This is a genomic window from Tsukamurella sp. DT100 (assembly GCF_049844855.1).
GTDB lineage: Bacteria > Actinomycetota > Actinomycetes > Mycobacteriales > Mycobacteriaceae > Tsukamurella.
Map to the genome: position 1 here is coordinate 489394 of NZ_JBNCLV010000004.1, position 53085 is coordinate 542478.

A 53085-nucleotide genomic window follows, 5' to 3' on the forward strand; every position below is an offset into this window, starting at 1 on the left:
GCCCTGGATGGATCCACCGATGCGGACCGAACACGAGGCGGTCGCGTGCCACACGCCGGGAGCGAAGATGCCCGCCGACGTGAGACTCCAGGACTGCGCGTAGAAACTCCCGTCGGAGTACGGCTTCCCCAGGCAGTACCGCGCGCCGCCGTACCCGGGAGCCTGTCCACCCTGGCACCAGTTCACCGCGCCGTTCGGGAAGTACGGATTCCGCGCCGCGTTGGCGAGCTGCGCCGCACCGGCGAGGACCGCGGCCGCGAGCAGAGCCACCGCAGTACCGCGAGATACGAGACGTTGCATGTCTTCTCTCCCATCCGATCAAGTCGAATCCCATGATCGCGACCGGGCGACGACCCGACAACGCCCACGGGTGAGATTCCCCTGATCAGACGACACGAGGAGTACCTCCACCCGTTCGTGACGCGGAGCACGGAATCACCGCGGGCCGCCGACGGTTGAACCTTTCATGCGCGTGGACGTCTGGACCGATATCAACTGCCCCTTCTGCTACATCGGGAAGGCGCGTTTCGAAGAAGCGCTCGCGGATTTCCCGCAGCGCGACCAGGTCGAGGTGATCCACCGCTCCTACGAGCTGGACCCGACCGCCGGCGATTCCGAGCCCGTCATCCCGCGGATCGCCGCCAAGTACGGCATCAGCGAGGCGCAGGCCGCCGCGAACGAGCGCGGCCTCGGCGCGCAGGCGCAGCAGCTCGGCCTGCCCTACCAGGTCGACGGCCGCGACAGCGGCAACAGCTTCGACATGCACCGCCTGCTCCATTGGGCCCTCGAGCTCGGCCGGCAGGAGGCGCTGCTCGACGCGCTCTACGCCGCGAACTTCGCCGAGCCGACGCCCGCCTTCGGCAGCCGCGACCGCCTCGTCGCCATCGCCGAGTCCGCCGGGTTCGACGGTGCCGCCGCCCGCGCGGTGCTCGACGATCCGTCCGCCTACGCGGACGCGGTCCGCGCCGACGAGGAGACCGCCAAGCGGATCGGCATCGGCGGCGTCCCGTTCTTCGTCTTCGACGGCAAGTACGCCGTCTCCGGCGCCCAGCCGCCCGAGGTCTTCACCGAGGCGCTGACGAAGGCCCGCGGTGAGGAGCCGCTCACCGTCATCGGCGGCGACGACGCCGAGGCGTGCGGTCCCGACGGCTGCGAGCTGCCGCCGCGCGACTGAGTCCCGGGCCCGCGACCGGGCCTACGGCGCGGTGAGCCGCCGCACGGCTGCCGCGAGCGCATCGTCGTCGAGCATGACCTCCACGGCCTCGCTGCCCCCGGTGAGGATGTCGCCGTGCACGAGAGCGAGCACCTCGAGGAGCAGCGTCGGCGCGGGCGTCGCCGCGGTGACCGCGCCCGCATCCTGTGCGGCCTGGAGGGCGGCGATCTTCTTCGCGTTCGAGTCCGACGTGAACTCCAGCTCCAGCAACTCCCCCGGGCACTCGAGCGTGTGCCAGAGCACGAGCCGCATCAGCTCGGGGTGCGCACGGTTGAAGCCGCGCAACCGCACGGCGTAGCCGGGCAGGTCCTCGGCGGTGAAGGGCACCGTCTCCAGCAGCTCCGCGACGCGGCCCTCGATGACGGCGTCGAAGAGCTGCCGTTTGTTGCCGAAGTAGGCGTAGATCAGCTGCTTGTTGGCCTCGGCCGCGGCGGCGATCCGGTCGACGCGCGCGCCCGCGAGCCCGTGCTCGGCGAACTCGACGATCGCGGCGTCGAGCAGCCGGGCGCGGGTCGCAGCGGCGTCGCGCTGTTGCTTAGGCGCGGGCGGCATCGCGCGGCAGGTCGGTTCCGGTCACCTCGGCAGCGTACTTCCACAGCTTCGCGGCGACGTCGGCGTCCCGCATCCGTGCGTTCTTCTTGGTCACGCCCGGCGCGCCGACGAGGCCGAATCGCCCCTGCGGGCCGTAGTACTCGCCGTTCCGGGCCTGCGGATCGCTCGCGGCGAGCAGCAACGGCTCGGCGCCCTGCTCGGGCTGTTGCGAGGGCAGGAAGCGGCCGGCGAAGCGGGTGACCACGGACTCGCGCTCACTGCCCGCGCCGAGGCTCGCGCCCGCGGTCTGCAGGTTGGTCTGGGTATAGCCGGGGTGCGCGGCGGCGCTGAGCAGGCCCCAGCCGCGGCGCTCGCTCTCCGCGGCGAGGTGGTTCGCCATGAGCAGGTCGGCGAGCTTCGACTGGCCGTAGGCGCGGGTCGGGGAGTACTTCCGCAGCGACTGCGGATCGTCGAAGTCGATGCGGCCGAAGTTGGCGACGCCGGAGCTCATCGTCGTGACGCTCGGCGCCGCGGACTGGAGCAGCACGGGCAGCAGGAGGTTGGTGAGCGCGAACGGGCCGAGGAAGTTCGAGCCGAACTGCAGCTCGAAGCCGTCGGCGGTCTCGAAACGCTCGGGCGGGGTCATGACGCCCGCGTTGTTGACGAGGACGTCGACCGCGACACCGTCGGCGACGATGCCGTCGGCGAAGGCCCGCACGGACGCCAGGTCCGCGAGGTCGAGGCGCCGGACCGCGAGGTCGGCACCGGGCACCTGCGCGAGGATCTCCTGCCGCGCGGCCTCCCCCTTCTCCGGCGTGCGGACCGCCATGATCACCGTCGCGCCCGCCGCGGCGAACCGCTTGGCCGCCTCCTTGCCGGTTCCGCTGTTCGACCCGGTGACCACGAAGGTCCTGCCCGACTGATCGCTGACCTGGTACATCTCGTTCTCCTTCGATTCAACTAACTGGTTAGTTGAAACATTAGAGCCAATCTCGGAAACTGTCAACCAACTAGTTAGTTAGAGCTTTCGGGTTGGCAGCGCGGGCACCACCAGATCGCCCGCTCCGCCTCGCCCGGACCGCCGAGGGAGCCCGCGACGATCGCCGTCCCGCAGCGCAGGCAGGGGCGCCGCGCGCGGTCGTAGACGAAGGCGCGCATGCCGTTCCGGTCGACGCCCGTCGTCACCCGACGCGTGCGCCCGAGGTTGGCCCGCAGCAGCCGCGCGGCACCGTCGGCCCAGGCGAGCGGGTCGCCGCACTCCCCGACCGGCGTCGCCGGATGCGCGCCGCGCAGGAAGCAGAGCTCGTTGCGGTAGACGTTGCCCACCCCGGCGAGCACGGTCTGGTCCAGCAGCGCGAGCCCGACGGGGCGCTCCGGCTCGGCCGCGAGGTTCGCCGCGGCGCGGTCGGCGTCCCAGTCGGGGCCGAGCGGGTCGGGCCCGAGCCGGGCGAGGGCACCGTCGGCCTCGCCCGGCGTGAGGATCTCGAGCGTTCCGAGGGAGAACCCGACCACCTGCGCCCCGTCGACGGCGAGCACCGCGCGGGCGGTGTGCGCGGGGCGGCGCCAGCGCTCGCCGGGGCGGTACACGTGCCACTCGCCCTCCATCTTCAGGTGGCTGTGGATAACGGCGTTCCCGGCGACGATCAGCAGGTGCTTGCCGCGCGCGGTGACGGCGCTCACCTCGCGCCCGGTCAGGTCGACTGTGGCGTACCGCGGCACCCGAATGTCGCAGGCGGTGAGCACCTTCCCCTCCAACACCGGCCGCAGCCGCGCGGCCAGGTTGTGGACGGTGTCGCCCTCGGGCACCGGTCAGTCCAGCCCGGAGAGGAACGCCTCGACGGCGCCGCGGTACACGCCGGGCGCGTCGTCGTGGACGAGGTGGCCGGCACCGTCGACCTTGAGGTAGCGCAGGTCGGGGCCGGTGTAGGAGCGGACCATGCGCTCGCCCACCCCGGGCGGCACGACGGTGAACTCGGCCTCGACGAGCAGGGTGGGCGCCTGCACGGCCCGCCACTGCGGCCAGTGGTCGCGCGGACCCCAGTGGTCGGCGATGGCGCGGAAGACGTCGAGTTCGCCGTGCAGGGCACCGTCGTCGAAGGCCTCGTAGAAGTAGCGCCCGGCGACCGGCCCGAACAGCGCCTCACACTCGGCTTGCGAGGCGAAGCGGTCGGGCCAGCTGGCGAACCAGGGCGCCCAGGTGTCGGTGGACTGGCCGGCGAACTCGGGCGACATGTCCTCGACGACGAGCGCGCGCACGAGCTCGGGGTACTCGGCGGCGGTGCACCAGGCGTGGAGGCCGCCCATGGAGTGCCCGATCAGCGTCGCCGGGCCCTGGTCCAGGCAGGTGAGGATCTCGGCGACGTCGGCGACGAAGCGCTCGGTGCTGATGTCGTCCGGTGGTACGGGAAAGCCGGGGCCGCGGTGGAATTCGGCGTCGAAGGTGAAGACGCGGCCGTAGCGGCGCAGCCACGGGATCTGCCGGCGCCAGGTGCGGCCGCGGCCCATGAGGCCGTGCAGCAGCACGATCGGTCCGGCTCCTTCGCGGCCACCCCAATCTCTCAGGCCCACACACTCATCCACGCGGCCCAACCTACCGGGTCGGGCGACGGTATCGTCGGGTCATGTCGGTAGTGAAGATCAACGCCATCCACATCCCCGAGGGCGCGGGCCCCGAGCTCGAGAAGCGGTTCGCCCAGCGCGCGCACGCGGTCGAGAACTCGCCCGGCTTCCTGGGCTTCCAGCTGCTGCGCCCGGTGAAGGGCGACGACCGCTACTTCGTGGTCACGCAGTGGGAGTCCGAGGAGGCCTTCGCCGCCTGGCGCGACGGCCCGGCCCGCGAGGCCCACGCCGGCGAGCGCAACCCCGGCGGCGGCGAGGGCCGCAAGCCCGTCGCCTCGGGCGCCGACCTGCTCGAGTTCGAGGTCGTCCTCGACGTGCAGGGCAAGGCCGGGCAGTAGCCACACGGGATTCGCACGAGATCGCGTCCCGGCGCCGGAACCTTCCGGCGCCGCCGCGGTTCGTGTGCGAGGACCTGGCCGCGCCGGTTCCGCGCACCGTCCGGCACTGGCTGCGCCTGACGGACGACGAGGTAGCCCCGGCGGTGCTGTCCACCGACGGCGAGACGCGGGTCGAGTGGTCCTCGCTGTGGCCCGACCGCCCGGACCTGCGCGTGGTCTTCACCGTCGAGCCCGGCGGCGGCGGCTCCGACGTGCAGTGGGTCCTGTACGCCGAGGAACCTCTCCCGGGGCCGGAGTACGTCCGCCACGTCGCCCGACGGATCAGCACCCTCGTCTTCGCCGACCTCCGGTACGCCTACGGCCAGTAGGGGTGGTCGTAAGTCGCTCCGCGGAGCCATGCGCGCGACGCATCGCCTCTCACGGCAACACGCGCCCCCACACCGGCAGCCGGCGCCCGAGCGTCAGAGCCAGGCGCCGGAGTCCCAGGTGAGGAACGACTCCAGGCTGGCCGCGGGGTGCTGCTGCGGGTGGTTCGTGGAGAGGTACGCGCCGCGGTAGAACAGGAGCGGCTTCGCGTCGTCGACATCGCCGAGGTGGTGCACCCGGCCGATCGCGATGTGGTGGTCTCCCCCGTCGAGCACGTTCTCGAGCGTGCAGTCCATCCACGTCAGCGAGCCGTCGATCGTCGGGTTGCCGAGCGGCGAGGGCGTCCACCGCAGGCCCTCGAACTTGTCGTCCACCGACCGGCCGAACGCGGCGCTCACGGACTCCTGCTCCTGCCCAAGCACGGAGACCGCGAACTTCCCCGACGCCTCGATGTGCTTCCACGTCCGCGACGTCTTCATCGGGCAGAACAGCACCAGCGGCGGGTCCAGCGACAACGCGGCGAACGACTGGCACGCGAAGCCGACCGGGTTCTCCTCGGCGTTGGACGTCGCGATGATCGTGACGCCGGTGCAGAACTGCCCCATCACATGTCGGAACGTGCGCTGATCGAATCCGGCCTCGGTCATGCTGCCAACCTACTCCCGCCGTTTCCGACGGTGCGCGCCACACCACCGCCCGGCACGCCCCGCGGCCGGGTCCACCGAGCCTGCGCACGGCGGACGCCGAGCGCCACCGATCCACTCGGCGTGATCCTTACCCGCGGCGGCCCAGGACGATCGCCCGCGCGACCGGGGTGAGTTCCTCTTCGGGCCGGTCCAGGTCGGCGGGCGCTCCGAGCAGTGCGGGCTGCGCGAGGAACCGTGGCCCCTCCCCGGCCGGAGCTCGCGCCCTACAGCGCCTCCGACTCCTCCGCCACGGGGCGGACCTCGCACAGGACGACCCCGACGAGCGCCGCCACCATCGCGACGGCCGCCGCCCGGTCGTGGATCACCGGGACGGGGACCGCGCTCGCGGCGATCCCCGCGATCAGCGGGATGGCCGCCCTGCGCAGCGCGCGGCCGGGCGGGTCCGTGCCGAGACACCAGATCAGGGTCGCGAGGGCCATGAGGCACGACATCCCGATCCCCACGGCGGCATCGCGCCACCCCCAGTGCCCGCCCGCACCTGCGTGGTGCGGGCCGATCGTCACCGCCAGCAGGATCACGAACAGGATCAGGGCGAGGCCCGCCGCGTAGCAGATCGCCAGCGCGGACAGCCGCGACGGTCGCCGGCAGTGCAGGACAGTGGCGGCGACGAACAGGACCACGCCCACGAGGAACAGGGACCCGCCGAGATCGTCCTCGTCGACGACGATCCCCATGGTGGCGAGCGCGGTCAACGATGCGAGGGCCAGCAGCACCCTGGACGCCCACCGCCGCACGACCCAGCGCATCGCCCACCCCCACCCTGAACTCTAGATACCGATGCGATGCTATTGCATACTGCACGGATCGCAACGCGCGCGGTTCCCCAGCGGAGACGGCCCTGCTCGGAGTACCTTTCGCCGGTGACCCGCAGGCAACTCTGGGAGCGCCGGACGAATCCCGTGATGATCGCCCTGGCGCTGGCCTTCCTCGCCGTCTACGCGGTGCAGGTGCTCGACGTTGCGCCGAGCCCGCTGATGCGCCACCTCGTGGACTGGACCGACATCGCCATCTGGGCGGCCTTCGTCGCCGACTACGCGATCCGGGTGCGGCTGTCGACGGACCGCTGGCGGTTCGTGCGGACGCACCCGATCGACCTCCTCGCGATCGCGCTGCCGCCGTTCCGCCCGCTCCGGGCACTCCGTGCCGCACCGCTCCTCCTCGGCGGCCTGCACCGATCGCGGCTCACCCGTGCACGCCTCGCGGTCTTCGTCGGCACCACGTCCGTCCTGGTCGTCTTCCTCTGCAGCCTGGCCTTCCTCGACGCCGAGCGCGGCGCCCCGGACACCAAGGTGACCGGCTACGGCGACGCGCTGTGGTGGGCGGCCGTCACCGTCACCACCGTCGGCTACGGCGACGTCTACCCCGTGACCACGGAAGGCCGGTTCGTCGCCCTCCTGCTCATGGTCGTCGGCATCGGCCTCATCAGCTTCGTGATCGGCACCGCGACCAGCTGGGTCGTCGACCAGCTCAAGGCCGTCGACGCGAGCGCCCGCCGCACCGACCGGGAGGTCGACGAACTCACCGCCGAGGTCCGCGCCCTGCGCGAGGAGATCGGCCGGCTCAGGGACGGCACCGTCGAGAACGCGAAGAGCCGCCACCCCGAAGGGTGACGGCTCCTCGATGGAACTCTGTCGGTTGCGCTGGCGCGCTACGCGGTCTCGCCGGGCGTCGTCGCGGACGAGGCGTCGGCCACCAGGGCGGGCACGCCGTCGTCGGACTTCTCCAGGTCGATCGCGGGCTTGGGCTTGCCGGCGAAGGTGAACTTCGCGTCCTCGCCCTTGCCCTCGCCGTCCCAGCCCTCGACGTCGACCTCGACGATCTGGCCGGCGCCGATCTCACCGAACAGGATCTTCTCGGACAGCGCGTCCTCGATCTCCCGCTGAATGGTGCGGCGCAGCGGCCGGGCACCGAGGACCGGGTCGAAGCCGCGCTTGGCGAGCAGGGACTTGGCCTGGTCGCTGACCTCGAGCCCCATGTCCTTGTTCTTCAGCGCGGTGCCCACCCGGTTCAGCATCAGGTCGACCATCTCGATGATCTGATCCCGCGTGAGCTGGTGGAAGACGACGATGTCGTCGATGCGGTTGAGGAACTCGGGCCGGAAGTGCTTCTTGAGCTCGTCGTTGACCTTCTGCTTCATCCGGTCGTAGTTGCCGCCGTCCGAATCGCCCTGGGTGAAGCCGAGGCCCACCGCCTTGGAGATGTCGGACGTGCCCAGGTTCGACGTGAAGATCAGCACGGTGTTCTTGAAGTCGACCGTGCGACCCTGACCGTCGGTCAGGCGGCCGTCCTCGAGCACCTGCAGCAGCGTGTTGTAGATCTCGCTGTGCGCCTTCTCGATCTCGTCGAAGAGCACCACGGAGAAGGGCTTGCGGCGCACCTTCTCGGTGAGCTGGCCGCCCTCCTCGTAGCCCACGTACCCGGGAGGGGCACCGAACAGGCGCGAGGCGGTGAAGCGGTCGTGGAACTCGCCCATGTCGATCTGGATGAGCGCGTCGTCCTCGCCGAACAGGAAGTTCGCGAGCGCCTTCGAGAGCTCAGTCTTACCCACGCCGGACGGGCCGGCGAAGATGAACGAGCCCGACGGGCGCTTCGGATCCTTCAGGCCCGCGCGGGTACGACGGATCGCCTTCGAGACGGCCTTGACGGCGTCCTCCTGGCCGATGATCCGCTTGTGCAGCTCGTCCTCCATGCGGAGCAGACGGGTGGTCTCCTCCTCGGTGAGCTTGAACACGGGGATGCCGGTCCAGTTGCCCAGGACCTCGGCGATCTGCTCCTCGTCGACCTCGGCGACCACGTCGAGATCACCAGCGCGCCACTGCTTCTCGCGCTCGGCGCGCTCGCCGATGAGCTGCTTCTCCTTGTCGCGCAGCGACGCGGCCTTCTCGAAGTCCTGCTCGTCGATGGCCGATTCCTTCTCGCGACGCGCATCGGCGATCTTGTCGTCGAAGGCGCGCAGGTCCGGCGGCGCGGTCATCCGGCGGATGCGCATGCGCGCGCCCGCCTCGTCGATGAGGTCGATCGCCTTGTCCGGCAGGAAGCGGTCGTTGATGTACCGGTCCGCCAGGGTGGCGGCGGCGACCAGCGCGCTGTCCGTGATGGAGATGCGGTGGTGCGCCTCGTACCGGTCGCGCAGGCCCTTGAGGATCTCGATGGCGTGCTCGACGCTCGGCTCGCCCACCTGGACGGGCTGGAAGCGGCGCTCCAGGGCGGCGTCCTTCTCGATGTACTTGCGGTACTCGTCGAGCGTGGTGGCGCCGATGGTCTGCAGCTCGCCGCGGGCCAGCTTCGGCTTGAGGATCGATGCGGCGTCGATCGCGCCCTCGGCGGCACCCGCGCCGACGAGCGTGTGCAGCTCGTCGATGAACAGGATGATGTCGCCGCGGGTGTCGATCTCCTTGAGGACCTTCCGGAGGCGCTCCTCGAAGTCACCGCGGTAGCGCGAGCCGGCCACCAGGGACCCGAGGTCCAGGGTGTAGAGCTGCTTGTCCTTGAGCGTCTCGGGCACGTTGCCGTTGACGATCGCCTGCGCCAGGCCCTCGACGACGGCCGTCTTGCCGACGCCGGGCTCGCCGATCAGCACCGGGTTGTTCTTGGTGCGCCGCGAGAGCACCTGCATGATGCGCTCGATCTCCTTGGACCGGCCGATGACCGGGTCCAGCTTGCCCTGGGCCGCCGCGGCGGTCAGGTTCCTGCCGAACTGGTCCAGCACGAGGGAGGTCGACGGGGTGCCCGCCTCACCACCCGAGGTCCGGGCGCCGGCGCCGGCGGGCTCGCCGCCACCGCCCTCCTTGCCCTGGTAGCCCGACAGCAGCTGGATGACCTGCTGGCGGACCCGATTGAGATCGGCGCCCAGCTTCACCAGGACCTGGGCGGCGACGCCCTCGCCCTCGCGGATCAGGCCGAGCAGGATGTGCTCGGTGCCGATGTAGTTGTGGCCGAGCTGCAGCGCCTCGCGCAGCGACAGCTCGAGCACCTTCTTGGCACGCGGCGTGAAGGGGATGTGACCCGACGGGGCCTGCTGGCCCTGCCCGATGATCTCCTCGACCTGGCTGCGCACACCCTCGAGGGAGATGCCCAGCGATTCGAGGGCCTTGGCCGCCACACCCTCACCCTCATGGATCAGACCCAGGAGGATGTGCTCGGTGCCGATGTAGTTGTGATTGAGCATCCTGGCTTCTTCTTGCGCCAGGACGACGACGCGGCGAGCGCGGTCGGTGAACCTCTCGAACATGGCCATTTTCCTCACATCCCGGTTACTTCGGGGAACGGCCGAGGCCGAACCCGCAGATAGCCGTCTGCATCAACGTCTTCTCACTGTAGTTCGGACCGGTCAGCGGTGGTGTCGGCAGTGCCCCGCAGCCGGGGCCCGCAGGCCCCGTCGCCCACTGGTCGGATCCTGATACACCAGGTCAAACGCGCCCCCGGCGGGTTTTGATCCCCGTTCCGCCGTGAGCGAAACGGCCCCGGATACGACTCACCCCGGCGCACCGGGCGCCGGGGTGGGGTCGAACGGGCGTCAGTTCGCCGCGTTGTAGGCGTCGATCACGTCCTGGCTGATGCGGCCGCGGTCGTTGACCTTCAAACCGGACTTGCGGGCCCAATCGCGGATCGCGGCGCTCTGCGAGCGGTCGATCGGCGTACGGCCGCGCGGGGCGGCCAGGGCACGCGTACCGCGCTTGCGGCCGCCGGCCCGGCGGGCGTTCTCGACCCATTCCTCCAGGGATCCGCGCAGCTTCGCGGCGTTCTTGGACGACAGGTCGATCTCGTACGTGACGCCGTCCAGGCCGAATTCCACGGTCTCGTCAGCGGTCTGCGTATCGTCCACGTCGTCGACCAGCGTAACGGTGACCTTGCGCGCCATAGTTTTGGCCCCTTCTCGAAGTAATGGTTCCATTGCGTCGTTCAAATCGAGTGTATACACACTATTGACATTGTTTCGATTCGAGGCGTCGGAAAATTTGTCGCGATACTGTAACGATCGCGACCGAGAAGGTGCCGCATTCCGGTTGAATCGCGCCGGACGGCGCGCAATTCACCGATTCGGTACTACTGGAACGACACCAGCGCGCGCACCCGTTCCACACCGATCGCGAGCAGCAGCGTGGGCAGCCGCGGACCGGTATCGCTACTCACCAGCAGGCGGTAGAGCAGGACGAAGAATGCGCGCTGCGCTGCGGCGAGTTCCTTATCGCCCTTGACGATCTGATCCGCGCCCAGGCCGCGCTGCACCTTCGCGACGCCGTACACCTGGTGCGTGATTCCGGCGAGCGTCCAGTCGTCCTCGAGTCGGCCGAGCCCGGCAGGGGCGGGGGTGCCGGAGCCCTCCAGCAGCAGCCGCAGGCCCTCCCGCTGCTCGTCCGTGAGGGACGCCAGGAGCTCCGCGTCCGGTTCGCTCCGGACGACGGTGCGCTCCTCCGCCGGCATCTGCTCGGCCACCCAGGCGGTGGCGCGGTCCAGCCGCGGACGCAGCGGCGCCAGCTCGTCCAGCGGCTGGTCGGGCTCGAGCGCGGCCAGGATGCGCAGGGTCTGCTCGTCGTCGCCGGTGGTGATGTCGACGACGGAGGCCAGCGTCTTGTACGGCACGGGGCGGGGCGTCAGCGGCAGCTCTCGCAGCTGCTGCGACCTCGTGTCCTGCACGGACACCGCCCGGGCGTGCGCCGCGATGTCGCCGGGCTGCGCCTTCTCCCCGGCCGTCTTGCGGACCAGCGCGTCCCACTCGTCGTAGGTGCGGGGCAGGTCGCCGTCCAGCGCCACGTCGAAGGACTGATTCGGCTTCTTGCGCCCGTACAGCCAGCGCAGCAGCGGCGGCTCGAGGTAGCGCAGCGCGACCGCGGCGGTCGGCACCCCGCCCTTCGAGGACGACATCTTGGCCATGCCGCGGATGCCGACGAAGGCGTACATCGGGCCGAGCGGCCGCTTCCAGCCGAAGATCGGCGCCACGTCCTTGCCCACGGCGAACGACGACCCCGGCGATTGATGATCGACACCGGAGGGCTCGAAAGTGATCTTCTCGAAGGCCCAGCGCATGGGCCAATCGACCTTCCACACCAGTTTCCCGTCGGTGTGATCGCGAAGAATCACCGTTTCCGTGTGTCCGCACCGGCAAACGTAGGTGAGCTCGGTCGAATCGTCGTCGTACGCCGTTACCGTGGTGAAATCGGTCCCGCACACCGAGCAGTAGGGCTTGTACGGGTAGTAACCGGAATCACCCGATCCGTCCGCTTCCTCCGCCGCTCCCGACGCCGCATCGGCGTCCGATTCCGCGTCCGTTTCCGATGCATTCCCGTCCGCCGCTGGTGTTTCTCCGCGGTCGAGCGTCCGATAGCGCTCGAGGATGGAATCAATGCGCCCGCGTTGCGCCATCGCGTGCAGCACCTGATCGACATATGCACCAGAGGTGTACATCTGCGTCTGGCTGATTCCCCGGTACTCGACGCCCAGATCCTCCAGCGCGCCCTGCAATTCGCGCCGGAAATGCTCGGCCCAGTTCTCCGCATCGGAGCCGTGCGGCGCCGGAACGCGTGTCAGTGGTTTACCGATGTGCTGCTCCCAGGAGGAATCGACGCCGGGGACGTTCGGAACCTTGCGGAAGCGGTCGAAGTCGTCCCAGGAGATGATGTGCTCGACCTGCAGGCCGCGGCGACGCAGCTCGTCGGCCACCAGGTGCGGCACCATCACCTCGCGGAGGTTCCCCAGGTGGATCGGCCCCGACGGGGAGATCCCCGAGGCCACCTTCACGGGTTTCCCGTTCCGCTCGGCGAAGGCCACGGCCTCATCCGCGAGGCGGGAGACCCAGTCGTCCAGGGGTGCAGTCACGGGCGCAGCATTCACGGGTGGTGATCCTACCGCTCGGCCCCGGTCACTCCGGATTCGTGATCCGCGCCAGGACCACACCGCCCAGGATCATCGACAGCGCGAGCATCCGGCCCGCCGTCACGGGGTCCCGGTGCACGACGATGCCCAGGGTGATCGCGCCCAGCGCGCCGATGCCCGTGAAGACGGCGTAGGCGGTGCCCACCGGCAGGGTCCGCATCGCGCGGGCCAGCAAGTACACGGCGAGCACCCCGAGCACGATGCACAGCACCGTCGGCCACAACCGGGTGAAGTTCGCGGTGGGCTTGATCGTCTGCGACCACGCGATCTCCACGAGGCCCGCGAGCCCCAGGATCAGCCAGCTCATCGGACGACCTCGCCGGCCCCGGCCCGGCCGCGCTCGGCCGCGAGCCGGCGCAGGTCCGCGACGGCGGCGGCGTGCGAGGCGTCGTGCGCGTCACGCAGGTGCGCGAGCGCGGGGTCGATGCGGGAGTTGGCGAGCTCGCTCGCGACGAAGACCGCATCGGTCACACCGAAGTGGCCGGCGAAGAAGTCGCGCAGGTACCGCTCCTCGTGGTCGAAGGGCTCGCGCGGCGCACCGGGCGAGTACGCCCCGCCGCGGGCGGAGGCGACGACGAACGTCCGGGGCGCCAGCGACATCCGCGGGAAGGTGATCTGGTCGAGCCAGGCCTTGAGCGACGCCGGCACGGAGAAGTTGTACATGGGCGTGCCGATGAGGATCACATCGGCGGCGAGCACCTCGGTCAGCAGCGGTTCCACGACACCCCAGGCCCGCCGTTGTTCGGGCGTCCGGGCCAGCGCGGACAGCCGCGCCGGGTCGGTCTCGCCCGCAGCGAGGGCCGCGTCGCAGAGTTCGGTCCACGCCTCGTCGATGAGGGGAACGGGGTCGGCCGCGAGGTCGCGGTAGGTGTAGGCGCCGCCGGGGTGGGCGGCGCGCCAGGCCGCGGCGTAGTCGGCGCTGAGCTCGCGGCTGACCGACGCGCGCCGGGCACTCGCGTCCAGGTGCAGGAGGTGGGTCATGGCATCGCCTTCCGTTAACCGGACACATTGTCCGCTTGTTTGGATCGAACGGTAGCGCACAAGTGGACAGCTTGTCCATATCAAGATTCGTGGCTAGATTCGATGCCATGCGGATCGGACCGGACCTCCTGGCGGACACCCCTGACGACGGGGCCGCGCCGCCCGTCGAGCGGGCCGATGCCGCCCGCAACCGGCAGAAGGTGCTCGACGCGGCCGCCGAGCTGTTCGCGACGCGGGATCCGCGCAGCGTGACGATGGACGACATCGCGAAGGCCGCCGGCGTGGGCCGCGGCACCCTGTACCGGCGTTACCCCGACCGCGGGGCGATCGCGGCCGCCCTGCTCGACGACCACGAGCGCTCACTGCAGGAGGCGATCCTGCGCGGCGACCCGCCGCTCGGTCCGGGCGTGCCGCCCGGGGACCGCCTGGCCGCCTTCTACGCGGCGATGGTCCGGCTGCTCGGAACGCATTCACACCTGGTGCTCGGCGCCGAGACGGGGGGCGCGCGGTTCGCGACGGGGGCCTACGGGTTCTGGTTCGCGCACGTCCGCGCCCTGCTGACGGAGGCGGGGATCGACGATCCGGAGGCGATGGTGGACGCGGTCCTCGCGCCCGTCGCGGCGGAGGTCTACCTGCAGCAGCGCGAGCGCGGGCTGTCGCCGGAGCGGATCAGCGCCGCGCTCGACGCTCAGGCGCACCGGCTGCTCGGCTGAGCGCCGGAGACGGCGCCGCGCCGACTGCCCGGCGGCGGAGGAGCCTCAGGCCTCGTGGGCGGCGAACTGGGCGAGCGCCCGCTCGTAGGCCTCGGACGCGCGACCGCGGCCGGCGCCGGGCGTGATGCCCAGGGTCAGGGCCCGGAAGCCACCGTCGACCGAGGACGCCTGCACGCCCCGGTCCCGGAGGCGGGTGGCGATCGCGGCGGCGGTGGCGCCATTGCCGCTGACCAGCAGCCACTGGGCGTCGGGACCGGCGGCGGCGAGGCTTGTGGGGAGGCCGGGGACGAGCCGGGCGGCGACGGCGGCCGCGTCGAGGGCGACGGCACCGGGGAGGATTCCGTCGCGGTTGCGCTCGGACTGGTCGCGGACGTCGACGACGATCTGGCCGGTGGCGGGGGTGAAGTGCACGGGGTGCATCGGAGTCTCCAGGAGGGAGGCGGAGCGCGGAGGGCGTGTCCGGGCAGCGAAAGGGGGTCGGGTTCCTAGCGGACCCGACAACACTCCATGCAGCTGCGCACCTGGCTCATGACAGCGAAGCTAGCACCCCGCCGCAACCGGCGGCAAGGGTTCGAATCACGAGTGACGCGAATCCCGCGCGCGCCTGTCCCGCTGCGCCCGGTTGGCTCGCTCCCGCAGGTACACGGCCCGCAGGCCCTGCAGCGTGAGGTCGGCGCGATGGTCGGTCACGGTCGCGCACTCGGAGGCGATGCCCTCGTCGAAGCCGCCCGTCGCGACCACCCGGGCCCCGGGGGCCACCTCGAGCGCGCGGCCGACGAGCGCGTCGACCATGCCCGCGAAGCCGTAGATGATGCCCGACTGCAGCGCCTCGACGGTGTTCTTCCCGACCACCGACCGCGGCGCGACGAGCTCCACCCGGCGCAGCGCGACGGTCCGCTCGGCGAGCGCGTCCAGCGCGCTCCCCACGCCCGCGGCGATCGCGCCGCCGAGGAACTCGCCCTTGGCGCTGACCACGTCCACCCGCGTGGATGTGCCGAAATCCACGACGATGCACGGGGTCCCGGCCGCTCGGCCGACCAGCTCGAAGGCGCCGGCGGCGTTGGCGACGCGGTCGGTGCCGACCTCGCGCGGGTTGTCGACGAGCAGCGGCACGCCGGTCTTCACGCCGGGCTCGAGGATCACGGGCTCGGCCGCCGGGTAGTAGCGGGGCATCACGGCGCGCAGCGAGCGCAGCAGCTCGGGCACCGTCGACAGCACGGACACGCCCGTGACCGCGGCGGGTTCGACGCCCGCGCCCGTGAGGAAGCCGCGCAGGATGAGCGCCAGCTCATCCGAAGTCATCCGCGGGTCGCTGCGCAGCCGCCAGGTGCCGAGCAGCTCCTCGCCCTCGGTGGATGCGAACAGCCCGACGGTGACCGAGGTGTTGCCGGCGTCGATCGCCAGCAGCATCAGATCCTGCCCGTGACCAGGCCGAAGCCGTCGGGCACGTGCGCCGCGTCGGCGGTGAGCTCGACGGGCCTGTTGTCGGAGTCCACGAAGACGACGCTGGGCGCGTAGGTCTTCAGCTCCTCCTCGTTCAGCTGGCCGTAGGCGATGAGGATGACGATGTCGCCCGGGTTCACGAGATGCGCGGCGGCGCCGTTGATGCCGATGACGCCGCTCCCCCGCTCGCCGGCGATCGTGTAGGTCTCCAGCCGGGCGCCGTTCGTCACGTCGACGATGGCGACCTGCTCGCCCTCCAGGAGGTTCGCGGCGTCCAGCAGATCGGCGTCGACGGTGACCGAGCCCACGTAGTGCAGGTTCGCCTCGGTCACGGTGGCGCGGTGGATCTTGCTGGTCATCATGGTGCGCAGCATTATTCGGCCTCCTCCAGGAACCCGGTACCGATGGCGATGCCCACGTTGTCGAGCAGGCGGGTGTTGCCGAGCTTCGCGGCCACCAGCAGGCGGCCGTCGCCCTTCTCCGGCGCGACGCCCAGGTCGGGGGCGCGCAGCTCCAGGTACTGGACCTCGATGCCGGGGCGCGAAGCGAGCACCGCGTTCGCGGCGGCCAGGATGGCGGGCTCGCCGCCCTGCGCGGCGTAGGCGCCGGCGAGCAGCGCCGCGGAGAGGGCGGTCGCGGCCTCCCGCTCGTCCTCCGAGAGGTAGACGTTGCGCGAGCTCATCGCCAGGCCGTCGGCCTCGCGGACCGTCGGGACGCCGACGATCTTCACGTCCATGTTGAGGTCGGTGACCATCTGCCGCACGAGAACCAGCTGCTGGTAGTCCTTCTCGCCGAAGTAGGCGGTGTGCGGGCGCACGATGTTGAGCAGCTTGTTGACCACGGTCAGCATGCCCGCGAAATGCGTCGGCCGGCTGTCGGCCTCGAGGCCCACCCCGGCGGGTCCGGGCTGGATCGTGGTGCGCGGGCCGTTCGGGTACATGTCGGCGGCCGACGGTGCGAAGACCAGCTCGACGCCGGCGGCGCGCAGCTTCTCGACGTCCGCGTCCAGGGTGCGCGGGTAGGCGTCGAGGTCCTCGTTCGCGCCGAACTGCAGCGGGTTCACGAAGATCGAGACCACGACGACGGCGCCGTTGAGCTTGGCGGCGTGCACCAGCTCCAAGTGGCCGGCGTGCAGCGCGCCCATGGTGGGCACGAAGGCGATCTGCCGGCCGGTGGACTTCAGCGCGCTGGTGACCTTGGTCAGCTGCGCCGGGTCGTGGTGCACCGTCAGCTGGCCGGGGGTGTACGGACGGGTGGGTGCGCTCATCGGTTGTCCTTCTCGAGGGCGGGATCGATCATGGCTGAGGTTCCGGATTGGGCTGCCGCGCGCCGGGATTGGGCGCGGTAGGCGTCGGTGATGGCGGGGTCGACGGTGTCGATCGCGGCCAGGTGGCGGGTCACGGCCGCGGCGTCGCCGCGGGCGGCGGGCCCGGTGAGGGCGGCCGCGCCGCTGCGCAGCGCGTTGTCCAGGGCGGCGCGGGCCAAGGGGGCGAGCATCCGCTCGGCGAGGTCGCCGGGCGGTCCGCCGACCGTGTCCAGGCCCACCCCGCCGGCGAGCGCGGCGCGCAGCGCGACCACGGCATCGTCGATAAGCGCGACCAGGTGGTTCGCGCCGTGCGCGAGCGCCGCGTGGTACAGCGGCCGGGCCGATTCCGGCACCCGGACGGGCTCGGCGCCGATCTCCAGCGCGATGGCCTGGCCCACGGCGTGCCCGATCTCGTCGGCGGCGGTGATCCCGATGCAGCAGGTGGCCAGCCGGGCGGTGTCGTCGGGATCGTCGACGAAGGTCATGGCGGGGTGGAAGGCGATGGTGGTGCAGTCGAGCCGGGCGAGCGGCGAGAGCACGCCGACGCCGAGCGCGCCGGAGGTGTGCAGCACGATCGCCGACGGATTGATCCGCGCCGCGAGATCCTCCACCAGCGCGGGGAGCTCGGTGTCCGGCACGGCCAGGATGAGCAGCTCGGCCTTCTCGGCGATGACCGCGGGGGCGTCGACGCGGGCCTCGGGCAGGCGGTGCGCGGCGCGGGTCCGGGAGCGCTCCGACGGGGCGGACGCGGCGGTGACGATGTGGCCGGCGCGTTCGAGGGCGGCGCCCAGGGCGGTGCCGACGCGGCCGGCGGAGATCACGCCCACGGACAGTCGCGCGGGGGTGGGGGGATTGGGGATGCCGGACAACTGATCCACGGCATCGGGCGAGTCCGAGAACTCGGGCATGGGCGTACGCCTCCAAGGGTTCGTTCCAGTCCCGCTCCGCGGGTACCAGACGTTCAGGAGAAGGCTATGCCCGCGCGGTCCCGCGGGCAACGGCGTGTGAGCTAGATCATCACTCCGGCTTGCGCCGGCGGCCGCCGCTCGAGCGCTCGGTGTCGGCGTTCATCCGGGCGATCAGATCCGCGACGGTGCTGCCCGACGAGTGCTGCCCGGCGTGGCCCGTCTCGACCTGCTGCTCCTGCCGGTCCTCGGGCGCCTGCTGCGGCGGCGTGCGCTGCTGGTCCTGCGCCCACGGCCGCCCCTGCGCCTGACCCGGCTGCTGCGGGCCCTGGAACTGCGGGGCCTGCGGCGGCGCGGACTGGAACGGGGAGTACGGCGCCGCCGGGGACACGGTCGGCGGGGTGGCCGGGGCGTCCGGCGTGTACGGGCGCGGCGGCAGCGGCGAGCGGTAGCCGGACTGCGGCGCGAGCGGCACGAAGGGCTCGTCGTCGCCGGTCACGTGGTCGACGTGCTCGACGTCGACGGGCGGCTGTGCATCCGGGGTCGCCGCGGCGGCGGGCGCGGCGGGGGCCGCGGGCGGCTCGTCGGTGACGACGTGGAAGACGGTGGTCGGCGACTCCTCCTGCGGCCGGTCCGCGGCGGGATTGCTCACCGGGCCGGAGGGCACCGTCGGCCCCGAGGGCCCGGGCGGGACGGGGGCGGCGGGCACGTCGGTCACGTTCGCCTCGTCGATCGGCTCGCCCGCGACGGACGCCGCGCCGTAGTAGTCGTCGACGGCCGCGGCGGCGGGCTCGGGCACGCCGGCGAAGTCCTGCTGCGCGCGGAAGCGGTCGTCGTCCTCGAAGACGGACTTGGCCCGCTGGGCGTCCAGGGCACGCTGCTCCGCCGCGGCGTACAGCTCGGTGTACGAGGGACCCAGGTCGCGCCCGAGCAGCTCCTCGAGGTTGGCGCGCAGCGCCAGGACCTCGGCCTTGAGGGCGGTCAGCTCCTCGTTGGACTCACCCTTGAGCTCGGCGCGGATGTCGTGCTCGACCTGCAGCTCGTACTCGCGGCGCGCGCTGATCTCCCGCTCGAGCTGCAGCCCGTAGACGGTCTTGAGGCCACTCTCCTTCGACTCGGCGGCGCGCAGGTCGCGCGAGTACCGCGCGATGAGGAAGGCGGCGATGACGAGGCCCCACACCAGCAGGATCAGCGAGACCAGGCCCCAGCGGCGGTCCTCCGAGAACACCCACATGCCGGTCCCGACGACCGCCAGCAGGATCACCGCACCGAGCATCCACTGCCCCGCACCCGAGGACCGTCGCGGGGCGCGCTTTCGTGAACTCGGGATCGGCGGTTGCGTCATATCCGCGACCTTACCTTTTACCTGAGGTCGGATTCCTCAGGCTGGCGATGTGTCGGCGGGCTGGTCGTCGGGATCGTCGGGTGTGCGACAGCAACGCTCGAGCCACAGCGCGGCGGCCAGGAGCAGCATCGCCCCGGCGGCGCCGATCCAGGCGCCCGGCCGGTCCGCGTGGGTGGCGGTCAGGCTCGCGCCCTCGGTGAGGAGGAAGACGAGCATGCCGCCGAAGAAGCCCAGGGCAACGGCCCCGAGGTACGCGGAGGCTTTCGCCAGCGCCACGGCGCGGGCCACGGCGATCGGGTGGATCCGCCCCGGCCCCCAGCCGACCTCGCCGCGGCTCAGCCGCGAGCGCACGAGCTGCGCGATGTACAGGTCCGCCGCGGCCACGCCGTACAGCAGCGCGCCCGCCCACACGGGGACGACCGGCACCACGTTGCGCACCAGCAGGTACGAGCCCAGGCCCACGCCCAGCACGATCACCACCAGCTCGACCCAGCCGGTCGCGCGCACCGTCGGGCCGCCCGGCTCCTCGGGCTCCCGGTCCACGCCCTTCGACGGTCCGCTCACAGGCGCGTCACCTCCGCGGTCTCGTCGGCGGGCAGGGCCCGCAGCAGGTCGTCGACGGTGCCGTGCCCGGGCAGCTGCGCGTCCGGATCGGCGTCCCGCCAGGGGATGAGGACGAAGGCGCGCTCGTGCGCGCGGGGGTGCGGCAGGGTCAGCTCGGGGTCGTCGGAGAGCACGGGCTCGTCGCCCTCCCAGACCGCGATCACGTCGACGTCCAGGGTGCGCGGGCCCCACCGGACGTCGCGGACGCGCTGCGCGGCGGCCTCCCGTTCGCGGGCGAAGGCCAGCCAGCCGGCGGCGTCGCGCGCGGGATCGTCGACGAGGACGGTCGCGTTGACGAAGTCGTCCTGCTCGACGCCGCCCCACGGCGGGGTGCGGTACAGCGCCGAGGCGCGGACCAGGGCCGGGCCGAGGGCGGCGATCGCGGCGCGGACGGCCACGTCGGCGGCGCCGAGGTTGGCGCCCAGCGAGAGGACGGCGCGGCTCACTGCACGCTCCGCGCGCCGGAGCGCGAGCGACGGGCGACGACGGCAACGTCGGCGAAAGACAACGGGATCGGGGCGGAGGGCTTGTGCACCGTCACCTCGACCGCGTAGACCTTCTCGTCGGCCGCGATGTCGTCGGCGATCTCCGCGGCGACGGTCTCGATGAGGTTGCGCGGCTCCCCCGCGACGATGTCGTGGGCGCGCTGCGCGAGCGCCCCGTAGTCGACGGTGTCGTTCAGGTCGTCGGAGGCCGCCGCGGGCCGCGAGTCGACCCACAGCACGAGGTCGATGACGAACTCCTGGCCGTCGCGCCGCTCGTGCTCGAAGACGCCGTGGTTGCCCCGCACCCGCAGGCCGGTGAGCTCGATCCGGTCCGCCATGTCAGGCACCGCCTTTCGTCCAGGCCTCGGTCACGGCGATGGCGTCCGCCGTCGACCGCACGTCGTGCACGCGCACGCCCCACACCCCGGCCTGCGCGGCGAGGGCGGAGACCGCGGCGGTGGCGACCTCGCGGCCCGCGGGCTCGCGGCCGCCGAGCAGCTCGCCGAGGAAGCGCTTGCGGGAGGCGCCGACGAGGACTCGGAATCCGGTGTCCTGCAAGGTCGGCAGGCCGCGCAGCAGCTCCCAGTTGTGGGCCGCGTTCTTGGCGAAGCCGAGGCCGGGGTCCAGCACGATCCGCTCGGGGGCGATACCCGCGGCGATCGCGGCGTCGGCCTGGTGCAGGAGCTCGTCGCGCACCTCGGCGACGACGTCGTCGTACTCGGTGATCTCGTGGTGGATGCCGGCCCACACCGGTCCCGGCGCGCCGGGCGAGGGCCGCCAGTGCATGAGGATCCAAGGCGCGTCCGAGTCGGCGACGACGCGCGTCATGTCGGGGTCGGCCCGGCCGCCGGAGACGTCGTTGACGATCGCGGCGCCCGCGTCGAGCGCGGCGGCGGCCACGGAGGCGCGCATGGTGTCGACCGAGACGGCGATGCCCTCCGCGGCGAGCGCCGAGATCACGGGCACCACGCGGTCGCGTTCCAGCTCGGCGGGCACGCGGTGCGCGCCGGGCCGGGTCGACTCCCCGCCCACGTCGACGATGGCGGCACCGTCGGCCACGAGCTCCCGCGCCCGCGCGACGGCGGCGCCGGGGGCGAGGTAGCGGCCACCGTCGGAGAAGGAGTCGGCGGTGACGTTGACGACGCCCATGATGAGCGTGCGGCCGGGCTGCTCCGTCACCGGCGCAGGATCAGTTCGAGCGCCTCGGCGCGCGAGGTCGCACTGTCCTTGAACGCGCCGCGCACCGCCGAGGTGGTGGTGCTCGCGCCGGGCTTGCGGATGCCGCGCATCGCCATGCAGAGGTGCTCGGCCTCGATCACGACGATCACGCCGCGCGGGTCGAGCTTGCGGACCAGCGCGTCGGCGATCTGCGCCGTGAGCCGCTCCTGCACCTGCGGCCGCTTGGCGTACAGGTCCACGAGGCGGGCCAGCTTGCTCAGGCCCGTGACCCGGCCGCTGGTGCCGGGCAGGTAGCCCACGTGCGCGACGCCGTGGAAGGAGACCAGGTGGTGCTCGCAGGTCGAGTACATCGGGATGTCCTTGACCAGCACCAGCTCGTCGTGGTCCTCGCCGAAGGTGGTGTTGAGCACCTCGTCGGGGTCGGTGTGCAGCCCGCCGAAGACTTCCTTGAAAGCCTTCGCGACCCGCTCCGGGGTCTTCTGCAGGCCCTCGCGGTCCGGGTCCTCGCCGACGGCGATCAGCAGCTCGCGGACCGCGGCGACGGCGCGCTCGTGGTCGAACGGGGCCACGGCGGCCCCGCTGTCCTTGCCCATCAGCTCTCGCTCGATCGGTCCGGGCCGGACTGCTCCCCGCCCTGCTGCTCCGGCCCCTGCGGACCCGCGCCCTGGGAGCCCGCGCCCTGCGGCGGCTGGCCCTGCGGGGGCCACCCTGGCGCCGACCAGCCCGCAGGGGCGCCGTAGTCGGGGCGGCTGCCCTGCTGCGGCGGCTGCTGGCCGTACTGCCCGCCCTGCGGCTGCCCGTAGCCGGGCGCCGGGTACTGCGGGCCGGGGTAGGCCTGCTGGCCGCCCCACTGGTAGCCGGGCTGGCCGTAGGCCGGCTGGGGCTGGCCCTGCTGGCCGTAGCCCGACGGTGCGCCGGGCGTGGGCCAGGGCTGACCGGCCGGCGCGGGCGCGCCCCACTGCCCGTTCTGCCCGGCGTGGCCGTTCGGCGCGGGCTGTGCGGCGGCGAGGGCCGCGGCCTTCTCCTGCTCGGCCTTGTGGCGCTCGGCCTCCTCGTCGACGGGCGGCCAGGGCTCGCCCTTCTCGATCGCGATCTCCTTGGGAGTCTTGATCGGGGGCTTGGTCGACGGGACGCGACCACCGAAGTCGTCGAACTGCGTGATCACGGGCCGCTTCTCGACGGACGCGAAGATCCGCTCGAGATCCTTGCGGACCAGCGTCTCCTTCTCCAGCAGCTCGCCGGCGAGCACGTCGAGGACGTCGCGGTACTCGGTGAGGATCGCCCAGGCCTCGGTGTGCGCGGCCTCGATGAGCGAACGCACCTCCTCGTCGATCTGCGCGGCGACGGCGTCGGAGTACTGCGCGCCGCTGCCGAAGCCGCGGCCCATGAACGGATCGCCCTCGTCCTGCCCGTACTTCACGGCGCCCAGGCGGGCACTCATGCCGTACTCGGTGACCATCGCGCGGGCGATCTTCGTGGCCTGGTCGATGTCGCTCGACGCGCCGGTGGTCGGCTCGGCGAAGACCAGTTCCTCCGCCGCGCGGCCGCCCATGGCGAAGATCAGCCGGCCGATCATCTCGTTGCGGGTGTACATGCCCTTGTCGTTCTCGGGCACGGCCAGCGCGTGGCCGCCGGTGCGGCCGCGAGCCAGGATGTTGACCTTGTACACCGGGTCCAGGCTCTTCGTCGCCCACGCGGCCAGGGTGTGGCCGCCCTCGTGGTACGCGGTGACCTTCTTCTCGTGCTCGCTGATGATGCGGTTCTTGCGGCGCGGACCGCCCACCACCCGGTCGACGGCCTCCTCGAGCGTCGGCGCCGTGATGACGGAGCCGTTCTCGCGGGCCGTGAGCAGCGCCGCCTCGTTGACCACGTTGGCCAGGTCGGCGCCGGACATGCCGGGGGTGCGCTTGGCCAGGCCGTCGAGATCGGCGTCGGGGGCCAACGGCTTGCCCTGGGCGTGCACCCGGAGGATCGCCTTGCGGCCCGCGATGTCCGGGTTGGTCACGGGGATCTGCCGGTCGAAGCGGCCGGGGCGCAGCAGCGCCGGGTCCAGGATGTCGGGCCGGTTGGTGGCCGCGATGAGGATGATGCCCTGGCGGTCGCCGAAGCCGTCCATCTCGACGAGCAGCTGGTTGAGGGTCTGCTCGCGCTCGTCGTGGCCGCCGCCCATGCCGGCGCCGCGCTGGCGGCCGACGGCGTCGATCTCGTCGACGAAGATGATGCAGGGGCTGTTCTCCTTGGCCTGCTCGAACAGGTCGCGCACGCGGGAGGCGCCGACGCCGACGAACATCTCGACGAAGTCGGAACCGGAGATCGTGAAGAAGGGCACGCCGGCCTCGCCCGCGACGGCGCGCGCGAGCAGCGTCTTACCGGTGCCGGGCGGGCCGTAGAGCAGCACGCCCTTCGGGATCTTCGCGCCCAGCGCCTGGTAGCGGGCCGGGTTCTGCAGGAAGTCCTTGATCTCGTAGAGCTCCTCGACCGCCTCGTCCGCGCCGGCGACGTCGGCGAAGGTGGTCTTGGGCATGTCCTTCGTGAGCTGCTTGGCCTTGCTCTTGCCGAAGCCCATGACGCCGCCGCGGCCGCCGCCCTGCATGCGGTTCATGAGGAAGAAGAACAGGCCGACCAGCAGCAGGATCGGGAGCAGCGTGAACAGCAGCATCGAGATCCACGGCGATTCCTGCGTCACGTTCGTGGTGTACGTGACGGGCTTGCCGTCGGGGTTCTGCGCGTCCTGCACGAGGCCGAGGATGTCGCGGGAGGTGCCCGCGGGGTACTTCGCGAAGACCTTCGTCGAGCCGTCGGTGCCGTTCTCGCCGTCGACGGCCTTCGCGAGCGTCACGCGCAGCGTCTGCTCGCGGTCGTCGATCTGGACGTCGGTGACGTTCTTCGCCTCGAGCTGCTGCACGACCAGCGAGGTGGACGCGGGCTTGTAGTCGCGGTTGCTGCCGCCGACCATGGTGAACGCCCAGACCAGCAGGACGAATCCGGCGATGATCGCCAGCGTGCGGATGAGTGATTTCCGTTTCATATGGCTTCGCCTCGCGGCTCGTCAGTCCTTCTTCTTCCGGCGCGCGGCGGGCCGCGCTGGGTCGACTTCCCAGGCTACCGTGCAGCGTCGCGACCGGGCCGGTCGCGTGGGTGCGCCCTGAGCGAACAACGTCCGTTTCGCGAAGTTTAAGCTGCTGCGGTGACCGACAACAGCACCCCGCCCCCGTACCCGTACCCCCAGCAGCCGGCCTCGGTCGACGTGCCGGAGCGCTGGCGCAGCCGGTTCGACTTCTTCGCCCGCTACGGCCAGCCCGCGTCGTCGCCGGAGGCCACCGCCGCCTTCAAGCAGCTGTCGTTCGGGCAGCGCTTCCGCCTGGGCTTCAACGGACCGGCGTTCTTCTTCGGCCCGATCTACTACGCGATCAAGGGCCCGTGGCGGAAGGGCCTGAGCCTGTTCGGCATCGCGGTGGGCATAGTCGTGCTCATCGGCCTGGTCGAGACCGCGCTGAACTTCACGTTCCCCGCCGTCTCCTACGGCATCGCGACCGGCCTGCTCTACCAGAGCGTCGCGAACTGGGCCTACTTCCTCCACGTCACCCGCGGCAGCACCAGCTGGAACCCCTTCGAGGGGACACCCATGTTCCGCAAGCGCACCTGACCAGCCCTCGGGTGGTGGGCGCCTGACCGCCGGGCGGTCGACAGCGCGCGACGCCGCAAGCCCCTCAGGACTGCGACGCCGGCTCGAACGTGCCGTCGGCGCCGTAGCCCGATACCGCTCACTCCTGTCCATACAGAAAATGAATATCCGCAGGTCCGGACAGCCACCACGGCTCCCACCAGCGACTATTCATTTTCTGTATGGACACCGCGCAGAAACACCCACGTCTTCCGCGTCACTCGTCCGTCGACCGCCCCTGCCGTTCCGCGCCGCAGCACCCCCTTGCAACCGCAGCGATTCGACCGCGCAGGTCAGGCTGCCCGACATAGAGTCGCGCGCATGTCTGAGATCGACCGGTTCCGGCTGGTTCTCGCCGTCGCGCGCAGCGGAAGTATCAGCGAGGTCGCGCAGCTGACGGGGCTGTCGCAGCCCACCGTCACCCGGGCCGTGAGGGCGACGGAACGGCTCGTCGGATTCCCCTTGTTCCACCGCACGCCGGACGGGACCCTCCGCACCGGCGACGCCGCCAAGGCGTTCCGGCGGATCGAAAGCATCCTCGAGAACTACGACGCCCTCGCCGCCCTCGACGACTCCCCTGTCACCGTCCTGCGGTTCGCGTACCGCGAGGGCGAGCTCCCCACGATCCTCGACAGCGCGATGGCGCACTGGAACCGCGAGAAGATGCTGCCCGCGAAGCTGATCGAATGCGCGGACCCTGTTGCAGAGCTGCGGGCCGGCGGCGCCGAGTTCGCTGTCGCGCCCTACTCGGGAACGCCGTTCCCCGACGGGCTCGACCACCGGCCGCTGCGGATCATCCGCACCGCGCGACTCGACCTGGTCTACGCCGCTGCGCCGACCGGTCCGATCGACGAGTTCCTGCAGGCCCTCGCCCTCGCGTGACGGGCCCTGCGGCGCCCCGCCCTCAGACCTCGATCTTGGCGGCCAGTGCGAGCAGATCCGCCTCGCCGCCGGGGCGGGCGACGAGCTGCACGCCCTCGCCGAGGAAGGGGACCGTCATCGCCGGCCAGCCGACGAGGTTCCAGAGCGGCGGGTACGGCGCGTACGCGAGGCTGGGGATCGCGCTGGCGGCCCAGGGCAGCTCGGCGTACCGGCGGGCGGGCGCGGGGCGGCGGGCCAGCGTAGGGGTGACGAGCACGTCGACGCCCTCCGCCGCGAAGAACCGCTCGAGCGCGCTCTCCAGGCGGGCCGCGTCGGCGGGCCGGACCAGGCCGCGGCGGGCGACGGCGCGACCGAGGGCTGCGTGCCGCCGGGTCCTGCCCTGCAGGAGCAGCGGGTTCGCCCCGCGGGCGACGATGTCGTCGGCGTCGGTCGCGGCGGCGGCCGCCCACCGGGCGAGCAGCGGCAGCGGCGACGCGGGGTACGGCACCTTCACGTCGCGGACCGCATGCCCGCTCTCGGCGAGCCGGTCCGCGGCGCCGCGCACGGCCCGCGTGATCGCGCGGGAGGTGAACGTCAGGGCCGTGGGCCGATTGAGGCCGAGCCCCACGCGCAGGCCGGCACCGTCGCCGACGGTCGCGAGCTCGGGGCGCCCGGCGAGCACGGACAGGCCGAGGGCCGCGTCCTCGACGGTGCGCGTCATCGGCCCGTTCTCGGACATGCCGAACCAGTTCGTGGGCCCGAGCTGCGCGGGCACGACGCCGCGGCCGGGCTTGATCGCGACGATGCCGGTGCAGGCGGCGGGGCCGCGCAGCGAGCCGAGGCCGTCGTTGCCGTGCGCGAGCGCGACGTGGCCCGCGGCCACGACGACGGCGCTGCCGCCGGAGCTGCCGCCCGCGGTGCGGCCGGGCCGGTGCGGGTTGCCGACGACCTCGCGGGCGTCGTCCGTCATGGCCCACAGGCAGAGCTCGGGGACCCGGGTGAGGCCGACCACGACGGCGCCGGCGGCGCGCAGCCGCTTCACCACGGGGTGGTCGGCCTGCTCGATCAGCAGGCCCGCGCCGCAGGCCTCGGAGACCCCGTCGAGCATCCGGTGGCCGGAGACGGCGACGTTGTCCTTGATCGCGATGGGCACGCCGGCGAGCGGCAGCGAGTACCGGTCGGATCGCGCGTCGACGGCGGCGGCCTCGGCGAGCGCCTGCTCGGGGCGCAGCACGCGCCAGCCGTGCACGGCGGCGTCGTCACCGATGCGGGCCAGCGCCTGACGGGTGGCGTCGACGGCGGTGAGCCGGCCCGATCGCACCCGCTCCGCAGTGGCCGCAGCGGTGAGCAGGGTCATTCGCTGTAGACCTTGGGCTCCAGCACGCCGATGTACGGCATATCGCGGTAACGCTCGGCGTAGTCCAGGCCGTAGCCGACGACGAACTCGTTGGGGATGTCGAAGCCGACCCACTTCACGTCGACCTCCACGCGCACGGCGTCGGGCTTGCGCAGCAGGGTGACGACCTCGAGCGAGTTGGGCTGCCGGGTCGCGAGGTTGCGCAGCAGCCAGCTCAGCGTGAGGCCGGAGTCGATGATGTCCTCGACGATGAGCACGTCGCGGCCGGCGATGTCGCGGTCGAGATCCTTGAGGATCCGCACCACGCCGGAGCTCGACGTCGACGAGCCGTAGCTGGACACCGCCATGAACTCGAGCTGGGTGGGCACGGGCAGCGCCCGGGCCAGGTCGGTCACGAACATGACCGCGCCCTTGAGGACGGTGATCAGCAGGAGGTCGGTCTCCCGTTCGCCGTACTCCTGCGCGATCTGCGCCGCGAGCTCCGCGGTCCGCTGCTTGATCTGCTCCTCGGAGAGGACCACCGAGGCGATGTCTCCCGCGTACAACTCACCAGTGCCGTTCACCACGCTCTCAGGATGCCACCTGTCCGCTGCACCTGCAGCCGCCGCCCCGCACTTCCGCCCGGGATCGCGGTCGGGCCCTGCCCGCGCCAGTCGGTGACGAGGGCGTCCACCGCCGCGAGGTGGGCGGCCGTGAGGGCGCGCGCTCCGCGCCCGGCGAGCCAGCTCCGCAACGCCCGGACCCGCAGGGCCGCAGGCAGTCCCGCGATGTCGGCCACCGCCAGCTCGGTGCCCGACGGTGCCGGGGCCAGAGCGTCGAGCGCGTCGTTGTCGGCGCGCAGCGAGGCGGCGGTGCGGGCGAGGGACTCGGCCACTCCCCCGCCGAGCACGTCCTCGAGGAGCGGCAGTACCTCGGTCCGCACCCGCACGCGGGTGTACCTCGGGTCGAGGTTGTGCGGGTCCTCCCACGGGGTGAGCCCCAGCTCGGCGCACGCGGCCCGGGTGTCGGCGCGGCGCACGCCCAGCAGCGGACGGCCGTACGGCGCGGCCCAGGCCGCCATCCCGGCGAGCGAGCGCGCCCCGCTGCCCCGGCCGAGGCCCAGCAGTACCGTCTCCGCCTGATCGTCGAGGGTGTGCCCGAGCAGCACCGGGGCGCCGTCGCGGGCGGCGTCGAGGGCGGCGTACCGGGCAGCGCGGGCGGCGGCCTCGGGCCCGCCGGCACCGTCGACCACGACGGGCAGGACGTCGGCCCGGCGCGCCCCGAGGTCGCGGGCGGTCGCGGCGGCGGTCTCGGCCACGGCGGCGGAGCCCTCCTGCAGTCCGTGGTCGACGACGAGCGCGATCACGTCGAGGCCCTCCGCGAGCGCGCCGGTGAGCAGGGCGAGGGAATCGGCGCCGCCCGACAGTGCGACGGCCACCGTCGGGCCCGATCCGTGGGCGGCGTACCAGGCCCGGACCGCGCGCCGCACGCGCAGCGCCGCCGGCCCGGGGCGGCTCACAGGACTCGGGCGATCCATCGCTGCGGCTCGTCGAGCTCGTCGGGCAGCGGCAGCGTCTCGGGGCCGGTCCACACGCGGTTGAACCGCTCCATGCCCACCTCGGCGACCACGGCGTCCACGAACTTCTTGCCCCGCACGTACTGCGCGATCTTCGCGTCCATGCCCATCAGGGCGCGCAGGAGCCGCTGGAACGGGTTCGACGGTGCCGCGCGCCGCCGGTCGAAGGCGGCGCGGATGGTCGCGACGGTGGGGATCACGGCGGGCCCGGCGGCGTCCATGACGTGGTCGGCGTGGCCCTCGAGCAGGGTGCCGAGCATGAGAAGCCGCTCCACCGCGGCGAACTGTTCTGGCGGGGCGGCGATCTCGAGCACGCCGATGATGCCGCTGTTGCGGGCGCCGCCGGACAACGCCCGCCGGGTGCGGGCCAGGAGATCGCCGACGGAGCCTGCGCCGGCGGTCCCGGCGAGCGCGGCGACGTTCTCCCGCATGTAGTCCCGCAGCCACGGATTCGCGGCGAACTGCACGCGATGGGTCACCTCATGCAGGCACACCCACATGCGGAAGTCCTCGGGCGGCAGCCGCAGCGCCCGCTCGACGGCGAGCACGTTGGGCACGACGAGCAGCAACTCGCCGCCGGCGACGCTGAACGGGTCGTACTGGCCCAGAACGGATCCGGAGACCATCCCGAGCATGGCACCGGCCTGCACGCCCGCGAGGCGGGCGCCGAGGCCGGGGTGCCCCGCATCGTCGGGTTCGATGAGCGCCTCCATCGACCGGGCGGCCGCAGAGACCCATGCGCGCCGGTCCACCGTGCGGGCGGGCGGCACCGCTCCCGGGGTGACGAGGCCGGTGACGCGCAGGACGTGCTCCTCCGCGGCGACGGCGTCCGCGAGCAGTTCCTCAGCCGCACGCTCGCGCGTGTAGGCGGTGGTGGCGGGGCCGTCGCCGAGGACGCCCGCCACCCGGCGGCCGGACGCCGCGGCGAGCGCCCAGTCCACCTGCGCGCGTACCGACTTCGGCTCGTTCATGGCGATCAGCGGCACCCGCAGCCGCGAAGCGCGGCGGTCACGGCATCCATGGCGGGCCGGGCCACGTCGACCGGCGTACCGGAGGACATGAGCGTGAAGGTGAGGACCGCACCGTCGCGCCCGGGGACGTAGCCGGCGAGCGTGGAGACGCCCGACAGGCTTCCCGTCTTGGCGCGGACGTAGCCGGCGCCGGGGCGGTTGACGGTGGTGTACCGGTCGGCGAGCGTGCCGGTGGCGGCGGCGACCGGCAGCAGGTCCAGCAGGGGGCGCAGCTGGGGCTTGGCCGTACCGGCCGCCGCGGTGACGATGCCGTCGAGCACCGTCGCGGGGATGCGGTTGGCGTTGGACAGGCCGCTGGTGTCGGAGAGCTCGACGCCGGTGAGGTCGAAGCCGGCGTTCCGGAGCGCCCCGGTGACCGCGCGGGCGGCACCGTCGAAGGAGGCGGGCTGGTTCGTGGCGAGCGCGACCTCGCGGCCGATGGCCTCGGCGAGCACGTTGTCGGAGTGCACCAGCGCGTCGTGCAGGCGGGTGCTGAGCGGGGCGCTGCGGACGGCGGCGAGCTGCACGGCGCCCTGCGACGCGGTGCCCTCGGCGACGGCGGTCGGCGGCAGGCCGAGCGCGGCGGCGAGGGCGCGGCCGGCGGTCAGCGCGGGGTCGGTGACGCGGGGCGAGTAGTCCTCGGCGGGCCGGATGCGGCCGGAGTCGACGATGAGCGATTGCAGCGGGGTGATGTCGCCGCCCGCGATGTCGGCGCGCTCCCAGCCGCGCGCGAAGTCGGTGCCGGTGAACAGCGAGGTGTCGACGACGACCTTGGTGACCGTCGTGCCCGCGCGGCGGATCTGCGCGGCGAGGTCGGCGATCTTCGGCGCGTCCGTGAAGAGCGACGGTCCGCCGGCGCGCAGCGTCGGATCGCCCGCGCCGACGAGGACGACCTCGCCGGGGACGGCGCCCGCGACCACGGTGGTGGTGATCCGCTTGTCGGCGGGCAGGGTCAGCAGCGCGGCGGCGGCGGTGAGCACCTTGGTGGTCGACGCCGGGGTGCGGGGGCGGGTGGCGTCCCGCTGCCACAGCACCTGCCCGGTGCCGGCGTCGGCGATGACGCCGGTGAAGTCGCCCAGGTCGGGATTGCGCAGGGCCGCCTCGATCTGGGCGGTGATCCCAGCGGCGCTCGGCGCGACGGTGCCCGCGACCTGCGCGATCGCGGGACTGTAGGGCGCCTCGGCGGGGCGCGGCGGCACGGTGTCCGCCACGGCCTGCCGGTCGCGGTAGACGCCGTACCCCAGGGTGGCCGCGACGGCGCCGCCGACGACCAGCGCCAGCACGACCACGGTGATCGCGAGGCGCAGGAGGGTCCGTCGAATCCGCGAGCGTCGCACCGCACCACCCTAACGGCAGCCCGGAACCGGGAGCGGAGTGAGCGGGTCGGACCGGGTTCGCAAAGGGTATCCTCGTCGTGCATGGTTGACGCGAGCGAAGGGAAACAATGAGCGTCGAATTCGAGGTCACCGTCGAGATCGCCAAGGGCTCGCGGAACAAGTACGAGGTGGACCACAAGACCGGTCGGCTCAAGCTGGACCGGTATCTGTACACGGCCTTCGGCTACCCCACCGACTACGGCTACATCGAGGACACCCTGGGTGAGGACGGCGACCCGCTGGACGCGCTCGTGCTGCTGCAGGAGTCGGTGATCCCCGGATCGCTGGTCGACTGCCGCGCCGTCGCGATGTTCAAGATGGAGGACGAGAAGGGCGGCGACGACAAGGTGCTCGTCGTGCCCGCCGGCGATCCCCGCTGGGACTCGGTCCAGGACATCGGCGACATCGACAAGTTCGAGTTGGACGCCATCGAGCACTTCTTCGTCCACTACAAGGACCTCGAGCCCGGCAAGTTCGTCAAGGGCTCGACCTGGGTGGGCAAGAAGGAGGCCGAGGAGGAGATCGCCCGGTCGATCGCCCGCGCCGAGACCGCCGGGTCCGACGCGCACTGACACCGTGAGACGCGAAGCGGCGGCGAGGATCTCCTCGCCGCCGCTTCGCGTCTGTCCGGGCTTGCGGGCTACAGCTTGCCGGCGACGCGCCCCAGGATCTCCTCGAAGCCGGCCTGGTCGATCTTGCCGTCGGCCCCCGGGTTGGCGGTGACCATCGCGACCACGCCGCCCTTGCTGAAGTAGGCGGTGCGGGCGCCGGCGGACTGCCCGCTGATCGTGCGGGTCATCTCGAGCACGAAGCCCGTGCCGCCGACGTTCGCGGGCAGGTCCTTGCGGACGGCGGTCTGGGTCAGCGCATCGCCGTACTTCACGGTCGCGCACTCCCCTGTGCCGGCGGCCTCGAAGACGTCCAGGCGCGCCGAGCCCGGCAGCAGCGTGACGCCGTAGACGGCGGCGTCGCCCTTCGCGATGTTCTGCTGGACGCCGAACTTGATCGTCTCCACGACCTCCTGCTGCGCGGCGACGTTCTTGTCCTTGCAGGCCGCGGGCGTGATCTGCGCCGCCTGCACCTGGCCGACGGAGTTCATGGCGCCCTGGAAGGCGTCGTCGCTCGACACGGTGGTCAGGGTCAGCCCCGCGGGCAGGTCAGCCTGGGCGAGCGCCTTCGACGGCACGTCGACGTCCGGGGCGGCGGACGACGGTGCCGTCTCGTCGCCGCTCCCGCCGCAGCCGGCGAGCAGGAGGCCCGACGCGGCGAGCGCCGCGAGGATGCCGAGGGAACGGGTCTGGTCACTGCGGCGCAACGGCTTTCTCCTGCCGATCGGGGTAGCGGATCGGGCTAGACCTTACCGAACCGCCGCAGGAACGACGCGGTGAAGGCCGGGTAACCCCCGTCGCGGATCGCGCGGCGCGCGGCCGCGGCGAGGGACACGAAGAAGTGCTCGTTGTGCAGGGTGCACAGCGTCACGGCGAGGCCCTCGTTCGCGGCGAAGAGGTGGTGCACGTAGGCGCGGGTGAAGGCGTCCGTCCGGTTGGGCCCGCCCGGGCGCCCCTCGGCGGGGTCGAGCGGCCGGAAGTCCGCGCGCAGCGCGGGATCGGTGACGTCGAGGACGCCCGTCGAGGTGTAGACGCGGCCCTCGGCGCCGGCCCGCGCGGGCTCGGTGCCGTCGAGCAGGTCCACGCCCGCCTCGATCGCGGCCAGCAGATCCGCCGGGCCGGTGATGCCGCCGAGGTAGCGCGGACGGTCCGTCTCGAGCTCGCCGACGACGGCGCGCAGCAGCGCGGTCTCGTGGGCGGGGGCACCGACGCCCTCGATCCGGTAGCCGCCGAAGCCCAGTCCTCCGGCCCGCCGGTCCTCGTCCGCGAGCCTGCGCAGTGCGCGGGCCGCGGACCGTCGACGCTCGGGGTCCGCGCCGCCGGTCACCACGGCCCACAGCGAGAGGGCGTCGTGCCGGTCCGCGGTCTGCCAGGCGTGCTCGGCGAGCGCCCGGCGGGCCCACCGCTCGGTGCGCGCGGGGTCCGCCGCGTCGGCGAGCGCGAAGGCGACGTCGAAGCCCATGCGGTGCGCCAGGCGCACCGTCTCCTCGGGGTCCCAGCGATGCGGCGAGCCGTCGAGCCGGCCCCGGAAGGCGATGCCCTCGTCCGTGATCCGCGTCTTGCGCTGCGCGGCGACCGCGGCGACGCCGGTGTCGGCGATCGTGGGCGCCGCCCAGGCCATCGCGGCGCCGATGCCGCCGGCGCCCTCGATGACGTCGACACCGGGCTGCAGGTACAGCTCGTGCAGGTCGACGGTCAGCGCCGCGGCGCCGAGGTCGGTCAGCTCGCGCGGGGTGAGGCCGGCGATCGCGCCGCGGCTCGCCACCGGCACGTAGGCGGGCGTGGCGATCTCGCCGCGGGGCAGCACCATCCGGCCCGATCGGGCCCCGCCGGGACCGGTGGCTTCGACAGCGAAGCGCACGGAGTCGGTGGTGCCGGAAGCGCGCAGCCGGGTGTTGCCGGCGATCGCCCGGTAGCCGGTGCGCAGCTCGGCGAGTTCGGCGGCGAGCGAGGCGTTCTGGGCCCGGAGCTCGTCGATCTCGGAGCGGGAGGCCGCGGCCTGCGCGGGCGTGGGCGGTGTGGGGACGGGGCCGGTGGGCGGTTCGGTCACGATCTCCTCCGTCGCTGCTGTGCCCGCCACGGATGCCGCGGCGGCGCTGATCTCCGCGGTCTCGATGCTGTCAGGCGTCGCGGCGGCGCCGGCCTCCGGGGTGGTCGCCTCGATGGCCGGGGCGGTGCGCAGGGGCACCGCCTTCCAGAACAGTACGAGGACCAGGCCGATCGCCGCCAGCACGGTGACGGCGAGGAAGACCACGTCCATGGAGTCGGCGAACCCGGCCTTGAGCGGGTGCACCAGGGTGTCGGGCAGCTTCTGCAGCGCGGAGGTGTCGGACATGACGTCGCTGACGGCGCTGGAATCGCCGTGCACGAGCTTCGTGGCGAAGTCCTGCGCGGCCGGGCCGTCGTGGCCGGCGGCGGCGCGCTGGACGGCGGCCGTGTACTCGGGGTCCGCGGCCGCATCGGTCATCCGGCTGCTCATCTTGTGCGGCATCTGCGAGAACAGCACGGAGAGGAAGACCGCGACGCCCAGCGTGCCGCCGATCTGGCGGAAGAAGGTCGCGGCGGCGGTGGAGACGCCCATGTCGCGCGGCGGCAGGATGTTCTGCAGCGCCAGGGTGAGCGGCTGCATCAGGTTGCCGAGGCCGAAGCCGATCACGGCCGCACCCGCCATCACGTAGCCGATCTGCACATCCGCGCTGATGTAGTGCATGCCGAACATGCCCGCGGTGAGCAGTACCGCGCCGATGATCGGGAAGACGCGGTAGCGGCCGGTGCGGGAGATCACCTGGCCGGCCAGGATCGAGCCGAGCATGAGGCCCGCGACCATCGGCAGCATGAGGAAGCCCGCCTTCGTCGGGCTGGCGCCGCGGACCACCTGGAAGTACTGGGGAAGCAGCGAGATCCCGCCGAACATCGCGGCGCCCACGACCATCGAGATGAGCACGCCCTGCGCGAAGATGACGTTCTTGAAGATGCGCAGTGGGATGATCGCGTCCTCGCCCATGTACTTCTCGATGGCGATGAACGCGAGGACGCCGGCGGCGCCGATGCCGTAACAGATCAGCGCCTTGCTGGAGCCCCAGCCCCACTCCTGGCCCTGCTCGGCGACGATGAGCAGCGGGACCAGGCCGACGGACAGCGCGACCGCGCCGAACCAGTCGATGCGGACGCCCTCGCGGCGGGTGTGCGGCAGGCGCAGCACGCGGGAGACGACCGCGAGCGCGACGATGCCGATCGGCACGTTCACCAGGAAGACCCAGCGCCAGCCGGCGATGCCGAGGATGTTGTCGGCGCCCGAGAACAGGCCGCCGAGCACGGGTCCGAGCACCGAGCTGGTGCCGAACACGGCGAGGAAGTAGCCCTGGTACTTGGCGCGCTCGCGGGGCGGCACGATGTCGCCGATGATGGTGAGCGCCAGCGACATCAGGCCGCCGGCGCCGAGACCCTGGACCGCGCGGAAGGCGGCCAGCTCGTACATCGACGTGGCCGTGCTGCACAGCAGGGAGCCGATCACGAAGACCGTGATGGCGAACATGACGAAGGGCTTGCGCCCGTAGATGTCCGACAGCTTGCCGTACAGCGGGGTGACGATCGTCGAGGTGATGAGGTACGCCGTGGTGACCCACGCCTGCAGCTTGTAGCCGTTGAGGTCGTCCGCGATGGTCCGGATCGCGGTGGAGACGATCGTCTGGTCGAGCGCGGCCAGGAACATGCCGGTCATGAGCCCCGACAGGATGTAGAGGATCTGCTTGTGCGTGAGGCCCGCGCCCGCGGCCTCCTCCTGCTGGACCGTCGCGGCGGTCACTCGCCTTCCCGCATCAGCTTGAGGGCCTGCTCGAACTGCACCAGCGCCCGGTTCCCGAGCGTCACGAACTGGTCGATCTCCTCGTCGGTCCACTGCTCCATGAGGGGCCGGAGCTTCTCGTTGCGCTGCTGCCGGATGAACTCGACCTTGGCCTCCCCCGCCTCCGTCGCGGAGACGAGCGCCGCCCGGCGATCCGAGGGATCGGCGGTGCGCTCGGCGTAGCCCAGGTTGGTCAGGGTGGTGACGTACCTGCTCGCGGTGGACGGGTCGGTGTGGATCTGGTCCGCGAGCACGGACGAGCGCATGGGCCCGCCCTTCACCAGGGCGAAGAGCGCGGTGTACGCCGCCAGTTCGACGCCGTCCGGCGCGACCGCGTGCCGCGTCATCACGGCGTGCCGCTCCTTGAGCCGGGTGAGCTCGGCGATCACGCCGACGATCCCCTCGATCCGGTCCGCCCGTTCCTCGTCCGTCATCACGCCTCCGCAGGTCCCGTCCGCCCACGTCGCCGTGTTCGGACATGCAAAACTACGTGCAGCCTACAACTATTAGGAGAACTAGTCGACTCGGGCGAACCGGCCTATGCCGCCGATGTCGTGACGATTCTGGCACCAGTGAGCGCCACGAGCGCGGCGAAGTCGGTGCGGAAGATCGTGTCGTGCGTCCCGGCCGCGGCGTACAGGTCCGGATAGCCGGCGAGCGACTCGTCGATGACGGTGACCACCGGCCGCGGATGCCCGACGGGCGAGACGCCGCCGATGACCTGGCCGGTCGCGGCGGCCACGTCGTCCGGCTTCGCGCGGGTGATCGCGCCGTAGCCGAGCCGCTGCGCGAGGCCGTCGGTGTCCACGCGGTGCCGCCCGCTCGAGAGGACGAGCAGCGGCGCACCGTCGGCCAGGAAGACGAGGCTGTTGGCGATCGCGCCCACCTCGCAGCCGAGCGCCGCCGAGGCCTCCGCGGCGGTCTTGGCACCGTCCGGCACCAGGCGGACGGTGTCCGGGTGCCCCGCGGCGGCCAGGGCCGCGCGGACGGTCTCGGTGCGGGCGGAGTACTGCTCGGTCACGCCGATCAGTATGCCCGCCCCCGCTACGCGGCGAGCAGGGTGGCGATGAGGTCCTTGGTGCGCGCCCCGCCGACGGGGCGCAGCACGACGGCGTCGGCGACCTCGGCCGCGTAGACGTCCTCGATCAGGGACTTCAGGCCCGACGGGGTGCCGATGTACGTGATGCCCTGCGGCGCGGCGCCGCTCGGGGCGTAGCTGGCGCGGGCGTCGGCGGCGCGCTCGTCGATCACCACGTCGACCTCGAGCGCGACCGCGCCCGGCTCCCGCCCGGCGCGCTCGGCCTCGGCGCGCAGGTAGCCGCGCTCCCGCTGCGCGATGCGCAGGTCGGCGGCGCGTACGCGGGTCAGGTGCGAGGCCTCGGGCTCACCGTCGACGGTGACCACCAGTGCGGGGCGGGAGACGGTCGTCATGGATTCCTCCGGGTTCAGTTCGCTCGTGCGGACAGGTCTTCGAGGGCGCGCGCCAGGCGGCGCACCTCGTGCTCGCTCGTGCCGAGGCCGATGCTCGCGCGGACGGCGCCGTCGTAGCATCCCAATCGGTTAACGACGGGGTGGGCGCAGAACTTCCCGTCGCGCACGCCGATCCCGTGCTCGGACGAGAGGAACTCGGCGACCTCGCGGGGCGTGCGGCCGTCCACGGTGAAGGCGACGATGCCCACCCGCTCGGTGGAGTCGGCCCAGATCTTCAGCGTGCGGACACCGTCGACACCCTCGAGCGAACGCAGCAGCAGGTCGGTGAGGAAGCGCTCATGGCGCGCGATGGCGTCCTCACCGAGGCGGGCCATGGCCTCGCAGGCGGCGGCGATGGCGACCGCGCCGAGGACGTTGGGCGAGCCGGCCTCGTGCCGCGCGGGGCCGGTGTGCCAGGCGACCTCGACGGACTTCGACACGGGCGTGCCGATCACCTCGTAGCTGGCGCCGCCGCCGCAGCGGACGGGCTCGGCCTCGTCGAACCAGTCGGCGCGGCCGACGAGCACGCCGGAGCCGAAGGGCGCGTACAGCTTGTGCCCGGAGAAGGCGAGGTAGTCGACGCCGCTCTCGCGCAGCGAGATCCGACGGTGCGGGACCAGCTGGGCACCGTCGACCGCGATGCGTGCGCCGTGCCGGTGGGCGAGCGCGGCGAGCCGGCGGATGGGCAGCACCTCGCCGGTGACGTTGGACGCGCCGGTCACGCTGACCAGGGCCGCGGGGCGCGCGCGGAGCTCCTTCTCGAGCACCTCGAGGGTGCCCTCGATAGACAGCGGAGCGGAGATCACGCGGGCCCCGATCCGCTTCCACGGCAGCAGGTTCGCGTGGTGCTCGCAGTCGAGGACCACGACCTCGCCGGGGACGCAGCCCGCGAGCAGGTTGATCGAGTCGGTGGTGTTGCCGGTGAAGATGACGTGGTCGTCGGCGCGGGCGCCCACGAACTCGGCGACGACCTCGCGGGCCCGCTCGTAGCGGGAGGTGGAGCGCTGCGAGAGGTAGCCGGCGCCGCGGTGCACGCTCGCGTACTCGCCCAGCGCCTCCTGGACCGCCTGCTGCACCTCGACCAGGGCCGGCGCGCTCGCGGCGTAGTCGAAGTTGGCGTAGCGGACCGTCGCGCCGTCGGTGAGCGGGGCGTACTCGTCGGCGCCGGTCACGGCGGCGAGGGGGCCCAGCGACAGCGGCGTGCTGCGGACGGTCGGGGTCAGGCAGACGGCGGTGCGCTCGGTGGTGGCGATGCTCATGAGAGATGTCCTTCGGTATGAGGACGCACGGCACCTGTTTCCGACGTGCCGCGAATCCGCGCTTGCCGCACTCGTTCGGTGCGGCCAGGTCGTCACCCGGAGCACCCCACCGCGGAGGAGGGTTGCCGACCAGCGAGCCGGGGCTTGTCGCTGGCACTCATGACCTGCGTCGAGAATGCCCTGTCGTGCGGCCCGTCGTCAAGGTTCGAATCACGGCGACGCCAAACCTCCGGGAGTACATTCGCGGGCATGAGCGAGTGGACGTACCTGATGGACATGGACGGAGTGCTGGTCCATGAGGAGCACCTCATCCCCGGCGCCGACGCGTTCATCGCGGAGCTGACGGCAGCCGGGACGCCGTTCATGGTGCTCACCAACAACTCGACGCGCACCCCTCGCGACCTGCGCGCACGCCTGGTCGCCACCGGGCTCGACATACCCGAATCGCGGATCTGGACCTCCGCGCTCGCCACCGCGAAGTTCCTCCAGGACCAGCGGCCGAACGGCACCGCCTACGTGGTCGGCGAGTCGGGCCTGACGACGGCGCTGCACGACGCGGGCTACGTGCTCACCGACAACGATCCGGACTACGTGGTGCTCGGCGAGACCCGCACCTACTCCTTCGAGGCGATCACCACGGCGATCCGCCTGATCGACCGCGGCTCGCGCTTCATCGCGACGAACCCGGACCCGACGGGGCCGTCGCGCGACGGGCTGCTGCCCGCCACCGGCGCCGTGGCCGCCCTGATCCGCGAGGCCACGGGCCGCTCGCCCTATTACGTGGGCAAGCCGAACTCGCTGATGATGAGGTCCGCGCTGCGCGCGCTCGGGGCGCACTCCGCGGACACGCTGATGATCGGCGACCGGATGGACACCGACATCGTCTGCGGCCTGGAGGCGGGCCTGCGCACCATCCTCGTGCTCACCGGCATCTCCACCCGCGAGTCGGTGACCGCCTACCCGTACCGGCCGACCCGCACCATCGACTCCGTCGCCGACCTCGTCGGACACACGGAAGACCCGTTCCCCGGCTGAGAGCACCCAGCCGGGGAACGGGTCACTGCCCCTTGACGTTCACGATCTGGCGCAGGACGGCGCGGACCGTGACCAACTGCTCCGCGTCGGCCATCACCCGGTCGATCGGCTTGTAGGCCTGTGGGATCTCGTCGATGAAGTCGGGGCTGTCGCGGAACTCGATGCCCGTCATGGCCTCCCGCAGCTGCTCGTGCGTGAAGGCCTTGCGCGCCGCGGACCGGGAGTACTCCCTGCCCGCGCCGTGCGGCGAACTGTTCAGCGACGGGGCGAAGCCCTTGCCCTCGACGATGTACGACGCGGTGCCCATCGAGCCCGGGATGAGGCCGAGCTTGCCCTCGGTGGCCTCGATCGCACCCTTCCTCGACACCCACACCTCCTTGCCGAAGTGCTTCTCGCGCTTGGTGAAGTTGTGGTGGCAGTTGATCCGCTCCGCCTCCACGACGGGCGTCCCCACCCACTCGCCGAGCTGGCGGACCACCCGGTCCATCATCTCCTCACGGTTGAGCAGCGCGAAGTGCTGCGCCCACGTCAGCTCGGCGATGTACCGGCGGAACTCGGGCGTCCCCTCCACGAGGTACGCGAGGTCCGGGTCCGGCAGCGGGATCCACCACTGCTTGCACAGGCGGGTCGCTACGGCGATGTGGTGCTGGGCGATCTTGTTGCCCACGCCCCGGGAGCCGGAGTGCAGGAACGCCCAGACGGTATCGTCCTCATCGAGGCTGATCTCGATGAAGTGATTCCCGCCGCCGAGGGTGCCCAGCTGCAGCGCCCAGTTCCCGGCGTACTGCGCGGGGTCGAAATCCGCCCGCTCGGCGAGCGCCGTCAGCTCCGCGATCCTCGGCTCCGCCGTGGCCACGACCTTCTTGTTGTAGCGGCCCGGCGACAGCGGGACCGCCCGCTCGATGGCCTCACGCACCGTCGCGCGGTCGTCGGGCAGGTCGGACTTCGTGAACTGGGTGCGGACCGCGATCATGCCGCAGCCGATGTCGACGCCGACCGCCGCGGGGATCACGGCGCCGAGGCTCGGGATGACCGAGCCGACGGTGGCGCCCTTGCCCAGGTGGGCGTCGGGCATCAACGCGATGTGCGGGTAGATGAACGGCAGCTTCGCCGTGTTGATCGCCTGCTCGCGGGTCTTCTCGTCCAGGATGGACGCCCACGAGACCAAGGACTTACTGATCTTCTCCATGTCTTTCTCGTCTCGGTGTGATGGTCACCGGTCCGAGTGGCCATGCGTGTGACGCATGGCTCCCGAGCCGGCGATGAAGCGACGGCCCGGGTTGCCGCAGGTTATGCGGGCACGCCGAACCGACGGCGGTAGCACTGCCGCAGCGATTCGGGGAGCTTGCGCATATCCATGAACGGCAGGGTATTCGACCGCGCCACAGCGGTCCACCGACTTTCCCGGTCTACAACCCGTGCTCCCAGGGCGAGCGCCACTCCGTGAACATTTCGGACACCCGGTCCCGCTCAGCCGGGCTCCTCAGAATGAGGTCCGAACCGCCGTCGTACGGACAGTGGACCCAGGTGGCGTACGAATCCGTCACGACGACATCGCCAGTGCGATCGTCGGCGACAACCTTGAACAACTCCCGCAACACAGGCGCATCACGGTGGACGCGGTGCAGGTACGCGTGCGCCCATGCCTGCTCCTCGTCCTGGTCGTACCCCTCGGAAACGCTTCGCCAATAGCGTGGCTGCGGAAGGAGGTCAGCAAGAAGGGAGGTGCGCCGGACGGGCCGCGGCGACGTCGAGAACGAAAATGCGAACGTCACGACCGTCAGGACCTCGTCCTCGCCGCGCAGCTCGTCAAGAACCGCGAAGTACCGCCGCAATAGTTCCTCGTACTCGGCTTCAGTCTCGGCGTAGCGCTTGCTCTCTGGAAGGCTGTGCAGCCGAACCCACCTGCTGTGCCGGGATCCGTTCCGCAACTCCATCGCACGAAGAGTGGCTCCGAAGTTGTGACGCCACGCGGCGTCGAACTCCGCGACCTCGCCCGCAGTCGGTCGCCGGATTCCGCGGGAATCACTCATCGGGGGCCGCTCCAGTCGACGTCTTCGATCGCGGGCAGCTGGAGCGGGCCGCTGCCGTAGTGGTAGACCTCGAGGCTCGCGAGGTAGCCGTCGAGCAGGAACACGATCATTCCGCCCAACGGTATGTCTCCGTCGCCGGGGATCTCTGCGCCCACCGGGAGCGGACTCGGCGCGGCGGCGGGCGACAACACACGGTCCGCCACAAGATCGACCGTGCCACAGCCGCATCTACAGGATCGCACCGGGTTTACGCGGAGGGTCGCAAACTGGGCGCGGAGCTCGTCGACGCCGGGATAGTCGAACGATAGGAAGCCGTCGAGAATTGCCCGCTCACGATCGGTGAGCGGGCGCAGATTCTTAGGCGCGGACGGTTCCATGAGCTGCACCGTAATTCGGCCCGTGATTGCGGCGCCAGTGGTTTCACCGGCGAATACTCCGTTGATCTCGCGCGGCGCAGCGACCTAGCGTCGACCACATGCCGCTCGTACACCGCGCCGTCGTCTCTCTGCAGGTCAGCGGCGGCGCCCTGGACCCCGTGATCGTCACGCGGATGCTCGACACTCCGCCGACTCTGTCCTACGCGAGGGGCGATCCGGTGCCGACCGGACGCGGCGCGCGGACCGCAGGTTTCGGCCTGTGGTCACTCGAGGGTGGCTCCACCGAGCCGGCCGACATCGACGAGCAGGTGATGCAGCTCCTGAGCCGCCTCCCCTCCGACCTCGCCGTATGGCACGAGCTGCGCGATCGATATTCCGTCCGCCTGTTCTGCGGATGGTTCCTCCAAGGCGGGAACGAAGGTCTCGTCGTCTCTCCGATGACGCTCAGCGCGCTCGGCGATCGGGGAATCGCACTCGACCTCGACATCTATGCGGGTCCGCCTCGGATCAGCGACCGAACCTAAGGTGGGCGAATGGCACTGCTGGAAGTCATCGCCCTGGACGCACGCGATGCCGTCGCCGCACAGGAGGGCGGGGCGGACCGGGTGGAGCTGGTCGCGGACATGGCGGCCGACGGGCTGAGCCCCTCCCCTACCACCGTCGCCGAGGTCCGTGCCGCCGTGGACATCCCCGTGCGCGTGATGCTCCGGCTCGTCGACGGATTCGTGCCCGGGGACCTCGGCGCGCTGGTGCGGCGCACCGTCGACCTGAGAAGCGCTGGGGCGGAGGAGTTCGTGCTCGGCTTCCTCACCCCCGACGGCGCCGTGGACCTGCCGGCCGTGACGCGGGTCGTCGAGGCGATCGACGGCGCGCCGTGGACCTTCCACCGCGCGATCGACCACTGCGCGGACCGCGCAGCGCTGCGGGCCGCCGTGGCGGAGCTGCCGGGGCTCGACGGCTTCCTCACCGCGGGCGCGGCCTCCGGCGTCGATCACGGCATCGCCACGCTCATCGCGGAAGCGTCAGGACTGCAAAGGATCCTGGCCGGCGGCGGACTGCGCCCAGATCACCTGCCGCGCCTCACGACAGCGGGCATCGACGCCTTCCACATCGGGAGCGCGGCGCGACCCGAGGGATGGGATTCCCCGGTGTCGGCGGATGCCACGCGTCGGTGGCGAGCGGCGCTGAATGTGCGGTCATCCGGCTGAGCGATCGTGAGAACGAACGACCGCACATTTCCGCCGGATCAACCGAGGGCGCGGTCCAGGTCGTCGATGAGGTCGTCGACGTTCTCCAGCCCGACGGACAGGCGCAGCATCGAATCGGTGAGCCCGATCTTCGCGCGACCCTCCGGCCCCGTCGCGCGATGCGTCGTGGTGGCGGGGTGGGTGATCAGCGACTTGGCGTCGCCGAAGTTGTTGGAGATGTCGATGACCTGCAGCCGGTTGAGGAACTCGAAGGCCCGCGCCTTCCCTGCGGCCGAAGCGGAATCGGCCAGCTCGAGGGTGATCACGGTGCCGCCGGCCTTCATCTGGGCCTTCGCCAGCTCGTGCTGCGGGTGCGAGGGCAGAAAGGGGAAGAGCACCTTCGAGACGCGGGGGTCGGCGTCGAGGAACTCGGCGACCTTCTGCGCGTTCGCGCTGACCCGCTCGGCCCGCAGGTCCAGCGTCTCCAGCGCCTTGAGCAGCACCCAGGCGTTGAACGGCGCCATCGCGGGGCCCGTGTGCCGCATCAGCTGCTTCACCGGACCGTCGATGTAGTCGAACCGGCCGAGGATCGCGCCGCCCATGACGCGGCCCTGGCCGTCCATGGTCTTGGTGGAGGAGTGCACAATCACGTCGGCGCCCATCCCGAGCGAATCCTGGTAGCCGACCGGCGTGAAGCCGGCGTCGAGCACGACCTGCGCGCCCGCGGCGTGCGCCAGCGATGCCACGGCGCGCACGTCGACGAGGCCCTGCATCGGGTTCGCGGGGGTCTCGAAGAAGACGGCCTGGGTGGGGACGCTGAGCGCCTCCTCCCACTGGGCGAGGTCCTCGCCGTCGACGAAGACGGTTTCGATGCCCCAGCGCGGCAGGATCTCGTTGCACACGACGTAGCAGGAGCCGAACAGCGAGCGGGCCGCCACGAGCCGGTCGCCGGCCTTGAGCAGCGCGCCGAGTGCGGTGAAGACGGCGGACATGCCGGAGGCGGTCGCGAAGCAGGCCTCGGCGCCCTCCAGGAGGCGCAGGCGCTCCTGGAACATCGCCACCGTCGGATTGCCGTAGCGCGAGTACACGAACCGGTCGATGTCGCCGTTGAAGGCGGCCTCGGCGGCCTCGGCGCTCTCGTAGGTGTAGCCCGAGTTCAGGAAGAGCGCCTCGGAGGTCTCCTCGTAGTTCGTGCGCAGGACGCCGCCGCGCACCGCGTACGTCTCGGGCCGCAGGCCGTCGGGCAGGGGGCTGAACTCCGTCATGGCTTCAGCCTAGAACTGCCGCCAGGGCAGGCCGTCAGCGCGCCAGCCCGCGACGCCCCGGTGCCCGAGTGCGTCGATGGGGCCCTCGAAGCCGTCGAGCACGTTGTAGGCGCGCGTCACGCCGGCGGCGGTGGCGGTCTCCGCGGCGCCGATCGAGCGGTGCCCGGAGCGGCAGAGGAAGACCACGGGTGCCTCGTCGGTGACGCCCTTGGCGCGGAGCTCGTCGACGAACGTGGGGTTGAGCGCACCGTCGGGATAGCGCTGCCACTCGACGAGCACGGGATTGCGCCCGACCTGCGAGAGCTCGGGGATGCCGACGTAGTTCCACTCGGCCTCGGTGCGGCAGTCGACGAGGATGGCCGCGGGGTCCTGTTCGAGCAGCTCCCAGGCCTCGCGCGGCGTCAGGTTTCCGGCGTAGTTCACGAGCACTTCTTCCACTTGCCGTCTTCGCGGACGAACTTCGCCTGCTCGGTGCGCTCGCCCGCCTTCTCGTAGGTCACCGTGAGATCGGCGGACGCGGAGTCGCCGTTCACGGTGAGGTTCTTGACGCCCTTCTCGTCCAGCTTCGCCTCGCCTTCGCGCTCGACGACGGCCTTGCGCGCGTCGGGGAAGCCGGCCTCCTTCGGGAAGTCGGCGGCGGAGCGGTCCTTGGCGCAGGTGTTGGCGACGAGATCCGCGTACCGCCCCTTGTTCAGGGCGCCGTAGTACTGGCCGATCGTGACCTGGACCTGCGCGGAATCGCTGAGCCGCTCATCGGAGGGGCGGATCGCGTTCCAGGCGAGGACGCCGCCGATGAGCACGACGGCGACCACGAGCGCGATGATGAACGGGGTCGCCGTGGTGCGGCGTTCGGGCGGCGGTCCGGCGGGGGCCTTGTCTGCGCTCACTGAAGTCTCTACCCTCTGCTACTAGAACACGTTCCAGTTCCTTGGATGGGTGGGATGGACCACCCGCACTAGGAACAGTTGATAAGTCCGCACTAACCTGGTGGGGAACTTCAACCGCGTATGCAGACAAGGTAGCCGACTTCACATGACCGAACAGAACCGCCCGTTGCGCGTCGCGATCGTGGGCGCGGGCCCCGCTGGTATCTACGCAGCGGACGCCCTCATGAAGTCCGACGAGGCGAAGGACCCCGGCGTCAGCATCGATCTCTTCGAGAAGATGCCGGCACCGTTCGGCCTGATCCGGTACGGCGTCGCCCCCGATCATCCGCGGATCAAGGGCATCATCACCGCGCTGCACAAGGTGCTCGACAAGCCGCAGGTCCGCCTGCTCGGCAACCTCGACTTCGGCAAGGACTTCACCCTCGAGGACGTGCGCCGCCACTACGACGCGGTGATCTTCTCCACGGGCGCCGTCGCCGACCGCAACCTGGAGATCCCCGGCATCGACCTGGAGGGCAGCTACGGCGCCGCCGAGTTCGTGGCCTGGTACGACGGGCACCCGGACTTCTCGCGCGAGTGGCCGCTCACCGAGGAGAAGGTGGCCGTCCTGGGCGTCGGCAACGTGGGCCTCGACGTGGCCCGCGTGCTGGCCAAGACCGCAGACGAGCTGCTCCCCACCGAGATCCCGCCGAACGTCTACGAGGGCCTCAAGGTCAACAAGGCCAAGGAGGTGCACGTCTTCGGTCGCCGCGGCCCGGCGCAGGTGAAGTTCACTCCGCTCGAGCTCAAGGAGCTCGACCACTCGCAGACCATCGAGGTCGTCGTGAACCCCGAGGACATCGAGTACGACGAGGGCTCGGCCAAGGCCCGCCGCGAGTCGAAGATCACCGACCAGGTCGCCACGATCCTCGAGAACTACGCGATCCGCGAGCCGAACAACCGCCCGCACAAGCTGTTCATCCACCTCTTCGAGTCGCCCGTCGAGATCCTGGGCGAGAACGGCAAGGTCACGGGCCTGCGCACCGAGCGCACCGAGCTCGACGGCACCGGCAACGTCCGGGGCACCGGCAAGTTCACCGACTGGGAGCTCGGCGCCGTCTACCGCGCCGTCGGCTACCTCTCGAACGACCTGCCCGAGATCCCCTTCGACGACCAGGCCGGCGTCATCCCCAACGAGGCCGGCCGCGTCATCGACGCAGGTCAGCACATCACGGGCGTCTACACCACCGGCTGGATCAAGCGCGGCCCCGTCGGCCTCATCGGCCACACCAAGGGCGACGCCAACGAGACCATCGCGTGCCTGTTGGAGGACTTCCACGCCGGCAAGCTGAACGCCCCGTCGGACCCGTCGACCACCGGCGTCACCGACTGGCTGGACGACCACGACACCCCGTACACCACCTGGGACGGCTGGTACCGCCTCGACGAGCACGAGCGCAGCCTGGGCGAGGCCGAGGGCCGCGAGCGCGTGAAGGTCGTCGAGCGCGGCGACATGCTGGCCGCCTCGGAGCCGGGCAAGGTCCAGCAGGACTAGTCCCGAGCGCACGTACGACGGTGCCGCCGTCCCGATTTTTCGGGGCGGCGGCACTTTTCGCTCACGATGATTCTAATTCGGTCGCGCGGTGACTCCTCGCCGCGCGGGCGCTCAGTCCGGTCGCGCGGTGACGACGGGGCCGTCGGCCGGGTCGTGCCCGACCCGCGCGACGCCGAGCGCGGCGGCACGCGTCCGCGTCGCGGTGACGGTGACCGTCGTGGTGCGCGTCGTCGTCGACGTGGTGGTCGTGGTCGACGTGGTGGTCTTCGTCCGGGTGACCGTGACGGTCTCCGTCCGCGTCGCGTCGCGCTGGACGACGCAATCATCCCGCGCGGCGGCGCCGCAGTCCGCGCCCGCGGGCCCCGCGGTGAGCACCGCCCCGACCGTCACCAGTCCCGCGCACGCGCCGATGGCCGCAATCGCTCGTTTCATCGTTCTCCTCCTCCTCGTCGGCCGCGACGGGCCGACGCATTCATTCCCAGGTGAATCCGTAGGGGCCGTGCGTACAGGACTGGAGTCCGCCCGGGCCAACGCGCTGAGCGCCCATGGCGGTGCACTTCTCGCCGCCGGGGAAGGCGGGCTTGACGATCCAGATCCCGCCGGAGCAGGTGAGCGGTTGCCCCGGTGCCGTCTCTCCGATGGTGCACGACTTCCCTGGGCTGGGCGGCGTGAAGTCCCGCTCCCACTTCCCGAATCGGCACTCGTAGCCGGGCTTCGTCTCGAACATCCGGCACTCCGCGCCGGTCGACGGATCGGCGGATGCCGTGCCCGCCCCGACACCGGGCACCAGCAGCACCATGGCCACCGCGGCGAGCACGCCAGGGTAGGTCCGGGTTGTCCGCTTCTGCATACGCAACACTCTAGGCGAGCCGTCGCGCGCCCACGGCGCACTCGGCCATCTGTCGCCGGGCCTCGTCCTGCAGTGGATTGTGACCGCTGAGCGGGAAAATCCACCGCAGGGCACCGTGCGGGAGTCAGCCGGCCGCCCAGTCCCAGACGGGCCAGAGGGCGCGACCGAGGGCCTCGCCGCGAGGCGTGAGTTCGTACTGCTTGTCGGGGAGCTTGCGGGCGATGCCCTTCTCGACGAGCTGCGCGAGCCGGGTGGCGAGCACGCTGGAGCTGCAATTGCCCATGCGCCTGCGCAATTCGAGGAAGCCGAGCGATCCCGGCTCGAGCTCCCAGACGATGCGCAACACCCAGCGCTGACCGAGCAGGTCCATCGCAGCGACCGCCGCGGGATCCGGTTCCTCGCGGCGCTGCGGCACCACATCGCGCACTGACACGAGACAGAGCCTACTTGCGCTTCTGAAATCGAAGCGTCATGCTGGCGGCAGTTCTAAATCAGAAGCATGGAGGTTCAGCGATGGCGGTCGTAGTGGTGACCGGGGCGTCCCGCGGGGTGGGCGCCGAGACGGCGGTGGCGCTCGGCGCGCGCGGGCACGACGTGGTGGTGAACTACCGCGAGAAGGAACGCCGGGCGGAGAAGGTGTGCGACCTGGTCCGCGAGGCCGGCGGGCGGGCGATCGCGGTGGGCGCGGACGTGACCGCGGCCGATGGACCGGCCCACCTCCTCGATGCGGCGGTCGCCGCGTTCGGCCCGATCGACGCGGTGGTCCTCAACGCCTCCGGCGGCCTGGAGCTCGGCGCCGACCAGGACTACGCGATGCGGTTGAACCGGGACGCGCAGGTCGCCGCGGCCCGCGCGGCCGCGGAGCACCTGCGGCCGGGCGGGCGGATCGTCTTCGTCACCAGCCACCAGGCACACTTCTCCGAGACCCACCCCGTGCCCGCCGGCTACGAGCCGATCGCGGCCAGCAAGCTCGCCGGGGAGCGGGCCCTGCGCGCGCTCGCCGCGGAACTCGGCCTCGACGTGCGCGTCGTCTCGGGCGACATGATCGAGGGCACGATCATCGTCCGGCTCCTGGAGCGCCGCGACCCCGCCGCCGTCGAGGAACGGCGCAGCCACGGCCCCCTGCCGACCGCCACCGAGTTCGCCGCCGCGATCGCAGGCACCGTCGACACCGGCGGCTCGCCGGAGCACACCACCACCTACGTGGGCGGCCGCGACCTCGTCGCGGGCCTACAGCGGTGAGTACTCCCACGACCCGCTACCGCTGAGCTCGAGTCGGTGCGCGTGGTGCCTGTCGACGGTGCTGCGATGGGCGACGCTCACGAGGACGACCTCGGGCACCTCGCCCCGGATCAGCGTGTACAGCGAGTGCTCGAGCCCCTCGTCGACGGCGGACGTGGCCTCGTCGAGGAACACGGCCTGCGGCCTGATCAGGAGGATGCGCGCGAACGCGATGCGCTGCTGCTCGCCCGGGGAGAGCACCGCCGCCCAGTCCTCCTCGTCGTCCAGCCGGTCCGCGAGATGTGGCAGGAAGACCTTGCCGAGGACCTCCCGCAGTAGGTCGTCGCCGAACGCGCCGGGCTCCGCCGGGTAGCTCAGCGCGGTCCGCAGGTCGCCGAGCGGCAGATACGGCAGCTGCGACACGAACAGCGTCTCGGCTCCAGCGGGGCGCCCGATCTCGCCGTCCGCATAGGGCCAGATCCTGGCGAGCGCGCGCAGGAGGGTCGTCTTGCCGGATCCCGAGACACCCTTGACGACCACGGCGTCGCCGGGCTCCAGGTGCAGCCGGAGGTCGTCGACGAGAACGACCCCGTCGGGCTTGCGGACGCCGATGCCGTCGAGCCTAACCGACCGGTCCTCGTCGGTTCCCTTGACGCGCGGCAGCTTCCGGGACTCATCGTCGGCCGTGAGAAGGCCGTCCAAACGGATGAGGGATGCGCGGTACTCCGCGAAGTCGTCGTACGACAAACGGAAGAACGACAGCGAGTCGTGCACCTGCCGGAACGCGCTCGCGGTCTGACTGACGTCACCGATGGTGAGCTCGCCGGAGAAGACCCGCGGCGCCTGGATCACCATCGGGAACACCTCCGCCGTCTGACTCACGGTGAGGTTCCACCCGCTGAACTTCAAGGAGCGGAACACGATCGCCCAGGTGTTGGCGATCACCGCGGAGAACCGGCCGAGGAGCGTGCGCCGCTCGACCTGCTCCCCCTGGTAGAACGCCACCCGCTCGGCGTTGTCCCGCAGACGCACGAGCGCGTACCGGTACGCGGCGGTGAGGCGCTCGTTGATGAAGTTGAGATTGATGAGCGGCCGACCGATCCAGAAGGCGATCACCGTGCTGATCAGCACGTACGCGAACACCAGCCACAGCATCGCGCGGGGAATCGTGACGCCGAGGATCGTCATGGGTGCGGACAGCTCCCAAAGGATCTTCGTGAACGAGATGATCGACGCCACCGCGTTGACCGCCCCGAACGACAGGGACACCGACGTGGCCACGAACGCGGTGATGTCCGCCTGGATCCGCTGGTCGGGGTTGTCGATCGTGTCGTCGATGAACCGATTGCGGTAGTACGCCTCGCCGTCGAGGTAGTCGTCGACGACACGTTCGGTGAGCCAGATCCGCCAGTCGATGACGAGCCATTGGTTCACGAGGTAGTCGATCAACGCCCGCGCCACCCACAGCACGGCGAGCAGCGCGAAGATCCGCATCGACAGCCAGAACCCGTCCTCGGCAGCCTGCAGCGCCGGCGAATCACCCTTCGACACCGCCTGCACGGCGTACTGCAGCGCCGTCTGCGAGTCGTTGTAGAAGTACGTGAACAGCACGGACAACCGGACGGCCGCGAGCGTCGACACGATGAGCAGCAGGATGCGCGCATAGACCCGCCAGGAGTCACGCCCCGTGAAGTACGCGCCGGAGACGCGCCAGAACTGGCGGCCCCACTTCGTACTCACGAAGCAGACCGCGAGCACGACCACGAAGATCGGCGTGGTGATAGCGACCGCCTTGAGCAGCCACCACGCACTCGCGGCCCACTCCGCACTCCAATCGTTGGACATCTCCATCCCGCGGCTCCTCTGCTGGACCGTGTGAAGAATTGAGGAAGCTTAACCCGTATCAGCCCAGCGCACGCGGCATGTGCTCGCGATGATCGAGTCGATTAGGGTAGCCTCAGCTTCATGGGTAGAGGAGTGACCGGCCTGATCCTCAAGGCGATGCGGGCGGACGACTACGTTTTCACGGTGCTGTCGACGGAGGCCGTCAGCGAGCACTATCACCGCATCCGTTTCGACGGCGGCGACTTCCTGCAGGACAACCCGTGGTTCCCGACCATGTGGGTGCGCCTGTGGGTGCCGAAGAGCGGCGCCGCGACGACCGACGCGGACGAGGGGACGCTCGTGCAGCGCGGCTACACGATCGTCGCGCCCGAGGGCTCGGAGTTCACCATCGAGTTCGCGATGCACGACGGTCCCGCGCCCAGTTGGGCCCTGGACGCCGAGCCGGGCGACCGGATCGCCGCCACCATGATGGGCGCCGACCTGACGGTCCCGGAGGAGCCGGCACCGTCGGAGTACGTGCTCGTGGGCGACGCCGCGTCGATCCCCGCGATCAACAGCATCCTCGGGACCGCGCAGGCCCCGTGCCGCGTGTACCTGGAGTACCAGCACGACGGCGAGCGGGAGCTTCACGTGCAGAGCGAGGCCGTCACCTGGGTGCCGCGCGAGAACCGCGGCGCCACACTGGTGTCCACGGTCGTCGGCGCCGGGATCGGTGCGGATGCCTTCCTGTTCGTCGCCGCCGAGACCAAGGCGACGCGCGAGATCACCAAGGCCGCCAAGCGCGACTTCGGCCTGCCGAAGGACCGGATCAAGTCCCAGGCCTACTGGCTGCAGCGCGGATAACCCGTTGGCACCCCGCCGCTACGGCGCCTAGAGTGCACCCCGTGAGTTCTTCGGCAGCAGCCGCCGCGGCAGCGGCAGCAGTGGTGGACCGCGGCCGCGCGTAGCGGCGGCGGAGCCTCCCACACCATCTCGGCTTCACCGCCCCAGCATCCTTCCGCTGGGCGGCGATTCGCGCTGCCCGGGTGATCCTCGACCCGGAGAACTCCCTTCATGCCCACCCATCACGGGGGCCGTCATGAGCACGGCCAGAACTTCCTCACCGACGATGCCGTCATCGGCCGATTCGTCGACCTCACCCGCCGCACCGACGGTCCGATCCTCGAGATCGGTCCCGGCGCAGGTGCATTGACCGATCCACTCCTTCGCCTGGGACGACCGCTCACGGCCGTCGAGATCGACGGCGGGCACGCCCGACGCCTGCGCGCGCGACACCCGGAGGCGACCGTCGTGCACGGGGATTTCCTGCGGCACCGGCTACCGGCGGAACCCCATGCGGTGGTGGGGAATCTACCCTTCCACCTGACCACCGCCGTGCTCCGCAAGCTGCTGCACGCGCCGCACTGGACCGGCGCGGTCCTCGTGGTGCAGTGGGAGGTCGCGCGCCGTCGGGCCGGTGTCGGCGGCGCGACGATGATGACCGCGCAGTGGTCCCCCTGGTACGACTTCGGCCTCGCCGGACGGGTTCCCGCCGCGGCCTTCACCCCCCGTCCGTCCGTCGACGCGGGACTACTGACGATCGCGCGCCGCAGCACGCCCCTCGTGCCGGTGGCGCGCCGGCGCGATTACGCCGCCTTCGTGCACGCCGTCTTCACCGGCCGCGGCCACGGGCTGCCCGAGGTCCTGGCGGGCGTGGCGCCGCGGCACCGTCGGGCGGAAGCGCGGAAGTGGGCGGCCCGACGGGGCCACCGCGGCACGCCCCTCCCCCGCGACCTCGGCACTCCCGAGTGGGTGGAGGCCTTCGAGCGGTTCGCCTAGTCCTCCGGGCGCTGCGGCGGGAGGCCCATGGAGGTGGGCGGGTTGTGGTCGTACTCCTCGGTCTCCGGAGTCGCCGGGGGCGTCGGAGGCTTCGGACGCGTCGCGGTCTCGCCGGTCGGCTGGCGCGGCGCGGGCTGGATCGGGCGGGGCGGCGCGGGGCGCCGGCCCGCGACGGGGTGCATGCTCGTCGGCGCGACCGGCTCACCGGGGCCGGCCGGCGGCGGGGCCACGCGCGACGAGGGCTGCTGCGGCGGCACGACCGGGGAGGCCGCGGTCGGCGGGGCGGGCGGCACGACGGGCGATGCCGCGGTCGGCGGGGCCGGCGGCGGGGTGGGCTGCGGCGGCGCCTTCTGGATCGGGATCTGCTGGGCCGGGGGCTGCTGCGCCGGAGTCGGCTGAGCGGGCCGCTGCACCGGCATCGC

Annotated in this window: 61 protein-coding genes, 1 pseudogene and 1 riboswitch (2 of these 63 cut by a window edge); of the genes and pseudogenes, 15 read left to right on the forward strand and 47 right to left on the reverse strand. The window is 71.6% G+C overall.

What is annotated here, in order from left to right; all coding sequences use genetic code 11:
* A protein-coding gene (locus ACLQ3K_RS12705; protein WP_425999697.1) for a hypothetical protein crosses the window boundary here: on the reverse strand, positions 1-300 show its 5' portion. The gene continues 60 nt to the left of window position 1, outside the view; the window shows 300 of its 360 coding nt (coding positions 1-300); it begins with the start codon at positions 298-300; the stop codon falls past the left edge of the window.
* A gap of 166 nt (positions 301-466) precedes the next feature.
* Here ACLQ3K_RS12705 and ACLQ3K_RS12710 point away from each other — a divergent pair, with 166 nt between their 5' ends.
* Entirely contained in the window at positions 467-1174 is a 708-nt protein-coding gene (locus ACLQ3K_RS12710) for a DsbA family oxidoreductase (RefSeq protein WP_224645980.1), read from the forward strand.
* A gap of 21 nt (positions 1175-1195) precedes the next feature.
* Here ACLQ3K_RS12710 and ACLQ3K_RS12715 read toward each other — a convergent pair whose 3' ends face one another.
* The 4 genes from ACLQ3K_RS12715 to ACLQ3K_RS12730 all read right to left on the reverse strand — a co-directional run bounded on the left by ACLQ3K_RS12715 (position 1196) and on the right by ACLQ3K_RS12730 (position 4270).
* A complete protein-coding gene (locus ACLQ3K_RS12715; protein WP_308011425.1) occupies positions 1196-1765 on the reverse strand; it encodes a TetR/AcrR family transcriptional regulator in 570 nt (189 codons plus the stop codon).
* Complete coding sequence (locus ACLQ3K_RS12720) at positions 1749-2684, reverse strand: SDR family oxidoreductase (protein WP_425999700.1); 936 nt, start codon at positions 2682-2684, stop codon at positions 1749-1751. Before ACLQ3K_RS12720 ends, ACLQ3K_RS12715 begins: the two co-directional genes overlap by 17 nt.
* Before the next feature lie 74 nt (positions 2685-2758).
* Positions 2759-3550 carry an Fpg/Nei family DNA glycosylase gene (locus tag ACLQ3K_RS12725; protein ID WP_425999702.1) on the reverse strand — a complete coding sequence of 264 codons (792 nt, stop codon included), beginning with the start codon at positions 3548-3550 and terminating at the stop codon, positions 2759-2761.
* Positions 3551-3553: 3 nt separating this feature from the next.
* Complete coding sequence (locus ACLQ3K_RS12730; protein ID WP_374201282.1) at positions 3554-4270, reverse strand: alpha/beta fold hydrolase; 717 nt, start codon at positions 4268-4270, stop codon at positions 3554-3556.
* A gap of 95 nt (positions 4271-4365) precedes the next feature.
* On the opposite strand from ACLQ3K_RS12730, the gene ACLQ3K_RS12735 reads away from it, so the two are divergent.
* Positions 4366-4701 (forward strand): antibiotic biosynthesis monooxygenase family protein, encoded by a 336-nt coding sequence (locus ACLQ3K_RS12735; RefSeq protein ID WP_224645976.1) that lies wholly within the window; start codon positions 4366-4368, stop codon positions 4699-4701.
* Between the two features lie 62 nt (positions 4702-4763).
* On the forward strand, positions 4764-5069 hold the full coding sequence (locus tag ACLQ3K_RS12740) for a hypothetical protein (RefSeq protein WP_224645975.1): 306 nt from the start codon (positions 4764-4766) through the stop codon (positions 5067-5069).
* Positions 5070-5162: 93 nt separating this feature from the next.
* Here ACLQ3K_RS12740 and hsaB read toward each other — a convergent pair whose 3' ends face one another.
* Together hsaB and ACLQ3K_RS12750 are read right to left on the reverse strand one after the other, a co-directional pair.
* Complete coding sequence (gene hsaB, locus ACLQ3K_RS12745; RefSeq protein ID WP_224645974.1) at positions 5163-5714, reverse strand: 3-hydroxy-9,10-secoandrosta-1,3,5(10)-triene-9,17-dione monooxygenase reductase subunit; 552 nt, start codon at positions 5712-5714, stop codon at positions 5163-5165.
* A 263-nt stretch (positions 5715-5977) separates the two neighbouring features.
* Entirely contained in the window at positions 5978-6520 is a 543-nt protein-coding gene (locus ACLQ3K_RS12750; RefSeq protein ID WP_425999705.1) for a hypothetical protein, read from the reverse strand.
* A 114-nt stretch (positions 6521-6634) separates the two neighbouring features.
* Here ACLQ3K_RS12750 and ACLQ3K_RS12755 point away from each other — a divergent pair, with 114 nt between their 5' ends.
* On the forward strand, positions 6635-7384 hold the full coding sequence (locus ACLQ3K_RS12755; RefSeq protein WP_224645971.1) for a potassium channel family protein: 750 nt from the start codon (positions 6635-6637) through the stop codon (positions 7382-7384).
* A 38-nt stretch (positions 7385-7422) separates the two neighbouring features.
* On the opposite strand, the gene ACLQ3K_RS12760 is transcribed toward ACLQ3K_RS12755, so the two are convergent.
* From ACLQ3K_RS12760 to ACLQ3K_RS12780, 5 genes are all read right to left on the reverse strand, one after another.
* On the reverse strand, positions 7423-10005 hold the full coding sequence (locus ACLQ3K_RS12760) for an ATP-dependent Clp protease ATP-binding subunit (RefSeq protein WP_224645970.1): 2583 nt from the start codon (positions 10003-10005) through the stop codon (positions 7423-7425).
* A 285-nt stretch (positions 10006-10290) separates the two neighbouring features.
* The gene (locus tag ACLQ3K_RS12765; protein WP_224645969.1) at positions 10291-10635 is read right to left on the reverse strand and encodes a histone-like nucleoid-structuring protein Lsr2; all 345 of its coding nucleotides are present in this window, start codon (positions 10633-10635) and stop codon (positions 10291-10293) included.
* Between the two features lie 185 nt (positions 10636-10820).
* Positions 10821-12590, reverse strand: coding sequence for a lysine--tRNA ligase (lysS, locus tag ACLQ3K_RS12770; RefSeq protein ID WP_425999708.1), 1770 nt, complete (start codon positions 12588-12590; stop codon positions 10821-10823).
* 43 nt (positions 12591-12633) lie between these two features.
* Positions 12634-12954 carry a DMT family transporter gene (locus ACLQ3K_RS12775; RefSeq protein WP_224645967.1) on the reverse strand — a complete coding sequence of 107 codons (321 nt, stop codon included), beginning with the start codon at positions 12952-12954 and terminating at the stop codon, positions 12634-12636.
* Positions 12951-13628: an FMN-dependent NADH-azoreductase gene (locus tag ACLQ3K_RS12780; protein WP_425999711.1), complete on the reverse strand. Its 678-nt coding sequence runs from the start codon at positions 13626-13628 to the stop codon at positions 12951-12953. Before ACLQ3K_RS12780 ends, ACLQ3K_RS12775 begins: the two co-directional genes overlap by 4 nt.
* A gap of 107 nt (positions 13629-13735) precedes the next feature.
* Between ACLQ3K_RS12780 and ACLQ3K_RS12785 the strand changes: the two genes are divergently transcribed.
* Complete coding sequence (locus ACLQ3K_RS12785; protein ID WP_425999713.1) at positions 13736-14341, forward strand: TetR/AcrR family transcriptional regulator; 606 nt, start codon at positions 13736-13738, stop codon at positions 14339-14341.
* Positions 14342-14386: 45 nt separating this feature from the next.
* Here the strand turns inward: ACLQ3K_RS12785 and ACLQ3K_RS12790 are convergent, their stop codons facing one another.
* From ACLQ3K_RS12790 to ftsH, 12 genes are all read right to left on the reverse strand, one after another.
* Entirely contained in the window at positions 14387-14761 is a 375-nt protein-coding gene (locus ACLQ3K_RS12790) for a rhodanese-like domain-containing protein (protein ID WP_224645964.1), read from the reverse strand.
* Between the two features lie 156 nt (positions 14762-14917).
* Complete coding sequence (locus ACLQ3K_RS12795) at positions 14918-15751, reverse strand: type III pantothenate kinase (protein ID WP_425999715.1); 834 nt, start codon at positions 15749-15751, stop codon at positions 14918-14920.
* Positions 15751-16158, reverse strand: a complete 408-nt coding sequence (panD, locus tag ACLQ3K_RS12800; protein WP_425999717.1) for an aspartate 1-decarboxylase — start codon at positions 16156-16158, stop codon at positions 15751-15753. The genes ACLQ3K_RS12795 and panD overlap by 1 nt, the downstream gene beginning before the upstream one ends.
* A complete protein-coding gene (panC, locus tag ACLQ3K_RS12805) occupies positions 16158-17051 on the reverse strand; it encodes a pantoate--beta-alanine ligase (protein ID WP_224645961.1) in 894 nt (297 codons plus the stop codon). The genes panD and panC overlap by 1 nt, the downstream gene beginning before the upstream one ends.
* Complete coding sequence (locus ACLQ3K_RS12810; RefSeq protein WP_425999720.1) at positions 17048-17998, reverse strand: Rossmann-like and DUF2520 domain-containing protein; 951 nt, start codon at positions 17996-17998, stop codon at positions 17048-17050. The genes panC and ACLQ3K_RS12810 overlap by 4 nt, the downstream gene beginning before the upstream one ends.
* Positions 17999-18107: 109 nt before the next feature.
* The gene (locus ACLQ3K_RS12815) at positions 18108-19340 is read right to left on the reverse strand and encodes a DUF6779 domain-containing protein (protein ID WP_425999722.1); all 1233 of its coding nucleotides are present in this window, start codon (positions 19338-19340) and stop codon (positions 18108-18110) included.
* A 36-nt stretch (positions 19341-19376) separates the two neighbouring features.
* Complete coding sequence (locus ACLQ3K_RS12820; RefSeq protein ID WP_224645958.1) at positions 19377-19904, reverse strand: DUF3180 domain-containing protein; 528 nt, start codon at positions 19902-19904, stop codon at positions 19377-19379.
* Entirely contained in the window at positions 19901-20389 is a 489-nt protein-coding gene (folK, locus tag ACLQ3K_RS12825; protein WP_425999724.1) for a 2-amino-4-hydroxy-6-hydroxymethyldihydropteridine diphosphokinase, read from the reverse strand. The genes ACLQ3K_RS12820 and folK overlap by 4 nt, the downstream gene beginning before the upstream one ends.
* On the reverse strand, positions 20386-20766 hold the full coding sequence (gene folB / locus ACLQ3K_RS12830; RefSeq protein ID WP_224646038.1) for a dihydroneopterin aldolase: 381 nt from the start codon (positions 20764-20766) through the stop codon (positions 20386-20388). The genes folK and folB overlap by 4 nt, the downstream gene beginning before the upstream one ends.
* A 1-nt stretch (position 20767) precedes the next feature.
* Positions 20768-21577, reverse strand: coding sequence for a dihydropteroate synthase (gene folP / locus ACLQ3K_RS12835; protein WP_425999828.1), 810 nt, complete (start codon positions 21575-21577; stop codon positions 20768-20770).
* Between the two features lie 26 nt (positions 21578-21603).
* Complete coding sequence (gene folE / locus ACLQ3K_RS12840; RefSeq protein ID WP_224645956.1) at positions 21604-22200, reverse strand: GTP cyclohydrolase I FolE; 597 nt, start codon at positions 22198-22200, stop codon at positions 21604-21606.
* Positions 22200-24635, reverse strand: coding sequence for an ATP-dependent zinc metalloprotease FtsH (gene ftsH, locus ACLQ3K_RS12845; RefSeq protein ID WP_425999727.1), 2436 nt, complete (start codon positions 24633-24635; stop codon positions 22200-22202). Before ftsH ends, folE begins: the two co-directional genes overlap by 1 nt.
* A gap of 159 nt (positions 24636-24794) precedes the next feature.
* On the opposite strand from ftsH, the gene ACLQ3K_RS12850 reads away from it, so the two are divergent.
* Positions 24795-25253: a DUF2628 domain-containing protein gene (locus ACLQ3K_RS12850; RefSeq protein ID WP_425999729.1), complete on the forward strand. Its 459-nt coding sequence runs from the start codon at positions 24795-24797 to the stop codon at positions 25251-25253.
* A 339-nt stretch (positions 25254-25592) separates the two neighbouring features.
* Positions 25593-26153, forward strand: a complete 561-nt coding sequence (locus ACLQ3K_RS12855; protein ID WP_425999731.1) for a LysR family transcriptional regulator — start codon at positions 25593-25595, stop codon at positions 26151-26153.
* 22 nt (positions 26154-26175) lie between these two features.
* On the opposite strand, the gene ACLQ3K_RS12860 is transcribed toward ACLQ3K_RS12855, so the two are convergent.
* From ACLQ3K_RS12860 to dacB, 5 genes are read right to left on the reverse strand one after another with little or no spacing between them, the layout of a single operon-like run.
* A complete protein-coding gene (locus tag ACLQ3K_RS12860) occupies positions 26176-27489 on the reverse strand; it encodes an amidase (protein WP_425999733.1) in 1314 nt (437 codons plus the stop codon).
* Positions 27486-28052 carry a hypoxanthine phosphoribosyltransferase gene (gene hpt, locus ACLQ3K_RS12865; RefSeq protein ID WP_415679010.1) on the reverse strand — a complete coding sequence of 189 codons (567 nt, stop codon included), beginning with the start codon at positions 28050-28052 and terminating at the stop codon, positions 27486-27488. Before hpt ends, ACLQ3K_RS12860 begins: the two co-directional genes overlap by 4 nt.
* Positions 28049-29005, reverse strand: a complete 957-nt coding sequence (gene tilS / locus ACLQ3K_RS12870) for a tRNA lysidine(34) synthetase TilS (RefSeq protein WP_425999735.1) — start codon at positions 29003-29005, stop codon at positions 28049-28051. Before tilS ends, hpt begins: the two co-directional genes overlap by 4 nt.
* Complete coding sequence (locus ACLQ3K_RS12875; protein ID WP_425999737.1) at positions 28984-30015, reverse strand: zinc-dependent metalloprotease; 1032 nt, start codon at positions 30013-30015, stop codon at positions 28984-28986. Before ACLQ3K_RS12875 ends, tilS begins: the two co-directional genes overlap by 22 nt.
* Positions 30016-30020: 5 nt before the next feature.
* A complete protein-coding gene (dacB, locus tag ACLQ3K_RS12880; protein ID WP_425999739.1) occupies positions 30021-31391 on the reverse strand; it encodes a D-alanyl-D-alanine carboxypeptidase/D-alanyl-D-alanine endopeptidase in 1371 nt (456 codons plus the stop codon).
* 107 nt (positions 31392-31498) lie between these two features.
* On the opposite strand from dacB, the gene ACLQ3K_RS12885 reads away from it, so the two are divergent.
* Entirely contained in the window at positions 31499-32002 is a 504-nt protein-coding gene (locus tag ACLQ3K_RS12885; RefSeq protein ID WP_068523642.1) for an inorganic diphosphatase, read from the forward strand.
* A 68-nt stretch (positions 32003-32070) separates the two neighbouring features.
* On the opposite strand, the gene ACLQ3K_RS12890 is transcribed toward ACLQ3K_RS12885, so the two are convergent.
* The 7 genes and pseudogenes from ACLQ3K_RS12890 to ACLQ3K_RS12920 form a co-directional block, all read right to left on the reverse strand.
* Entirely contained in the window at positions 32071-32745 is a 675-nt protein-coding gene (locus ACLQ3K_RS12890) for a hypothetical protein (protein WP_336669779.1), read from the reverse strand.
* A gap of 35 nt (positions 32746-32780) precedes the next feature.
* Entirely contained in the window at positions 32781-34118 is a 1338-nt protein-coding gene (locus ACLQ3K_RS12895) for a tRNA-guanine transglycosylase (protein ID WP_425999830.1), read from the reverse strand.
* Positions 34119-34181: 63 nt separating this feature from the next.
* A pseudogene (locus ACLQ3K_RS12900) lies at positions 34182-35843 on the reverse strand (MDR family MFS transporter); the annotation flags it as partial.
* On the reverse strand, positions 35840-36316 hold the full coding sequence (locus ACLQ3K_RS12905) for a MarR family winged helix-turn-helix transcriptional regulator (protein ID WP_224645947.1): 477 nt from the start codon (positions 36314-36316) through the stop codon (positions 35840-35842). The pseudogene ACLQ3K_RS12900 and the gene ACLQ3K_RS12905, both read right to left, overlap by 4 nt.
* Before the next feature lie 104 nt (positions 36317-36420).
* A complete protein-coding gene (locus ACLQ3K_RS12910; protein WP_425999742.1) occupies positions 36421-36903 on the reverse strand; it encodes a YbaK/EbsC family protein in 483 nt (160 codons plus the stop codon).
* Between the two features lie 23 nt (positions 36904-36926).
* Complete coding sequence (locus ACLQ3K_RS12915) at positions 36927-37313, reverse strand: hypothetical protein (RefSeq protein ID WP_224645945.1); 387 nt, start codon at positions 37311-37313, stop codon at positions 36927-36929.
* Positions 37314-37327: 14 nt separating this feature from the next.
* Positions 37328-38611, reverse strand: a complete 1284-nt coding sequence (locus ACLQ3K_RS12920; RefSeq protein WP_425999744.1) for an aminotransferase class V-fold PLP-dependent enzyme — start codon at positions 38609-38611, stop codon at positions 37328-37330.
* A gap of 53 nt (positions 38612-38664) precedes the next feature.
* Positions 38665-38776: riboswitch (SAM riboswitch) on the reverse strand.
* A gap of 84 nt (positions 38777-38860) precedes the next feature.
* On the opposite strand from ACLQ3K_RS12920, the gene ACLQ3K_RS12925 reads away from it, so the two are divergent.
* A complete protein-coding gene (locus tag ACLQ3K_RS12925) occupies positions 38861-39646 on the forward strand; it encodes an HAD-IIA family hydrolase (protein WP_161499513.1) in 786 nt (261 codons plus the stop codon).
* A gap of 22 nt (positions 39647-39668) precedes the next feature.
* On the opposite strand, the gene ACLQ3K_RS12930 is transcribed toward ACLQ3K_RS12925, so the two are convergent.
* From ACLQ3K_RS12930 to ACLQ3K_RS12940, 3 genes are all read right to left on the reverse strand, one after another.
* A complete protein-coding gene (locus ACLQ3K_RS12930; protein WP_425999746.1) occupies positions 39669-40835 on the reverse strand; it encodes an RtcB family protein in 1167 nt (388 codons plus the stop codon).
* Positions 40836-41055: 220 nt separating this feature from the next.
* A complete protein-coding gene (locus ACLQ3K_RS12935) occupies positions 41056-41679 on the reverse strand; it encodes a DUF3885 domain-containing protein (RefSeq protein WP_425999748.1) in 624 nt (207 codons plus the stop codon).
* Positions 41676-42056, reverse strand: a complete 381-nt coding sequence (locus ACLQ3K_RS12940) for a hypothetical protein (RefSeq protein WP_425999750.1) — start codon at positions 42054-42056, stop codon at positions 41676-41678. The genes ACLQ3K_RS12935 and ACLQ3K_RS12940 overlap by 4 nt, the downstream gene beginning before the upstream one ends.
* Positions 42057-42154: 98 nt before the next feature.
* Between ACLQ3K_RS12940 and ACLQ3K_RS12945 the strand changes: the two genes are divergently transcribed.
* Together ACLQ3K_RS12945 and ACLQ3K_RS12950 are read left to right on the forward strand one after the other, a co-directional pair.
* Positions 42155-42580, forward strand: coding sequence for a DUF4279 domain-containing protein (locus tag ACLQ3K_RS12945; protein ID WP_425999752.1), 426 nt, complete (start codon positions 42155-42157; stop codon positions 42578-42580).
* 9 nt (positions 42581-42589) lie between these two features.
* The gene (locus ACLQ3K_RS12950) at positions 42590-43264 is read left to right on the forward strand and encodes a copper homeostasis protein CutC (protein WP_425999754.1); all 675 of its coding nucleotides are present in this window, start codon (positions 42590-42592) and stop codon (positions 43262-43264) included.
* 38 nt (positions 43265-43302) lie between these two features.
* Here the strand turns inward: ACLQ3K_RS12950 and ACLQ3K_RS12955 are convergent, their stop codons facing one another.
* From ACLQ3K_RS12955 to ACLQ3K_RS12965, 3 genes are read right to left on the reverse strand one after another with little or no spacing between them, the layout of a single operon-like run.
* A complete protein-coding gene (locus tag ACLQ3K_RS12955; RefSeq protein WP_425999756.1) occupies positions 43303-44508 on the reverse strand; it encodes an O-succinylhomoserine sulfhydrylase in 1206 nt (401 codons plus the stop codon).
* A gap of 9 nt (positions 44509-44517) precedes the next feature.
* Entirely contained in the window at positions 44518-44931 is a 414-nt protein-coding gene (locus ACLQ3K_RS12960; RefSeq protein WP_425999758.1) for a rhodanese-like domain-containing protein, read from the reverse strand.
* Complete coding sequence (locus ACLQ3K_RS12965) at positions 44928-45395, reverse strand: hypothetical protein (protein WP_425999760.1); 468 nt, start codon at positions 45393-45395, stop codon at positions 44928-44930. Before ACLQ3K_RS12965 ends, ACLQ3K_RS12960 begins: the two co-directional genes overlap by 4 nt.
* Before the next feature lie 145 nt (positions 45396-45540).
* Here ACLQ3K_RS12965 and ACLQ3K_RS12970 point away from each other — a divergent pair, with 145 nt between their 5' ends.
* On the forward strand, positions 45541-46929 hold the full coding sequence (locus tag ACLQ3K_RS12970) for an FAD-dependent oxidoreductase (protein WP_224645933.1): 1389 nt from the start codon (positions 45541-45543) through the stop codon (positions 46927-46929).
* Between the two features lie 111 nt (positions 46930-47040).
* Here ACLQ3K_RS12970 and ACLQ3K_RS12975 read toward each other — a convergent pair whose 3' ends face one another.
* From ACLQ3K_RS12975 to ACLQ3K_RS12985, 3 genes are all read right to left on the reverse strand, one after another.
* Entirely contained in the window at positions 47041-47361 is a 321-nt protein-coding gene (locus ACLQ3K_RS12975) for a hypothetical protein (RefSeq protein ID WP_224645932.1), read from the reverse strand.
* A 40-nt stretch (positions 47362-47401) separates the two neighbouring features.
* Positions 47402-47779, reverse strand: a complete 378-nt coding sequence (locus ACLQ3K_RS12980) for a hypothetical protein (protein WP_425999763.1) — start codon at positions 47777-47779, stop codon at positions 47402-47404.
* Positions 47780-47903: 124 nt separating this feature from the next.
* Complete coding sequence (locus ACLQ3K_RS12985; protein ID WP_425999765.1) at positions 47904-48212, reverse strand: winged helix-turn-helix transcriptional regulator; 309 nt, start codon at positions 48210-48212, stop codon at positions 47904-47906.
* An 80-nt stretch (positions 48213-48292) separates the two neighbouring features.
* On the opposite strand from ACLQ3K_RS12985, the gene ACLQ3K_RS12990 reads away from it, so the two are divergent.
* Positions 48293-49021: an SDR family oxidoreductase gene (locus tag ACLQ3K_RS12990; protein WP_425999767.1), complete on the forward strand. Its 729-nt coding sequence runs from the start codon at positions 48293-48295 to the stop codon at positions 49019-49021.
* Here ACLQ3K_RS12990 and ACLQ3K_RS12995 read toward each other — a convergent pair.
* The gene (locus ACLQ3K_RS12995) at positions 49010-50851 is read right to left on the reverse strand and encodes an ABC transporter ATP-binding protein/permease (protein ID WP_425999769.1); all 1842 of its coding nucleotides are present in this window, start codon (positions 50849-50851) and stop codon (positions 49010-49012) included. The genes ACLQ3K_RS12990 and ACLQ3K_RS12995 overlap by 12 nt on opposite strands.
* A gap of 114 nt (positions 50852-50965) precedes the next feature.
* Between ACLQ3K_RS12995 and ACLQ3K_RS13000 the strand changes: the two genes are divergently transcribed.
* On the forward strand, positions 50966-51688 hold the full coding sequence (locus tag ACLQ3K_RS13000; RefSeq protein ID WP_425999770.1) for a siderophore-interacting protein: 723 nt from the start codon (positions 50966-50968) through the stop codon (positions 51686-51688).
* Between the two features lie 210 nt (positions 51689-51898).
* The gene (erm, locus tag ACLQ3K_RS13005; RefSeq protein ID WP_425999772.1) at positions 51899-52663 is read left to right on the forward strand and encodes a 23S ribosomal RNA methyltransferase Erm; all 765 of its coding nucleotides are present in this window, start codon (positions 51899-51901) and stop codon (positions 52661-52663) included.
* Here erm and purT read toward each other — a convergent pair.
* Positions 52660-53085: the end of a formate-dependent phosphoribosylglycinamide formyltransferase gene (purT, locus tag ACLQ3K_RS13010; RefSeq protein WP_425999774.1), read on the reverse strand. Its footprint extends 1329 nt past the window's final position; the window shows 426 of its 1755 coding nt (coding positions 1330-1755); the start codon falls outside the window, past its right edge; the stop codon is at positions 52660-52662. The genes erm and purT overlap by 4 nt on opposite strands.

Coding starts and splice junctions, on each gene's coding strand:
- ACLQ3K_RS12710 (WP_224645980.1), top strand. CDS start 467: ATGCGCGTGGACGTCTGGACCGATATCAACTGCCCCTTCTGCTACATC.
- ACLQ3K_RS12715 (WP_308011425.1), bottom strand. CDS start 1,765: ATGCCGCCCGCGCCTAAGCAACAGCGCGACGCCGCTGCGACCCGCGCC.
- ACLQ3K_RS12720 (WP_425999700.1), bottom strand. CDS start 2,684: ATGTACCAGGTCAGCGATCAGTCGGGCAGGACCTTCGTGGTCACCGGG.
- ACLQ3K_RS12735 (WP_224645976.1), top strand. CDS start 4,366: ATGTCGGTAGTGAAGATCAACGCCATCCACATCCCCGAGGGCGCGGGC.
- hsaB (WP_224645974.1), bottom strand. CDS start 5,714: ATGACCGAGGCCGGATTCGATCAGCGCACGTTCCGACATGTGATGGGG.
- ACLQ3K_RS12750 (WP_425999705.1), bottom strand. CDS start 6,520: ATGCGCTGGGTCGTGCGGCGGTGGGCGTCCAGGGTGCTGCTGGCCCTC.
- ACLQ3K_RS12760 (WP_224645970.1), bottom strand. CDS start 10,005: ATGTTCGAGAGGTTCACCGACCGCGCTCGCCGCGTCGTCGTCCTGGCG.
- ACLQ3K_RS12765 (WP_224645969.1), bottom strand. CDS start 10,635: ATGGCGCGCAAGGTCACCGTTACGCTGGTCGACGACGTGGACGATACG.
- ACLQ3K_RS12775 (WP_224645967.1), bottom strand. CDS start 12,954: ATGAGCTGGCTGATCCTGGGGCTCGCGGGCCTCGTGGAGATCGCGTGG.
- ACLQ3K_RS12780 (WP_425999711.1), bottom strand. CDS start 13,628: ATGACCCACCTCCTGCACCTGGACGCGAGTGCCCGGCGCGCGTCGGTC.
- ACLQ3K_RS12785 (WP_425999713.1), top strand. CDS start 13,736: ATGCGGATCGGACCGGACCTCCTGGCGGACACCCCTGACGACGGGGCC.
- ACLQ3K_RS12790 (WP_224645964.1), bottom strand. CDS start 14,761: ATGCACCCCGTGCACTTCACCCCCGCCACCGGCCAGATCGTCGTCGAC.
- ACLQ3K_RS12795 (WP_425999715.1), bottom strand. CDS start 15,751: ATGCTGCTGGCGATCGACGCCGGCAACACCTCGGTCACCGTCGGGCTG.
- panD (WP_425999717.1), bottom strand. CDS start 16,158: ATGCTGCGCACCATGATGACCAGCAAGATCCACCGCGCCACCGTGACC.
- panC (WP_224645961.1), bottom strand. CDS start 17,051: ATGAGCGCACCCACCCGTCCGTACACCCCCGGCCAGCTGACGGTGCAC.
- ACLQ3K_RS12810 (WP_425999720.1), bottom strand. CDS start 17,998: ATGCCCGAGTTCTCGGACTCGCCCGATGCCGTGGATCAGTTGTCCGGC.
- ACLQ3K_RS12815 (WP_425999722.1), bottom strand. CDS start 19,340: ATGACGCAACCGCCGATCCCGAGTTCACGAAAGCGCGCCCCGCGACGG.
- folB (WP_224646038.1), bottom strand. CDS start 20,766: ATGGCGGACCGGATCGAGCTCACCGGCCTGCGGGTGCGGGGCAACCAC.
- folP (WP_425999828.1), bottom strand. CDS start 21,577: ATGGGCGTCGTCAACGTCACCGCCGACTCCTTCTCCGACGGTGGCCGC.
- folE (WP_224645956.1), bottom strand. CDS start 22,200: ATGGGCAAGGACAGCGGGGCCGCCGTGGCCCCGTTCGACCACGAGCGC.
- ftsH (WP_425999727.1), bottom strand. CDS start 24,635: ATGAAACGGAAATCACTCATCCGCACGCTGGCGATCATCGCCGGATTC.
- ACLQ3K_RS12855 (WP_425999731.1), top strand. CDS start 25,593: ATGTCTGAGATCGACCGGTTCCGGCTGGTTCTCGCCGTCGCGCGCAGC.
- ACLQ3K_RS12860 (WP_425999733.1), bottom strand. CDS start 27,489: ATGACCCTGCTCACCGCTGCGGCCACTGCGGAGCGGGTGCGATCGGGC.
- tilS (WP_425999735.1), bottom strand. CDS start 29,005: ATGGATCGCCCGAGTCCTGTGAGCCGCCCCGGGCCGGCGGCGCTGCGC.
- ACLQ3K_RS12875 (WP_425999737.1), bottom strand. CDS start 30,015: ATGAACGAGCCGAAGTCGGTACGCGCGCAGGTGGACTGGGCGCTCGCC.
- ACLQ3K_RS12885 (WP_068523642.1), top strand. CDS start 31,499: ATGAGCGTCGAATTCGAGGTCACCGTCGAGATCGCCAAGGGCTCGCGG.
- ACLQ3K_RS12905 (WP_224645947.1), bottom strand. CDS start 36,316: ATGACGGACGAGGAACGGGCGGACCGGATCGAGGGGATCGTCGGCGTG.
- ACLQ3K_RS12915 (WP_224645945.1), bottom strand. CDS start 37,313: ATGACGACCGTCTCCCGCCCCGCACTGGTGGTCACCGTCGACGGTGAG.
- ACLQ3K_RS12920 (WP_425999744.1), bottom strand. CDS start 38,611: ATGAGCATCGCCACCACCGAGCGCACCGCCGTCTGCCTGACCCCGACC.
- ACLQ3K_RS12925 (WP_161499513.1), top strand. CDS start 38,861: ATGAGCGAGTGGACGTACCTGATGGACATGGACGGAGTGCTGGTCCAT.
- ACLQ3K_RS12930 (WP_425999746.1), bottom strand. CDS start 40,835: ATGGAGAAGATCAGTAAGTCCTTGGTCTCGTGGGCGTCCATCCTGGAC.
- ACLQ3K_RS12935 (WP_425999748.1), bottom strand. CDS start 41,679: ATGAGTGATTCCCGCGGAATCCGGCGACCGACTGCGGGCGAGGTCGCG.
- ACLQ3K_RS12940 (WP_425999750.1), bottom strand. CDS start 42,056: ATGGAACCGTCCGCGCCTAAGAATCTGCGCCCGCTCACCGATCGTGAG.
- ACLQ3K_RS12945 (WP_425999752.1), top strand. CDS start 42,155: ATGCCGCTCGTACACCGCGCCGTCGTCTCTCTGCAGGTCAGCGGCGGC.
- ACLQ3K_RS12950 (WP_425999754.1), top strand. CDS start 42,590: ATGGCACTGCTGGAAGTCATCGCCCTGGACGCACGCGATGCCGTCGCC.
- ACLQ3K_RS12955 (WP_425999756.1), bottom strand. CDS start 44,508: ATGACGGAGTTCAGCCCCCTGCCCGACGGCCTGCGGCCCGAGACGTAC.
- ACLQ3K_RS12970 (WP_224645933.1), top strand. CDS start 45,541: ATGACCGAACAGAACCGCCCGTTGCGCGTCGCGATCGTGGGCGCGGGC.
- ACLQ3K_RS12975 (WP_224645932.1), bottom strand. CDS start 47,361: ATGAAACGAGCGATTGCGGCCATCGGCGCGTGCGCGGGACTGGTGACG.
- ACLQ3K_RS12980 (WP_425999763.1), bottom strand. CDS start 47,779: ATGCAGAAGCGGACAACCCGGACCTACCCTGGCGTGCTCGCCGCGGTG.
- ACLQ3K_RS12990 (WP_425999767.1), top strand. CDS start 48,293: ATGGCGGTCGTAGTGGTGACCGGGGCGTCCCGCGGGGTGGGCGCCGAG.
- ACLQ3K_RS12995 (WP_425999769.1), bottom strand. CDS start 50,851: ATGGAGATGTCCAACGATTGGAGTGCGGAGTGGGCCGCGAGTGCGTGG.
- ACLQ3K_RS13000 (WP_425999770.1), top strand. CDS start 50,966: ATGGGTAGAGGAGTGACCGGCCTGATCCTCAAGGCGATGCGGGCGGAC.
- erm (WP_425999772.1), top strand. CDS start 51,899: ATGCCCACCCATCACGGGGGCCGTCATGAGCACGGCCAGAACTTCCTC.